37 protein-coding genes (1 of these 37 running past the window's edge) are annotated in these 44187 nt (G+C 73.1%); 26 read left to right on the forward strand and 11 right to left on the reverse strand.

What is annotated here, in order from left to right; all coding sequences use genetic code 11:
• The 4 genes from ACIPXM_RS25920 to ACIPXM_RS25935 form a co-directional block, all read right to left on the reverse strand.
• Nucleotides 1-867 carry the 5' portion of a glycosyl hydrolase gene (locus ACIPXM_RS25920; RefSeq protein WP_401659752.1) on the reverse strand. Its footprint begins 420 nt before the window's first position, so the window shows 867 of its 1287 coding nt (coding positions 1-867); the start codon lies at nucleotides 865-867; its stop codon lies beyond the left edge, outside the window.
• Nucleotides 868-1016: 149 nt separating this feature from the next.
• Complete coding sequence (locus ACIPXM_RS25925) at nucleotides 1017-1946, reverse strand: carbohydrate ABC transporter permease (protein ID WP_401659755.1); 930 nt, start codon at nucleotides 1944-1946, stop codon at nucleotides 1017-1019.
• A 5-nt stretch (nucleotides 1947-1951) separates the two neighbouring features.
• Entirely contained in the window at nucleotides 1952-2824 is an 873-nt protein-coding gene (locus tag ACIPXM_RS25930; RefSeq protein WP_401659758.1) for a carbohydrate ABC transporter permease, read from the reverse strand.
• Between the two features lie 113 nt (nucleotides 2825-2937).
• A complete protein-coding gene (locus ACIPXM_RS25935) occupies nucleotides 2938-4230 on the reverse strand; it encodes an ABC transporter substrate-binding protein (protein WP_401659761.1) in 1293 nt (430 codons plus the stop codon).
• A 252-nt stretch (nucleotides 4231-4482) separates the two neighbouring features.
• Between ACIPXM_RS25935 and ACIPXM_RS25940 the strand changes: the two genes are divergently transcribed.
• Both ACIPXM_RS25940 and ACIPXM_RS25945 read left to right on the forward strand, forming a co-directional pair.
• Nucleotides 4483-5514, forward strand: a complete 1032-nt coding sequence (locus ACIPXM_RS25940) for a LacI family DNA-binding transcriptional regulator (protein WP_401659764.1) — start codon at nucleotides 4483-4485, stop codon at nucleotides 5512-5514.
• A 125-nt stretch (nucleotides 5515-5639) separates the two neighbouring features.
• Entirely contained in the window at nucleotides 5640-8183 is a 2544-nt protein-coding gene (locus tag ACIPXM_RS25945) for a discoidin domain-containing protein (RefSeq protein WP_401659767.1), read from the forward strand.
• Nucleotides 8184-8219: 36 nt separating this feature from the next.
• Here ACIPXM_RS25945 and ACIPXM_RS25950 read toward each other — a convergent pair whose 3' ends face one another.
• On the reverse strand, nucleotides 8220-8906 hold the full coding sequence (locus ACIPXM_RS25950; protein WP_401659769.1) for a LysE family translocator: 687 nt from the start codon (nucleotides 8904-8906) through the stop codon (nucleotides 8220-8222).
• Nucleotides 8907-9032: 126 nt separating this feature from the next.
• Nucleotides 9033-9455 (reverse strand): MarR family winged helix-turn-helix transcriptional regulator, encoded by a 423-nt coding sequence (locus ACIPXM_RS25955; RefSeq protein WP_401659872.1) that lies wholly within the window; start codon nucleotides 9453-9455, stop codon nucleotides 9033-9035.
• A gap of 182 nt (nucleotides 9456-9637) precedes the next feature.
• On the opposite strand from ACIPXM_RS25955, the gene ACIPXM_RS25960 reads away from it, so the two are divergent.
• From ACIPXM_RS25960 to ACIPXM_RS25975, 4 genes are read left to right on the forward strand one after another with little or no spacing between them, the layout of a single operon-like run.
• A complete protein-coding gene (locus tag ACIPXM_RS25960; protein ID WP_401659772.1) occupies nucleotides 9638-10630 on the forward strand; it encodes an SDR family oxidoreductase in 993 nt (330 codons plus the stop codon).
• Entirely contained in the window at nucleotides 10627-11532 is a 906-nt protein-coding gene (locus ACIPXM_RS25965) for an amidohydrolase family protein (RefSeq protein WP_401659775.1), read from the forward strand. Before ACIPXM_RS25960 ends, ACIPXM_RS25965 begins: the two co-directional genes overlap by 4 nt.
• Before the next feature lie 29 nt (nucleotides 11533-11561).
• Nucleotides 11562-13091 (forward strand): long-chain fatty acid--CoA ligase, encoded by a 1530-nt coding sequence (locus ACIPXM_RS25970; protein WP_401659778.1) that lies wholly within the window; start codon nucleotides 11562-11564, stop codon nucleotides 13089-13091.
• On the forward strand, nucleotides 13088-13543 hold the full coding sequence (locus tag ACIPXM_RS25975) for a MaoC family dehydratase (RefSeq protein WP_401659781.1): 456 nt from the start codon (nucleotides 13088-13090) through the stop codon (nucleotides 13541-13543). The genes ACIPXM_RS25970 and ACIPXM_RS25975 overlap by 4 nt, the downstream gene beginning before the upstream one ends.
• Nucleotides 13544-13583: 40 nt before the next feature.
• On the opposite strand, the gene ACIPXM_RS25980 is transcribed toward ACIPXM_RS25975, so the two are convergent.
• The 3 genes from ACIPXM_RS25980 to ACIPXM_RS25990 all read right to left on the reverse strand — a co-directional run bounded on the left by ACIPXM_RS25980 (nucleotide 13584) and on the right by ACIPXM_RS25990 (nucleotide 18287).
• Nucleotides 13584-14816 (reverse strand): aminotransferase class V-fold PLP-dependent enzyme, encoded by a 1233-nt coding sequence (locus ACIPXM_RS25980; protein ID WP_401659784.1) that lies wholly within the window; start codon nucleotides 14814-14816, stop codon nucleotides 13584-13586.
• A gap of 127 nt (nucleotides 14817-14943) precedes the next feature.
• A complete protein-coding gene (locus tag ACIPXM_RS25985; RefSeq protein WP_401659787.1) occupies nucleotides 14944-16824 on the reverse strand; it encodes an ABC transporter ATP-binding protein in 1881 nt (626 codons plus the stop codon).
• A gap of 113 nt (nucleotides 16825-16937) precedes the next feature.
• Complete coding sequence (locus ACIPXM_RS25990; RefSeq protein WP_401659790.1) at nucleotides 16938-18287, reverse strand: cytochrome P450; 1350 nt, start codon at nucleotides 18285-18287, stop codon at nucleotides 16938-16940.
• 196 nt (nucleotides 18288-18483) lie between these two features.
• On the opposite strand from ACIPXM_RS25990, the gene ACIPXM_RS25995 reads away from it, so the two are divergent.
• The 6 genes from ACIPXM_RS25995 to ACIPXM_RS26020 all read left to right on the forward strand — a co-directional run bounded on the left by ACIPXM_RS25995 (nucleotide 18484) and on the right by ACIPXM_RS26020 (nucleotide 23410).
• The gene (locus ACIPXM_RS25995; protein ID WP_401659793.1) at nucleotides 18484-19212 is read left to right on the forward strand and encodes a DUF2470 domain-containing protein; all 729 of its coding nucleotides are present in this window, start codon (nucleotides 18484-18486) and stop codon (nucleotides 19210-19212) included.
• Between the two features lie 194 nt (nucleotides 19213-19406).
• Nucleotides 19407-19817: a DUF3592 domain-containing protein gene (locus ACIPXM_RS26000; protein WP_401659796.1), complete on the forward strand. Its 411-nt coding sequence runs from the start codon at nucleotides 19407-19409 to the stop codon at nucleotides 19815-19817.
• A 31-nt stretch (nucleotides 19818-19848) separates the two neighbouring features.
• Nucleotides 19849-20709: an endo alpha-1,4 polygalactosaminidase gene (locus ACIPXM_RS26005; protein WP_401659799.1), complete on the forward strand. Its 861-nt coding sequence runs from the start codon at nucleotides 19849-19851 to the stop codon at nucleotides 20707-20709.
• 89 nt (nucleotides 20710-20798) lie between these two features.
• On the forward strand, nucleotides 20799-21644 hold the full coding sequence (locus tag ACIPXM_RS26010) for an SDR family oxidoreductase (protein ID WP_401659802.1): 846 nt from the start codon (nucleotides 20799-20801) through the stop codon (nucleotides 21642-21644).
• A gap of 126 nt (nucleotides 21645-21770) precedes the next feature.
• The gene (gene htpX / locus ACIPXM_RS26015; RefSeq protein ID WP_401659805.1) at nucleotides 21771-22718 is read left to right on the forward strand and encodes a zinc metalloprotease HtpX; all 948 of its coding nucleotides are present in this window, start codon (nucleotides 21771-21773) and stop codon (nucleotides 22716-22718) included.
• 5 nt (nucleotides 22719-22723) lie between these two features.
• A complete protein-coding gene (locus ACIPXM_RS26020; protein WP_401659874.1) occupies nucleotides 22724-23410 on the forward strand; it encodes a hypothetical protein in 687 nt (228 codons plus the stop codon).
• 68 nt (nucleotides 23411-23478) lie between these two features.
• Here ACIPXM_RS26020 and ACIPXM_RS26025 read toward each other — a convergent pair whose 3' ends face one another.
• Nucleotides 23479-24744, reverse strand: coding sequence for an MDR family MFS transporter (locus tag ACIPXM_RS26025; protein WP_401659808.1), 1266 nt, complete (start codon nucleotides 24742-24744; stop codon nucleotides 23479-23481).
• Nucleotides 24745-25333: 589 nt separating this feature from the next.
• Here ACIPXM_RS26025 and ACIPXM_RS26030 point away from each other — a divergent pair.
• The 14 genes from ACIPXM_RS26030 to ACIPXM_RS26095 all read left to right on the forward strand — a co-directional run bounded on the left by ACIPXM_RS26030 (nucleotide 25334) and on the right by ACIPXM_RS26095 (nucleotide 42024).
• Nucleotides 25334-25762, forward strand: coding sequence for a hypothetical protein (locus ACIPXM_RS26030; RefSeq protein ID WP_401659810.1), 429 nt, complete (start codon nucleotides 25334-25336; stop codon nucleotides 25760-25762).
• Nucleotides 25753-26232, forward strand: coding sequence for a GNAT family N-acetyltransferase (locus ACIPXM_RS26035; protein WP_401659812.1), 480 nt, complete (start codon nucleotides 25753-25755; stop codon nucleotides 26230-26232). The genes ACIPXM_RS26030 and ACIPXM_RS26035 overlap by 10 nt, the downstream gene beginning before the upstream one ends.
• Complete coding sequence (locus ACIPXM_RS26040) at nucleotides 26229-27950, forward strand: amino acid adenylation domain-containing protein (protein ID WP_401659814.1); 1722 nt, start codon at nucleotides 26229-26231, stop codon at nucleotides 27948-27950. Before ACIPXM_RS26035 ends, ACIPXM_RS26040 begins: the two co-directional genes overlap by 4 nt.
• Entirely contained in the window at nucleotides 27943-28899 is a 957-nt protein-coding gene (locus ACIPXM_RS26045; RefSeq protein WP_401659816.1) for an alpha/beta hydrolase fold domain-containing protein, read from the forward strand. Before ACIPXM_RS26040 ends, ACIPXM_RS26045 begins: the two co-directional genes overlap by 8 nt.
• 2 nt (nucleotides 28900-28901) lie before the next feature.
• A complete protein-coding gene (locus tag ACIPXM_RS26050) occupies nucleotides 28902-30554 on the forward strand; it encodes an AMP-binding protein (protein WP_401659819.1) in 1653 nt (550 codons plus the stop codon).
• Nucleotides 30542-31255 carry a rhodanese-like domain-containing protein gene (locus tag ACIPXM_RS26055; protein ID WP_401659822.1) on the forward strand — a complete coding sequence of 238 codons (714 nt, stop codon included), beginning with the start codon at nucleotides 30542-30544 and terminating at the stop codon, nucleotides 31253-31255. The genes ACIPXM_RS26050 and ACIPXM_RS26055 overlap by 13 nt, the downstream gene beginning before the upstream one ends.
• A 57-nt stretch (nucleotides 31256-31312) precedes the next feature.
• Nucleotides 31313-32593, forward strand: a complete 1281-nt coding sequence (locus ACIPXM_RS26060) for an NAD(P)/FAD-dependent oxidoreductase (RefSeq protein ID WP_401659825.1) — start codon at nucleotides 31313-31315, stop codon at nucleotides 32591-32593.
• A 56-nt stretch (nucleotides 32594-32649) separates the two neighbouring features.
• Entirely contained in the window at nucleotides 32650-33201 is a 552-nt protein-coding gene (locus ACIPXM_RS26065; RefSeq protein ID WP_401659828.1) for a DUF3291 domain-containing protein, read from the forward strand.
• A gap of 87 nt (nucleotides 33202-33288) precedes the next feature.
• Nucleotides 33289-35274 carry a class I tRNA ligase family protein gene (locus tag ACIPXM_RS26070; RefSeq protein WP_401659831.1) on the forward strand — a complete coding sequence of 662 codons (1986 nt, stop codon included), beginning with the start codon at nucleotides 33289-33291 and terminating at the stop codon, nucleotides 35272-35274.
• Nucleotides 35275-35369: 95 nt separating this feature from the next.
• Nucleotides 35370-36443 (forward strand): NAD(P)/FAD-dependent oxidoreductase, encoded by a 1074-nt coding sequence (locus ACIPXM_RS26075; RefSeq protein ID WP_401659834.1) that lies wholly within the window; start codon nucleotides 35370-35372, stop codon nucleotides 36441-36443.
• A gap of 98 nt (nucleotides 36444-36541) precedes the next feature.
• Nucleotides 36542-37843, forward strand: a complete 1302-nt coding sequence (locus ACIPXM_RS26080; protein WP_401659837.1) for a lysine N(6)-hydroxylase/L-ornithine N(5)-oxygenase family protein — start codon at nucleotides 36542-36544, stop codon at nucleotides 37841-37843.
• Entirely contained in the window at nucleotides 37843-39042 is a 1200-nt protein-coding gene (locus ACIPXM_RS26085; protein ID WP_401659840.1) for an amino acid:polyamine antiporter, read from the forward strand. Before ACIPXM_RS26080 ends, ACIPXM_RS26085 begins: the two co-directional genes overlap by 1 nt.
• Nucleotides 39043-39249: 207 nt before the next feature.
• Complete coding sequence (gene ectB / locus ACIPXM_RS26090) at nucleotides 39250-40500, forward strand: diaminobutyrate--2-oxoglutarate transaminase (RefSeq protein ID WP_401659843.1); 1251 nt, start codon at nucleotides 39250-39252, stop codon at nucleotides 40498-40500.
• Nucleotides 40501-40731: 231 nt separating this feature from the next.
• The gene (locus tag ACIPXM_RS26095; protein ID WP_401659846.1) at nucleotides 40732-42024 is read left to right on the forward strand and encodes an acetyl-CoA carboxylase biotin carboxylase subunit family protein; all 1293 of its coding nucleotides are present in this window, start codon (nucleotides 40732-40734) and stop codon (nucleotides 42022-42024) included.
• 98 nt (nucleotides 42025-42122) lie between these two features.
• Here ACIPXM_RS26095 and ACIPXM_RS26100 read toward each other — a convergent pair whose 3' ends face one another.
• Nucleotides 42123-43949 (reverse strand): beta-galactosidase family protein, encoded by a 1827-nt coding sequence (locus ACIPXM_RS26100; RefSeq protein ID WP_401659849.1) that lies wholly within the window; start codon nucleotides 43947-43949, stop codon nucleotides 42123-42125.
• Nucleotides 43950-44187 lie beyond the last annotated feature (238 nt).

Genomic DNA, 44187 nt, shown 5'->3' on the forward strand with positions numbered 1-44187 from the left:
GACGGTCGTCCGGGTGAATTCGGCCGCCCGCTCCGGCGGCACGTGCGGGGCGGGGGCGCCGACCTCCTGGAGCCAGACGGGGCGGTGCGGGTCGTCCGCCCATGCCTTGGAGAGTTCGACCAGGTAGGCGGCGTGCTGGGCGACGGCGACCGAGTCGGTGCCGTAGCGCTGGGCGGTGCCGTTGAAGACCCAGGAGTGGACGGCGGTGGCGGCGCCGAGCCGGGCCGCGTGCCCGGGGGTGAAGGGATGGCCGTCGAGGTACCAGGCGGCGTCGTAGGCGGCATGGAGATGGAGCCGTCCGGGCGCGCCCTCCGCACAGGCGGCGAGCATCCGCCGCAGCCACTCCTCGGCCTCGCCCGGGGTGATCCGGTCGGGGTCGGGGTGGGGGTCGCCGGAGAACTGGTTGATCTCGTTGCCGAGGGTCATGCCGAGGAAGGTGGGCCGGTCGGCGAGCGCGGCGGCGAGGGTCCGGAGGTAGGCGGCCTGCCCTTCGATCACGTCCGGGTCGGTGAACAGGTTCCTGCGGTGCCAGGTGCGGGTCCAGGCGGGCAGGAAGTCGAAGCTCGACAGATGCCCCTGAAGGCCGTCGACATTGACATCCAGACCCCGCTCAGCAGCGGCGTCCACCAGATCGACCAGATCCTCGACCGCACGCGGCCGGATCAGGCTCCGGTTCGGCTGGAAATACGGCCAGAGCGGGAACACCCGGATGTGATCGAGACCGAGTTCCGCGATCCCGTCCAGATCGGCCCGGACCGCGCCCGGGTCGTAGTCGAGCCAGTGGTGGAACCATCCCTGGCTGGGCGTGTAGTTGACGCCGAAGCGCGGGCCCGCGGCCCGCTCGACGGGATGCTGACGAGACGTCATGTGCGGTGCGGTTCCTTCGTGGAGGCCGGACGGCGCCGGGCCGGCCGGCGGCGGGCGGGGAATCGACGGACACAGGGCGGGGCGGAAGACGGGAGACGGGAGACAGGAGACGGGAGACAGGGGACGGGAGGTCGGTGGGCGGGGCGCCGTCAGCCCTTGATCGCGCCCTCCTCGACCCCCCGGAAGAAGAAGCGCTGCAGCACCGCGAACACGGCGACCACCGGAAGGAAGGCGATCATCGTGCCCGCGGCGATCAGCCGGGGATTGGCGGTGAAGGTCCCGTCGAGGTACTGGAGGCCGACGGTGAGGGTGTAGCGGCTGGGGTCGTTGAGCACGATCAGCGGCCACAGGAAGTCGTCCCAGGCGCCGATGAAGGTGAAGATCACCACCACGCTGAGCATCCCCCGTACATTCGGCAGCGCGACCTGGAGCAGCCGTTGGCGGACGTTCGCGCCGTCCACCCGTGCGGCGGCGTCGAGTTCGGCGGGCACCGCCCGGAACGCGGTGTACATCAGCAGCACGTTCAGCACGGCGACGGCGCCGGGCAGGGCCACGCCGAGCAGCGTGTCGGTGAGGCCGAGGCTGCGCACCGTCACGTACTGGGAGACGATGGTGACCTCGCCCGGCAGGACCAGACTGGCCAGAAAGAGGCCGAGGACGAGCCGGGCGCCGCGGAAGCGCAGCCGGGCGAGGGCGAACCCGGCGAGGGTGGCGCCGACGACGTTGCCGACGACCGCGATCGCGGCGACGGTCAGGGAGTTGGCGGCGTAGGTCCACACCGGGATGGTGTCGGCGACCTTGGCGTAGTTGGCGAGGGTGGGGTCCGCCGGGAGGAAGCCGGGGGTCCGGGAGTAGATGTCCTCGCCCGGCCCCTTCAGCGAGGTGGACAGCTGCCACAGGAAGGGTCCGATGGTGAGCAGCAGGACCAGGACGAGCAGCAGATAGCGGGTGGCGACCCCGCCGGCCGAGGAGGCGGAGCCCGGGGCACGGGAGAGGGACGGCGACCGGGAGAGGGACGGGGAGCCGCCGCGGAGGGGGCGGCCGAGGGTGCGGCGCGGGGTGCGGCCCTGGGTGGGCATGGGGGTCAGGCCGCCTTCCGGTTGAGCCGGGCGAGGACCAGCATCGGCCCGACGGTGAGCAGGAAGAGGAGCACGCTGAGGGCGGAGGCGTACCCGATGTGTCCGGTGAAGCCGCGGCTGTACATCTGGATGAGCATGACCACGGACATGTCGCGCCCGCCCGGTCCGCCGGTGCCGCCGGACAGCACGTACAGCTCGGAGAAGATCCGCAGCGCGGACACCGAGATGAGCACGGAGATCAGCAGCATGGCGGGCCGGACGCCGGGCAGGGTGACGTGCCAGAACCGGCGGGGCGCGGAGGCGCCGTCGACGGCGGCGGCCTCGTGGAGCTCGCGTCCGACGTTCCCGAGCGCGGAGAGATAGATGACCATGTAGTAGCCGAGGCCCTTCCACACCGTGAGCGCGATGGCGCTGAAGAGCAGCAGCCAGCGGTCGGTGAGGAAGGAGACCGGCCGGTCGGCGAGGCCGAGCTGGTGCAGCATCCCGTTGAGCAGCCCCCGGTCGTCGAGCACCCAGCCCCAGACCAGGCCGACGACGACGGCGGAGGCGACGACCGGGGTGTAGAAGGCGGTACGGAAGAAGGCGATCCCGGGCAGCTTGCGCTCCACGAGGAGCGCCAGCAGCAACGGCAGCAGGGTGAGCAGCGGCAGACAGACCAGCAGGTAGATCACGCTGTTGAGGAGCGCGTCCGTCAGCTGCTCGTCGTCGAGCGCCCGGCGGTAGTTCTCCAGGCCGGTGAACCGGCCGCCGCCGAGCGGGCGGGCGTTGGTGAAGGACAGGATCACCGTGTTGACCGCGGGCCACAGATTGAAGACGGCGAGCCAGAGCAGCGCGGGACCGGCGAGCAGCCAGGGCGTGAACCAGCGCCGGTGGGTCATGGGGGGCCTTCCGGAGGGGGCGGGGCGGGAGGGTTCTTCAGCCGGGTCGGACGGATCGGACGGGTCGGACGGATCGGACGGACAGTCCGTCAGTCCGTCAGTCCTTCAGTCCGTCAGTCCTTCAGGAGCTGGTCGGCGCGCCGGACCGCCGTGTCGAGGGCTTCCTTCGACCCGGTCCTGCCGCTGATGGCGAGCGCGATCTGCTGGTTGATCACGGTCTTGATCGCGTCGTTGGCCCGCACCGGCTCCAGGACCTTCGCGGCGGCGAGCGACCGGAACGCGGTCACCTTGGCGTCGCCCGCGTTGCTGCCGTCGCCGCGGCTGAAGAACGGGTCGGTGGCCGATGCCGTGGTGGACGGGAAGATGCTGGTCTCGCGGGCGAAGGCGGCCTGGTTCTCGGCGTTGGTCACCCAGCGGGCGAGGGCGAGCGCGGCGGGCGCGTTCTTGGTGGTCCTCGGGATGCCGAGGCCCTGGACGTACAGCGGCGGGGTGCCGATCGCGGGCGAGGAGACGACCTTCGGGGCGAGCGTCGGATTGTCGACGGCGAGGCTGGTGATGTAGTTGGCACCCGCGGTGGTCCAGGCGGCGGTGCCGGAGCTGAACAGCTTGGTGTTGCCCGCGTAGGTCTCGGTGAGCACGTCCTTGGGCAGCAGGCCCTCGCGGAAGGCAGCCCGGTAGGTGTCGAGGACGGCCGCGGCGGCGGGGGTGTTGAAGGTGAAGTGCGTGCCGTCGGGGGACATGAGCGGGACGCCCGCGTTGGCGAGGTCGATCAGATTGGGCTTGCGGCTCATCAGATAGGTCTGGCCGCCGGACTTGGCCTTGACGGTACGGGCGGCGGCGACCAGCTCGTCGAGCGTGGCCGGCGGCTTCTTGGGGTCGAGGCCGTAGCGGGTGAGGAGCTCGCCGTTCCAGTAGTTGACGTCGGTGTTGAGGTACCAGGGGTAGCCGTAGACGCCGGTCTTCCCGGCGAAGCGGTACGCGTCGAGGCCGCCCTTCACATAGTCGGCGGCGGCCTTGGGGTCGGCCGCGCCGATGTCGAGGAGCAGGTCGCGCTCGGCCAGCGGGAGGGCGAAGTCGGGCGGGAGGTTGACGACGTCGGGGAGGGTGCCGCTCGCGGACTGGCTGAGGACCTTCTCGGAGTAGCCGTCGCCGGGCTGGTCGAGCCAGTCGACCTCGACGCCCGGGTGCTGCTTCTCGAAGCCCGCGATCACGCCTTCCATGTAGGTGGTGAACTTCGGCTTCAGGGCCCAGGTCTGGAGGGAGACCTTGCCCTTGACCTCGCCGGTGACGACCGGGCCGGGCGCGCCGGAGTCGCCGGTGTCGCCGAGGCCGCAGCCCGCCAGGGTCACGGCCGCCACGGCGGCGGCGGCCCACCGGGCCCAGGGGCTTCGCTTGGGGTGTCGCACGAGGGGTCTCCTTGCTCGGGGGCGCACGGAACCTTGCGGACTCGCGACCTTGCGGAATCACGGTCTTGTGGAATCACGGTCTGCAGGAACACAGCCTTGCGGGAACACAGCCTTGAGAACACGCTCAACTAAACCGGTCTAGCGATGCGGGACTATGCTCCCGGCTAAACTCCGGTGTCAAGGGACCGTACGGAAACGGCCAGACGCGGCAGCCATGGGGACATGGCCGCCGGGACAGGGAAGGGGCGCCCGTTGGCCAGACCGACCATCGCCGACATCGCCAGGGAGGCGGGGGTCTCCAAGGGCGCCGTGTCCTTCGCGCTCAACGGGCGCCCCGGCGTCAGCGAGGCGACCAGGGACCGGATCCTGCGGGTCGCCGACCGGATGAACTGGCGCCCGCACAGCGCCGCCCGGGCGCTCGGCGGGGCCCGGGCCGGAGCCGTCGGACTGGTCCTCGCCCGGCCTGCCAGGACCATCGGTCTCGAACCGTTTTTCGGCCAACTGCTCTCCGGGCTGCAGGCGGCCCTGTCCACCCGGGGCACCGCGCTCCAGTTGCTCGTCGTCGAGGACACCGACGCCGAGATCGACGTCTACCGGCGCTGGACCTCGGAGCACCGGGTGGACGGCTTCGTCCTGGTCGACCTCCAGGTGCGCGATCCGCGCGTCCCGGTGCTCGAGGAGCTCGGGGTGCCGACGGTGGTGCTCGGCGGCCCGGGACGGCACGGCCGGCTGCCCGCCGTGTGGGCCGACGACCGGGAGGCGATGACCTCGATCGTCGAGTACCTGGCCGCCCTCGGCCACCGGCGGATCGCCCATCTCGCCGGGCTGCCCGCCTTCCAGCACACCCAGCGCCGGATCCGCGCCGTCCGCGACGCGGCCCGCCGCCTCGGCCTGACCGAGGCCGTGTCGGTGCCCACCGACTTCAGCGACGCCGAGGGCGCGGCGGCCACCCGGGCGCTGCTCGCCCGGCCGGTCCGGGAGCGGCCTACGGCGATCGTGTACGACAGCGACGTGATGGCGGTCGCCGGGCTCGGGGTCGCCACCGAGATGGGGGTGGCGGTGCCGGACGGCCTTTCCCTGGTCTCCTTCGACGACTCGGCGCTCGCCCGGATCGTGCACCCCTCGCTCACCGCGCTGTCGAGGGACACCTTCGCGCTCGGCGAGCAGGTGGCGACCGCCCTGCTCGCGCTGCTCGACGACCCGGCGTCGGCCCGTGACGTGAAGAACCCGACCCCTCGGCTGACCGTCCGGGAGAGCACCGCGCCGCCGATCACGCCCTCTTGACCGGGCTCGCTAAAGCCCTTTAGTCTCCGGCACCGGGCGGCGGCAGCACCGCCGCCCGGTCCCCGCACCGTCGCGCCACCGGCACCGCCAGCCCCTTCCCCCCTCCCGCTGGATCCGGAGCTCCGATGAGACGACCCCTGCACTGCCTCCTGGCCGCGGCGCTGTCCGCGACCGCCCTCGGCCTCGTGGCCACCCCCTCCGCGTCGGCGTCCGCGTCGGCATCGGCATCCGCGTCGCCCCTGTCGTCGATGTCCGCACCGACGTCCGCACTGCCGTCCGCGCTGCCGTCCGCACCGCCGTCGGACAACGTTGTCGGTGGTGCCTCCCGTGGCGCGGCGGCCGCCGCCGCCACCGGCACCCAGCCGTACGCCTCCTACTGGCACCCCAGCACGATCCTGAACTGGGATCCGGCGACCGACCCCGACGCCCCCTTCAACCGTTCCCGGGTGCCCCTGAAGGCGCGGGTCTCCGATCCCGCCCTGAAGGCGAACGCCAACGCCCGGGCGGGCGAGGGCAAGGTGGTGTCGCTCGTCTCCTTCGGGCCGACGTCCAACAATCCCTCGCAGGGGTCGGTGGACCCGCGCTACTACGCCTTCGGGCACTGGCAGTACATCGACAAGCTGGTGTTCTGGGGCGGTTCGGCGAGCGAGGGCCTGATCCTGGCGCCGAACTCGACCGTCATCGACGCGGCCCACCGCAACGGCGTGAAGGTGTACGGCACGGTGTTCTTCCCGCCCACCGCCTACGGCGGCCAGATCCAGTGGGTGCGGGACTTCACGCAGAAGTCCGGCGGCCGGTACCCGGTCGCCGACAAGCTGGCGCAGGTGGCGCAGACGTACGGCTTCGACGGCTGGTTCATCAACCAGGAGACGGCCGGCGGCGACAGCACGCTCGCCACCGAGATGCGCAACACGCTGCGCTACGCCCGCACCCTCGGCCCGGTCGAGTTCATGTGGTACGACGCGATGACCGAGTCCGGCTCGGTGAGCTGGCAGGACGCCCTCACCAGCGCCAACGACGCCTTCCTGCAGGAGGGTTCGCAGCGCACCAGCGACTCGATGTTCCTCGACTTCGGCTGGGGCTCGTCGCAGCTCACCTCCTCACGGACCAACGCCCGCAACCTCGGGCGGAGCGAGTACGAGCTGTTCGCGGGGATCGACACCGAGGCCAACGGCTACAACACCGGCGCCCCGTGGAGCTCGGTGTTCCCCGACGGGCAGCCGCACACCACCTCGCTCGGCCTCTACCGGCCCGAGTGGACCCACAACTCCTCGACCGACCGGGCCGATTCGTACGCCCGTGAGGCGCGCTACTGGGACGGCGCCAACGGCGATCCGGCCGACACCACGACCAGCAGCTCCTGGAAGGGCCTCGCGCACTACATCGCCGAGTCCTCTCCGGTCACCGCGAAGCCGTTCGTGACCTCCTTCGACGCGGGCCAGGGCGACTTCTACCACTCGGCCGGCGTACGGGTCTCCTCGTCCGGCTGGAACAACCTGTCGCTCCAGGACGTGCCGCCGACCTACCGCTGGCGGGTGGAGTCCTCGGGCACCCGGCTCAAGGCCGCCTACGACTTCTCCGACGCCTACGAGGGCGGCTCGACGCTGCGGCTCACGGGTGCGCTCGACGCGGTCAACACGGTGCGGCTCTACCAGTCCCGGCTGCCGGTGGCCGCCGACACCAAGCTGTCCGTGGTGGTGAAGACCCCGGCGGCCGGGCCGACCCGGCTGCGGGCGGCGGTGTCGTTCACCGACTCCCCCACCACCTTCACCACCCTGGACCTGGGCAGCACCACGACGGCCGGCTGGGAGCGCCGTACCCTCGACCTCGCCCCGTACGCGGGTCGGACCATCGCCCAGATCGGACTGCAGACCACCGGCACGGCCGCCTCCTACGACATCAAGGTGGGCCAACTCGCCGTGTACGACGGGACGGTGGACGCACCTTCGGCACCGGGCGCGCCGACCGTCCTCGGCACCGCCGACACCGGGGCGGCCACCAATTCGCTGCGGATGGCGTGGACGGCGTCGGCCACCGGGGACGTGCACCACTACGAGGTGTACCGCCGCAACCCGGACGGCGGCCGGACCTTCCTGGGCGCCACCCCGAACGTGAACTGGTTCGTGCCGAAGCTGGAACGGGTCGGCACCGAGAGCACGACGACCCTCGATGTCGAGGCGGTGTCCACGGAGTTCGGGCGCTCGGCCGCCGCGAGCACCACGGTGTCCTGGTCGGCGACGACCGAGAGCAACCTGGCACTGAACCGGCCCGCCACCGCCTCCGGGCAGTGCAACACCACCGAGACCCCGGCGAAGGCGGTCAACGGCAGCGTCTCCGGCGGCAACGGCGACAAGTGGTGCACCACGACGAGCGCCAAGTGGCTTGAGGTGGACCTGGGTTCGTCCCGCGCGCTGAACCGGTTCGTGGTGAAGCACGCGGCGGCGGGCGGCGAGAACGCGAGCTGGAACACCAAGGACTTCCGGATCGAGGTGCGGGACAGCACCACAGCCGCGTGGACCACGGCGGCGAACGTCACCGGCAACACGGCCGCGACCACCACGCATCCGGTGTCCCTGTCGGCCCGTTACGTCCGCCTGACGGTCACTCAGCCGACCCAGACCGGCGATCCGGCCGCCAGGATCTACGAGTTCGAGGCGTGGGGCTCCTAGCGGGGCGGGGCCGGGGCGTGGGCCGTCGACCCGGCCTCATGCCTGGGAGGCGGTGGCGACCTTCACGCCGAAGCCGATCAGCACCACGCCGGTGATCCGCTCCATGGCCCGGCGCACCGAGGCCCGGGCGAAGAACGCCCGGGCCTTGGTGAGCAGCAGGACGTAGCCGCCGAGCCAGCCGACCGTCAGCACGGCGTGCACGAGGACGAGGAGCGCCATGCCGGTGTGCGGGGCGAGTCCGTGCGGGGCGAGGGTCGGCAGCAGTCCGGTGTAGAAGACGGCGATCTTCGGGTTGAGCAGGTTGCCGACGAATCCGGTCCGCCAGGGATGCCCGGTGGGCGGCGCCGTGGCGGCCGCCCCCGCCGCCCCCGCCGCCCCCGCCGCCTCCGCTTCCCCGTCCGCTTCCGCCGCCGCCTTCGTCCCGGCGGTGCCCCGGGCGCGGCGGGCGGCGCGGAGCGCCTGGACGCCGAGGATCATCAGATAGGCGGCGCCCGCCAGTTTGACCACGGTGTACGCGGTGGCGGAGGCGGCCAGGACGGCCGCGAGGCCGGCCACCGCGAGGACGCCCCAGACGAGCAGTCCGGTGGTGATCCCGGCGACGGTGCGCAGTCCGTCGCTCCGGCCCGCGGCGACGGCCCGGCGGGTGACCACCGCCATGTCCGGTCCCGGCACCATCGTGAGCAGGGCCAGGACACCGGCCGCGGCGAGAAGTTCGTACCCCATGGGGCGAGTGTGCCAGCCGCTCCCCCGGGCCCGCCGCGTGGCACCGGACGCGCACGCCCGAGGGGGCGGGGCGGGGCGGGGCGACGCGGGGCGATCAGGCGATCAGGGGCAGGCGTTCGTGCGCGGTCACGCGTGCTCGTCGTTGACCCGGCTCAACAGGGCGTGCAGGGTGGCGCGTTCGTCGACGTCGAGCGGGGCGAGCAGGCCGTCGGTGACCCGGCGGCTGGTGACGTCGGTGTCCTTGAGGAAGCCGCGGCCGGTGTCGGTGAGCACCACGATCCGGCTGCGGCGGTCGCCGGGGGCCGGGCGGCGCTCGACGAGCGCGAGGCGTTCGAGGTCGTCGACGAGTCCGACGATGGCGCTGGGGTCGTAGCCGAGGCGGGTGCTCAGCTCGCGCTGGAGCGCGCCCTCGACCGTGCCGAGGTAGCGCAGCACGGCGTGGTGGCGGAGCCGTAGCCCCGACTCCTGGAGGGCGGCGTTGAAGAGCTGCCCCGAGCGCAGGCCGAGCCGGTAGAGCAGATAGCCGGTGTCGGCCTGCAGCCCGAGCATCCACGGTTCGTCGTTCATGGCAGCAGCATGCCCGAGAACAGGTGTCACCGGCAACCATTGACGTCGACAACTATTGGTCTTAGCTTCCTTTCAGCGGGGCGGCCCGGCACCGGGCACGCCACGGTGCCGGGCCGTGCCCCGCCGTGCCCGCCCCCCCTCCACTCCTCCCGAAGGGACCCTCCGTGACGTCCGCTTCCGCTTCCGCCCCCACGCCCGTTCCCGCTCCCGCTCCCGCCGTCGGCCTCGATCTCACCGGCAAGGTCGCCGTCGTCACCGGCTCCGGCCGGGGTCTCGGGCTCGCCTACGCCACCGCGCTGGCCGCCGCCGGTGCCGCCGTCGTCGTCAACGACCTCGACGAGGAGGTGGCCCGGCAGGCCGCCGACGGCATCGTGGCCGCGGGCGGCCGGGCGGTCGCCGAGGCCGTCGCCGTCGGCACCGCCGAGGCCGCCGACCGGCTGGTCGAACGCGCCGTGTCGGCCTTCGGACGGCTCGACATCCTGGTCACCAACGCGGGCATCCTGCGCGACCGGGTGCTGTGGAAGATGACCGACGACGACTTCGACGCCGTCGTCACCACCCACCTCAAGGGCACCTTCACCTGCGCCAGGGCCGCCGCCGTGCGGATGCGCGAGCAGGGCGAGGGCGGCCAGCTGATCCTCATCGGCTCCCCGGCCGGACAGCGCGGCAACTTCGGCCAGACCAACTACGCGGCTGCCAAGGCCGGGATCGCGGCCATGGCCCGCACCTGGTCGATGGAGCTGGCCAAGGCCGGCATCACGGTCAACGCCGTGGTGCCGGTGGCCGCCACCGCCATGACCGAGACGATCCCCGCGTTCGCCCCGTACATCGAGGCCATGCGCGGCGGCGCGCCGCTGCCCGACTTCCTGCGCAAGGGCGAGGGCTTCGGCACCGCCGAGGACTGCGCCGCGCTCGTGCCCTTCCTCGCCTCCGACGCGGCCCGTGACATCACCGGCCAGTGCGTCGGCATCGGCGGCGACCGGCTCGCGCTCTGGTCGCACCCGCAGGAGGTGGCCACCGCGTACGCCGACGGCGGCTGGACGCCCGGCACCATCGCCGCCGCCTGGCACACCTCGGTCGGCCGCGAGCCGCAGACCGTCGGCATCCCGGCCCCGCGGGTGCCGCAGGCCCCGCAGGCCCCGCAGGACGCCCGATGAGCGCGCCCGGCCCGGCGGACCCGGCCCCGCGCGCGCTCGACCTCGCCCGGCTCGACGCGATCGACGTGCACACCCACTGCGAGGTGTCCGCGCGCGGCCACGCCTCGCTCTCCGACGAGCTGCACGACGCGTCCGGCGCGTACTTCAAGGTGGCGAGCGAGCGGAAGCCGACGCTGCCGGAGATGGCCGCCCACTACCGGGAGCGCCGGATGGCCGCGGTGGTGTTCACCGTGGACGCCGAGCACGCGACCGGCACCGCGCCGATCCCGAACGAGGAGATCGCCGAGACCGCCGCCGCCCACGCCGACGTGCTGATCCCGTTCGCCTCGATCGACCCGTTCAAGGGCCGGGCGGGGGTACGGCAGGCCCGCCGCCTGGTGGAGGAGTACGGGGTCAAGGGGTTCAAGTTCCACCCGAGCATCCAGGGCTTCTTCCCCGACGACCGGATCGCGTACGGCCTGTACGAGGTCATCGAGGAGACCGGGGCCATCGCGCTCTTCCACACCGGGCAGACCGGGATCGGCGCCGGGGTGCCGGGCGGCGGCGGGATCCGGCTGAAGTACTCCAACCCGATGCACGTGGACGACGTGGCCGCCGACTTCCCGCATATGAAGATCATCCTGGCGCACCCCTCCTTCCCCTGGCAGGACGAGGCCCTGGCGGTCGCCACCCACAAGCCGGGCGTGCACATCGACCTGTCCGGCTGGTCGCCGAAGTACTTCCCGCCGCAGCTGGTGCACTACGCGAACACCCTGCTCAAGGACAAGGTGCTGTTCGGCTCGGACTACCCGGTGCTCAGCCCGGACCGCTGGCTGGCCGACTTCGCCAAGCTGCCGATCAAGGACGAGGTGCGGCCGAAGATCCTCAAGGAGAACGCGGCCCGGCTGCTCGGCCTCGTCTGATCCCGCTCCCGCCTGGAAAGGGCCCTTTGATGCGCAACGAGGGACTGGGGTCGTGGCCCGCACGCCGGGCCCGCAAGACCCCGCACCGCACCGCTCTGCTGCACCGCTCCACCGCCCTGAGCTACGGCGAACTCCACGACCGCACCACCCGGTTGGCGCACGCACTGCGGGCCGCCGGAGTGCGGCGCGGCGACCGGATCGCGTATCTCGGGCCGAACCACCCGGCGTTCCTGGAGACGCTGTTCGCCGCGGCGGTGCTCGGCGCCGTGTTCGTGCCGCTCAACACCCGGCTCGCCGGCCCCGAACTCGCCTACCAGCTCGCGGACTCCGGGTCGACGGTGCTGCTCCACTCCCCCGGTCTGGCCGCGCTCGCGGACGAGGCGGCGCGGGCGGGCGGCGTCACCCGGACCGTGATCGAGGCGGCCGGACCGGCGTACGAGGCACTGCTCGCCGACGCCTCCGACGTGCCGATCGACGAGGCGGTGGCGCCCTCCGACGTGTGCCTCATCATGTACACCTCGGGCACCACGGGCCGCCCCAAGGGCGCCATGCTCACCCATGGCAACCTCACCTGGAACGCGGTGAACGTGCTCGTCGACCATGATCTGGTCGCCGACGAGACCGCCCTGGTGTCCGCCCCGCTGTTCCACACCGGCGGGCTCAACATGCTCGCCCTGCCGGTGCTCCTCAAGGGCGGCGCGTGCGTGCTCGTCGAGTCGTTCGACGCCGGCGACACCCTGGACCTGATCGAACGGCACCGGGTCACCTTCATGTTCGGGGTGCCCACCATGTTCGACCAGGTCGCCCGGCAGTCGCGCTGGCCGTCGGCCGACCTGTCCAGTCTGCGGCTGCTCAACTGCGGCGGCGCGCCGGTGCCGACCTCGCTGATCGCCACGTACCAGGAGCGCGGGCTGACCTTCGTCCAGGGCTACGGGATGACGGAGGCGTCGCCCGGCGCGCTGTTCCTGGACACCGAGCACGCGCGCGTGAAGGCCGGTTCGGCCGGGGTGCCGCACTTCTTCACCGACGTACGGGTGGTGCGGCCCGATCAGTCGCCGGTCGACGTGGGCGAGACCGGCGAGGTGCTGATCCGCGGCCCGCACGTGATGGCCGGGTACTGGGGCCTCCCCGAGGAGTCGGCGGCCGCCTTCAGGGACGGCTGGTTCCGCAGCGGGGACGCGGCCCGGGTCGACGCCGACGGCTACGTCACGATCGTCGACCGCTTCAAGGACATGATCATCTCGGGCGGCGAGAACATCTACCCGGCCGAGGTCGAGGACGCACTCCTGGCCCATCCCGACATCGCCGAGTGCGCGGTCATCGGGATCCCCGACCCGAAGTGGGGCGAGTCCGCCCGCGCGATCGTCGTGCCGCGCGCGGGCACCGCCCCCGAACCGGCGGAGCTGCTCGCCGCGCTCCACGGCCGACTGGCCAAGTACAAGATCCCCAAGTCGCTGATCCTGGTCGACGCGCTGCCGCGGACGGCCTCCGGAAAGCTCCTCAAACACCATCTGCGCGCCGACTTCGGCGACGCCCCGCGAAAGGAACCCCGCTCATGACCCTCATCGTCGACGGCATCGACTCCCTCAAGGCCATGGCCGGCACCGACCTGGGCACCAGCGACTGGATCACCGTCGACCAGCCCCGGATCGACACCTTCGCCGACGCGACCGACGACCACCAGTGGATCCACGTGGACGTGGCGCGCGCCGCCGAGGGCCCGTTCGGGGCGCCGATCGCCCACGGCTATCTGACCCTCGCCCTGTTCATCCCGCTCTTCACCGGGCTGCTCGACGTGCGCGGGGTCACCACGAAGGTCAACTACGGCCTGGACAAGGTGCGATTCCCCGCCCCGGTGAAGAGCGGCGCCCGGCTGCGGCTCGCGGCGACCCTGGACGAGGTGACCGAGGTCCCCGGCGGGGTGCAGATCGCCGTCGCGGGCACCATCGAGATCGAGGGCGCGCCGAAGCCCGCGTGCGTGCTGCGCAGCCTGTCGCGGTTCTACGCGTAGCGGTACGGCGCGCCGGGGCCGGGCCTTCGCCCCGTCGGCCCTACCCGCCGAGCTCGGGGCCGAGCAGGTCGCGCAGGCCGTCGGCGAGCCGCTCGTACTCCTCGGGCCGGTTGTAGATCTGGGCGCTGAGCCGGATGCCGCCGCCGTCCCGCCAGGGCCAGACGAGGATCCGGCAGCCCAGCCGGGCGGCGATGTGCTCGCGCAGCGCGGCGGCCTCGTCGCGGGTCCTGGCGAGATGGCGGGGCAGCCGCAGCGAGCGGATCGGCAGGGCGGGGTCGTACGGCAGCGGGCGCACGCCCGGCAGTCGCCCGGCGATCGCCTCGGTGCCGTGTCCGACGAGCGCCGCGTTGTGGGCCCGTACCTTCGCGGCTCCGAGCGCGGCGATCAGGTCGAGGCCCTCGGGGGCCGCGAGCAGTCCGGTGTAGTCGGTGGTGGCCCGGTACTCCAGGGCGCGCGGGAAGCCGTGCTCGTGTTCCCAGGACGGTACGGGGGCGGGCACCCGGTCGCGCAGCGGCGCGGCGACGGCGAGGACGGCGCTGCCGGGCGGGGCGTAGGCCCACTTGTGGAGGTTGCCGAACCAGAGGTCGGGGTCCCCGGCGAGCGGCCGGTCGAGCGCGCCGGGCGCGTGGGCGCCGTCGACGACGGTGGTGATGCCACGGGCGCGGAGCGCGGTGAGCAGCGTGGGTCCGGCGATGATCCGGGCGGTCGGCGAGCTGATCTGGTCGAGCAGCGCCACCTTGGTGCGCGGGGTGAGCGCCGCGAGCACCCGCTCGGCGACGGCCGCCTCGTCGGGCAGCCCGGGGTCGAGCTCCACCGTCGTCACCCGGGCCCGGCGGGCGGCGGCGTCCGTGACGGTGCCGTATCCGTGGTCGGTGACCAGGACCTCGTCGTCCGGGCCGAGTCCGAGGGCGTCGAGCGCGAGGTTGGCGGCCTCGGTGGCGTTGCTGACGAGGGCGATGCCCTCGGGGTCGGCGGCCAGGTGTCCGGCGATCCGGCGCCGGGCGGCGGCGAGCCGTTCGGGCGCGGCCAGGAAGAACGCGTCGGGGTCGGCGTCGGCCTCGCTGATGAGGCGGCCCCGGGCCTCGGCGACGGGCACCGGCACGGCGCCGAAGGAGCCGTGGTTGAGGTGGGCGACGGCCGGGTCGAGCCGGAAGAGCTCGGCGCCGCCGGGGAAGACGCCGGGGCAGACGGCGGGGGCGCCGCCGTGGTCGTCGCGCTCGTCGCCGCGGCCGTCGCCGCCGTCGCTGACACCGTTGTCACGCCGTATCGTCATGCGTCCCGTCCACCCCTCGTTCACTCACCCTGGCCCTGAGCCGGACGTGCCCCTGCCCCGTCCGGTGCCTGCGGGCGCAGTATGCCGGACGGGGCGGGGCTGATGCCGGGCGGACTCATGGCGGCTGTCAGGTCACCCGCTCACCCGCCAGTTCCGGTGCGGCGGCGGTGTCGCTGTGGGTGTCGGCCGTGTCGTCGAGGAAGCCGCCGGACTGGTGCTGCCAGAGCTTGGCATACGCCCCGTCGGCGTCCAGGAGTTCCTGGTGCGAGCCCTGTTCGACGACCCGGCCGCGGTCGAGGACGATCAGCCGGTCCATGCCCGCCACCGTGGACAGACGGTGGGCCACCACCAGGGCCGTGCGGCCCTCCATCAGGCGCCACAGCGCCTCCTGGACCAGGATCTCGCTCTCCGAGTCGAGCGCGCTGGTGGCCTCGTCGAGCAGCAGGATGGGCGCGTCGCGGAGGATCGCCCGGGCGAGCGCCACCCGTTGGCGCTGGCCGCCGGACAGCTTCACACCGCGCTCGCCGACCATGGTGTCGAAGCCGTCGGGCAGCTTGTCGGCGAACTCGGTGACGTGCGCCGCCTCGGCGGCCGCCCGGATCTCGGCCTCGGTGGCGTCGGGGCGGGCGAAGGCGATGTTGTCCCGCAGGGTGCGGTGGAACATCGCCGGTTCCTGCGGCACGTACGCGATCAGGCTTCGCAGGTCGGACTGGCTCATCCGGCTGATGTCCTGGCCCGCGACCAGGATGCGGCCCGCGTCGACGTCGGTCATCCGGAGCAGCAGCCGGGTGAGGGTGGTCTTGCCGCCGCCGGAGCGGCCGACCAGGCCGATCCGGGTGCCGTCGGGCACGTCCAGGTCGAGGTCCTCGAAGAGCGGCTTGGTGTCGGACCCGCCGCCGCCGTGGGTGAAGGTGACCCGCTCGAAGCGCACGTCGCCGGTCCGGGAGAGGAGCGGCTCGGGGGTCTCGGGGTCGGTGACGGACGGCGGGGTGAGGAGCAGTTCGGTGAACTGCGCGGCCTCCGTCATGGAGCTTTCGAGCCGCCGGTAGATCTGGTTGAACTCGAACATGATGCGGGTCGCCTGCGAGTAGTAGGTGAAGGCGACGATGACCGCCTCCACCCCGTGGTCGGCGGCGCCGAGCGCGAGGGCGACGCACAGCCCGAGCACATTGGTGAGGACCGACATCGGGGCGACGACGGTGTCGATGCGCAGGTTGCCGTAGTCCCAGGAGCGCAGCATCAGCCGTCGTGACTCGGCGACCCTGGAGCGGTGTTCGGCGGCCTCGCGGGGCTCGGCGGCGAACGCCCGTACCGTGTCCATGTTCATCAGGCTGTCGGCGACGTGTCCGGAGACCCGGGCGATGGCCTCCTCGCGGGCGGCGACGATCCGCTGGCGGCGCCGGACGAGCGGGACGACACAGCCCGCGGTGATCACGATCATCGCCAACAGGCCGACGACGAGCAGGGGTTCGTACTGCCAGAGGACGACCGAGGCGAACACCAGCGGGACGAAGCTGCCGAAGATGTTGAAGGTGAGGGTGTCGACGAACTCCTCGAAGCGGGAGGCGAAGCTGAGGACCCGCTTGGTGAGGGAGCCCGCGAAGTTGTCGTGGAAGAACGCGGCGTCCTTGGCGAAGAGTTCGTCCATGCCGAGGATGTAGAGCTGCTCGATGCCGTGGGCGTCGACCCGGTTCAGACAGTGGAGGCCGACCCGCCACAGGGCCTCCGAGAGGAGCAGGACGACGGCGAACCCGATGACGTACGGCACCATGCCGGCGAGTCCGTCGTCCTTGCCGCCCGGTGTGCCGCCGTCCTCGGCGATGCGGGCGACGAGCTTGGCGACGATGAGCGGTGCGATGTAGGCGATGCCGATGTTCCCGAGTGCGGGAAGCAGCAGCGCGGGGACGGTCGTCCGGCGCAGCCGGACCATCTCCCGTCCGTAGTAGCGCAGTGCGAGGAGGACCGGGCCGCGGCCCGGCCTCTTTGGGGGTGGTTCAGACGAATCCATTGCAACCCTGCTTTGTCGGACGCTTCGGGGCAGAATCCGCAGTGTCCCGCGCGCCGTCCGGCGTCGTCCACGGGTTTTTCCGGGCCGTCCCCGGCCGTCTCTCGCGGCTCCGGTCAGCGCTCCTGACGGGGTGGAAGGGTGGCGCGGACGGGTCCTTCGGGGCGCATGGTGATGCTGTACGCGGCGCGTTCGGGGACGGCCGTGCACGTCGGCGCAGGGGCTTCGAGCAGGTGTTCCATGAGGGCGGTGGACTCGCGGAGCGCGAAGCGCAGGCCGAGGCAGGCGCGCGGGCCGACGCCGAAGGGGTAGTAGGAGCCGGGGTGGGCGGGGCGGCGGCCCGGTGCGGTGAACCGGCCGGGGTCGAACTCCTCGGGGCGGTCCCAGAGTTCGGGGTCACGGTGGGTGAGGTAGGGGCTGGTGATGACGTCGGTGCCCGCCTCGACGGCGTGGCCGCCGGGGAGGACGTCGTCCTCGGTGGCGTGCCGGGGCAGGATCCAGGCGGACGGGTAGAGGCGGAGCGTCTCGTGCACCAACGCCTGGACGGCCTGCCGCCGTTCGGGTGAGCCGGCGGGTCCGGCGGCGCGCGTGCGGTCCCGCGCATCCGGGTCGCGGTGGAGCAGCAGGTGCAGCCAGGTGAGGGTGCCGGCGGTGGTCTCGTGCCCGGCGACCAGCAGGGTGACGAGTTCGTCGCGGACCAGCCGGTCGGTGTATTCGGGGCGGGTGCCGGCGGCGTCGAGCAGGACGTGGAGCAGTCCTGGTCCGTCCGGGCCCGCGGCGCCGTCGCGGGCGGCGGCGATGGCCCGGGCGGACACGGCGTCGATCCTGGCGAGGTCGGCGGCGACGGCCGGGTCGGGGGCGGTGCCGTCGGCGGGCAGCCGGGGCATCGCGGCCAACACGGCGGGCACCGAGGCGAGTTCGCGCTCGGTGGCCTCGTCGAGGGCGTGGCCGGTGAGCGAGCGCCAGATGGTGTCGAGGGCGTAGCGGCGCATCTCCTCGGCGAGGTCGAACTCCTCGCCGGTGCGGGCGTGGGCCGCCCAGCGGGCGGCGGCGGTGCGGGCGGCGCCGGTGATGCGGTCCTCGTAGCGGCGCATCCCGGGTCCGGTGAACTGGGCCTGGAGCAGCTTGCGTTGGCGCTGCCAGGCGTCGCCGGTGGCGGCGAGGACGCCGTCGCCGATGAGGATCCTGGCGCGGTGGCCGCGCTTGACGTAGCGGTCGGGGTGGCGGGCGAGGACGTGCTGGACGGCGTCGGGCGCGGTGACCAGGACGGCGGGCCGGGCGCCGGGTTCGGTCCGTACGGCCGCGACGCCGCCGAGCCGGTCGCGGGCGAGCGCGAAGAGTTCGACGAGTTCGCCGCCGCTCTTCCGCCAGTCGGCGACGGCGTCGGCGTCGAGCTCGGGGACGGGGCGGGTCGCGGTGGCGCGGGCAGGGCTGGTCGGGCTTGCCGGACTGGCGGGAGTGGCCACGGGGCGGCTCCTACGGGCGGTGCGGGGCGGGCGGGCGGGCCCGGTGGACGTCACGCACTGTAGGGCGCCGGGCACGGCGGGCGACAGGGCGCGCAGGGTGACGGCGGGCCGGAAACGGTGTCCCCTCCTCCCCTGAAGCCGAGGAATAGGTTAGGTTAGGCATACCTAAGTCGGCCTCGCCTCTGGGAGATCCCGTATGCACCCCCACACCGCCCGTCCCGACCGGCCGACCCCGGCGGAGCGGCTGCGCGCGATCGTCGCCACCGCCACCTCCATGACCGTCGTGACCGACGGCCTGCACCAGGAGGTGCACACCCTGGACGGGGCCGGGCCGATGGGCCGCATCCACCTCCACGAGCCCACCGACGTCTTCGGTGCCGACCACCGCACCCCGCGCATCCCGATCCGGCTCGAACTCACCGATGTCTCCCCGGTGCCGGTGCGCGACCGGGTGCGTGCCCGGGTCACCATCTCGGGCCTGGTGGCGGACCCGTACGAGGCCGGGGAGGGCGGCGGCGAGAGCGTCTGCATGGAGTTCGGGCAGGCCGTCCTGGAGACCACCGAGGGGCCCGGCGACTCGGGCGGGCGGGCCTTCGTGACCCTCGCCGAGCTGCAGACCGCCGAACTCGACCCGCTGGCCTCCTGCGAGGCCCCGATGCTGCACCATCTCGTCGCGGAACACCCGGAGTTGGTCACCCTGCTGCTCCGCCTGGTGGAGCCCTCCGCCCGGCGCCACCTGGTGCGCGCGCTGCCGGTGGCCATCGACCGCTTCGGCCTCACCCTGCGCCTGGAGTACCGGGCGAGCCGCCGGGACGTCCGGCTGCCGTTCCCCACCGCCCTCCAGGACGTCGACCAGGCGGGCCTGCAGATCCACGCCCTGCTCGCCGCCGCCCGCCGCGCCTCGCACACCCGGCTGCCCGCCTGAGGCACACCGCGCGGGGGACGGAAAGGGGCCGGGACCGGCGATGACCACGCCGGTCCCGGCCCTTTCGCACGCGCCGCGCGCCGTTGCGCCGTTGCACCGTTGCGCAGTCGCTCGATGAACTACGGGCGGTCTGCCCCTACGGTGGTGGCTGTCCGCATCCGGCGGACGGCACGTCAGGGGAAGGGGCGGGTCCGATGGGTGACGTCTCGGTGTGGGCATGGGTGTGCGTCGGCTGGTCGGTACTGCTGGCGGGGGTCGGCTGCCGGGAGTTCGGGCGGGTCCGCAGGCTCCGGCGGGACGGGATCGTCACCCGGGGCGTGATCGTCGGGGAGCGGCCGGTGCCGGACGTCGACGTGAAGGCGTACTCCCCCGTGGTCGCCTACCGCGACGAGCGCGGCGTCGAGGTCCGGTTCACCCAGGTGACCCACGGGAGCGGGCCCCGGCCGGTGATCGGCCGCGAGGTCGACGTGATACGGCTGCCGGGACAGCCGGAATCCGCCAGGATCATGAGGTGGCGTCACATGTCGGGGCAGGGCGTGGTCATGCTGGTCGGCGCGGCGGTCTTCCTCGGCGGCGCCTATCTCATCGCGACCCAGAACAACTGAACCTCCCTCCGCACCACTGGAGTTGTGCACCATGCGTCATCGTTCCGCGTCCGCCCCCGGGCTCGTCGCCGCGGCGGCCGCGCTGTGCCTGCTGGCCACCGCCTGCGCGGCCGGCGGCGGACGGCCCGACGACCCCTCCGGCGCCCCCTCGGGCGCCCCGTCCGCCGCCCCCGCGGTCACCCCGCCGCCCACCGGCGTCCGCTTCGACTACCAGCTGCGGGCGCCCTATCCGCCGCCGCCCGGGGTGCAGGTCGTCGCCCGCGACCACAGCGCGCCGCCCGCGCCCGGGGTCTACAACATCTGCTACGTGAACGCCTTCCAGGCGCAGCCGGGCGCCGAACGCGACTGGGACGCCGACCTGTTGCTGCGTGACGGCGCGGGCAAGGTGGTGATGGACGCGGACTGGGGCGAGGCGGTGCTCGACACCCGTACCGCCGACAAGCGCACCCGGATCGCCCGGAAGGTCAACCGCTGGATCGACGACTGCGCGGCCAAGGGCTACCGGGCGGTGGACCCGGACAACTACGACAGCTACACCCGCGTCCCGGCCGGGCTGCTCACGGCGGACGGCGCGAAGGCGCTGCTCGCGCTGCTCGCCGAGCACGCCCACGCGAAGGGCCTCGCCATCGGCCAGAAGAACACCCCGCAGCTGGCGGGCGACCGCCGCAGGGTCGGCGCCGACTTCGCCGTGGTGGAGGAGTGCGGCCAGTACGAGGAGTGCGCCGCGTACGTGGCGGCGTTCGGCGACCGGGTGATCGTGGTCGAGTACACCGCGCAGGGCATGCGGCGGGCCTGCGCGGGCTGGGGCGGGCGACTCAGCGTCGTACGGCGTGATCTCCAGCTGGTGCCGAAGGGCGAGCCGGGGTACCACTACGAAGTCTGCCCGGAGTAGGGCTTCCCGGCCGGGGGTGGCGGTCGGCAGAATCCTGCTGCGCGGCCCCGGGTCCCGTGGCGGCGATCCTCTCCCGGAAGGCACCGCCCATGCGCCTGCGCACCCGGCCCTCGCGGTCCCGTCGGCGGCCGGACTGGTCCGGCCGTCATGTGCTGATCACCGGCGGGTCCAGCGGCATCGGCCTGGCTCTCGTCCGCGAACTGCGGTGCCGGGGCGCGCTGGTGTCCGTCGTGGCCCGCGATCCGGCGAAGCTGCGCGAGGTGGCGGCGGAGCCGGGCCCCGTAGGGAGCGCGCCGGTGGCGACGGTGTCCGCGGACGTGGCGAGCCGGGCCGACCTCGACCGGGCGGTGGCCGAACTCACCGCGCTGCACGGCCCGGTGGACACCCTGATCACCTCGGCGGGCACCGTGCGGCCGGGCTACTTCGAGGAGTTGGACCACGAGTTCTTCCGTACCACCATGGACGTGAACTACTTCGGCACCCTGCACGCCGTGCGGGCGGTGCTGCCGGGGATGCTGGCGCGCGGTTCCGGCACCCTGGTGTGCATCTCCTCGGCGGCGGGCCTGTACGGCCTGGTCGGCTACTCGGCGTACGCGCCGAGCAAATTCGCGGTGCGCGGGCTCTGCGAGTCGCTGCGGATGGAACTGCGGCCGCACGGCATCCAGGTCAGCGGGGTGTACCCGGGGGACGTGGACACCCCGCAGCTGGCGATGGAGCAGCCGTACAAGCCGAAGGAGCTGGCGGCGCTCGGCGGCACCCTGCGGCCCGCGGGCGCACGCGAGGTGGCGCTCGCCGTGCTCCGGGGTGTCGAGGCCGGGCGGCCGACGATCGTGCCGGGCGCCGCGAACCGCGCGGTGGCGCTGCTCGCCCGGCTCACCCCCCTGCTGGCCGGCGGGTACGCCGACCGGATCGTGGCCCGCAGCCGACGCGACTGAGGCCGGGGCCGGGGGCGGCGCGCTACCCCGGTCCCGAGGAGCACACTGGCACCAGGGGGCGGACGCACGAGCACGGACGCGGGCGCACACGGGGCGGGGCCCGCCGGGCTGGAAGAGGGTGCCGGGATGGCCATACCCAGGTCGCGGACAGGGGCGCGGACAGGGACCGCGGGACGGACCCGGTCGCGGTACGCCCAGGACCGGGGGCTCTCGGCCCGGATGGCGACCACGATGTTCCTGATCGGGCTGCTGTACGTGGTGTTCGTCGGCGTCCTGCTCGTGCTGCTGCGCGGTTCCTGGCCGATCGTGCTGCTGATCACGGGCGCCCTGTTCATCGGGCAGTTCTGGTTCAGCGACCGGATCGCGGCGCTCGGCATGGGCGCCCGTGAGGTGTCCCGGGCGGAGGCCCCCGAGCTGCACGGCACGGTGGACCGGATCTGCGCGCTCGCGGACATGCCGAAGCCCCGGGTGGCGATCGCCGACAGTGACGTGCCGAACGCGTTCGCGACCGGGCGGGGCGAGCGGACGGCCCTGGTCTGCGTGACCACCGGGCTGCTGCGGCGGCTCGAGCCGGAGGAGCTGGAGGGGGTGCTCGCGCACGAGATGTCGCACGTGGCGCACCGGGACGTGGCGGTGATGACGATCGCCTCGTTCCTGGGCGTGCTGGCCGGGATGATGACCCGGGTCGCCCTCTACAGCGGGCTCGGCCGGGGCCGGGACAGCAACATGGCGGCCGCGGTGATCCTGGTGCCGGTGGTGAGCGGGGCGGTGTACTGCCTGAGCTTCCTGCTGACCCGGGTGCTGTCGCGCTACCGGGAGCTGGCCGCCGACCGGGCCGCCGCGCTGCTCACCGGCCGTCCTTCGGCGCTGGCGTCGGCGCTGGTGAAGGTGGACGGCGAGATGGCCCGGATCCCGGTCCGTGACCTGCGCAAGGCGGAGCCGTACAACGCGTTCTGGTTCGCTCCGGCGTTCTCCTCGAAGCAGAGCCTGAGCCGGCTGCTCGCCACCCACCCGACCCTGGAGCAGCGGCTCGACCAGCTGTCCCGGATCTCGGACCGGCTGGGCGGGGCGTGAGCGCGGTGGGGCTCCTGGACAGCATCCTGGGCCGGAGCAGGCCGGTGCGACCGGACCTCGACCGGCTCTTCGCGCTTCCGGCCGCCGCGCTGACCCTGCGGGCGGGCACCGGTCTGGTGCCGACGGGCACGGGCTCGGTGTGCTTCGCGGGGGTGGAGGGCGCGGCGTTCACCCGGTTGCGGGAGGAGGTGCGGGAGCTGCTCGACCTGGACGGGGCGGGGGCCGGGGCGGCGTTCTCCCGGGACGCGTACGGGTACACCTGGCTGGTGGCGCGGCGCCCGGCGGACGATCTGGTGGCCCTGGTGACGGATCTGCACGCGGTGAACGCGCTCCTGGAGGAGGCGGGCTTCGGGCCGCAGCTGCTGTGTTCGCTGACCGTGTTCCGGGCGCCGGACGCGGACCCGGGGCCGGACCCGAGGCCGCCGGGCGAGGAGCCCGGCTCCGGTACCGAAACCGGCTCCGGTCCCGGTACCGGCGGGGACGCGGCCGGGCGGCTGGCGCTCGTCTATCTGTACAAGCGCGGCACCTTCTATCCCTTCGCACCCCGGGCCGCCCGGCCGGGCGGCGGGGGTGCGGAGCGCCGGGACGGTGCCCTGGAGCTCCAGGTAAGGGGGCTGCTCGCGGGCGATCTGCCGGTGGAGCCGGACCTGGAGCGCTGGTTCCCGGTGTGGGGCGCGCCCGGGCTCGGCTGAAACCGATCGGTCACAGCCGGTCCCGTCCGATCATGTCCGGTCGAGCCGCGTACCGGCGTGCCGGTTTTTCAGCCAACCTCGGCGGCGGGTTCGGCGCCCTGCTCGGCCTTCTGCCGGGCGTCCTCGACCCGGCGGTTGAGCCGGGTGCCGATGCCGAGCTGGGCGGCGGCCGCCGCCAGGGCGACGACCAGGCAGCCGATCCAGAGCGGCGCGGCGCCCCAGGTGTTGATGACCGTGCCGCCGATCAGCGGGGCGAGGACGGCGGAGCCGGTCCAGGCCATCTGGTAGAGGCCCTGGTAGCGGCCCTTGAGGTGGTCCGGGGAGATCCGGGCGACGATGGCGAAGCTGGTCGGCGTGTTGCCGATCTCGCCGAGCGTCCAGACCACGATGGAGGCGCCGTAGATCCAGGCCGAGTGGCCGAAGAGGAGCACGGAGTAGCCGACGCCGATGAGGGCCGAGGAGCCGGCAAGCACCCAGGACTCGGGGAAGCGCTTGTAGAGCCGGGTGAGCGGCAGCTGCACACAGGCGATCACGATGCCGTTGAGGGCGGCGACCTGGCCGAACGTGCTGGGCGAGAAGCCGTCCTGGTTCATCGCGATGGGCAGGCCGCTCTCGGACTGCAGCAGGATGGTCAGGACGAGGAGTTCGGCGGCGACGAAGCCGACGAAGGTGCGGTCGCGGAGCACCGAGCCGAAGCCCTGTTCCGCGGTGGCGTCCTCGGGCGGCTCGGTGGGGCCGCGGCCGGGCACCCGGATCGCGATCAGCACGGCGCCGATGACGGTGGTGGCGGCGTTGAGCCAGAACAGCGCGGTGTAGCCGGTGACGGCGACCAGGCCGACGGAGAGCATCGCGACCGAGTAACCGATGTTGATCGCCCAGAAGTTGAGCGAGTAGGCGCGGACCTGGTCGGCCTCGGGGATCACCTCGGAGATCAGCGCGTTGTGCGCGGGCCTGGTCGCGTTGCTGACCAGGCCGACCACGAAGGCGCCGACCAGCAGGGTCCACGGGGAGCGGGCGTAGGCGAGCGCGACCATGCTCACGGCGGTGGCGGTCAGCGCGCCGACCAGGGTCGGCTTGTGGCCGAGCCGGTCGGCCAGGATGCCGCCGAACGGGCCCGCGGCGAGCGAGCCGATGCCGATGGCGGCGACGACGGTGCCGGCGAAGGCGGCGCTGCGGTGCAGTTCGTCGGTGACGTAGAAGGCGAGCAGGGGCATGACGAAGCCGCACGCCCGGTTGATCAGCTGTGCGCTCCAGAGCCACCAGAAGCCGTTCGGGAGCCCGCCGAAGGTGGCGCCGAGCGACGACCGCGCCTTCGTCAGTGGCCTGAATTGCATACGTTCCCCTTCATCGTGACGCTCTCGATCGTGGCGGATATTACGAGACGCCCGACCCGCTGTCCTGACCGGCGAATGAATATCAGCCAAGAGTCTTCGTCAGACCCTGCCCCGGAGAAGGATCTCCACACCCTCCGGAATCGTCCGGTCCGTGGCTGAATCTGAACCATCGGACATCCGCCATCATTTGGCGCATCCACGGCCAACCTCCCCGGTCCGGAGCCCGTGCGCAGTGCGGCACACCGGACCGGAGTAGCCGGTAGTCCGGCCAACTACCTGTAGGAACGCCGGAAATGACGAGCCGTCACGCAAACGATGAGGTCACACCCTGTTGTTGGTTGTCACCGAAATGACTCTGTGATCTTATGGATCGGCGGCTGCGGGACTGCTCTACTGGGCTCCGGGCGGACCATCTGAATCCCTATTCGACGCAACGAGAGAAGGGGCTTGTCATGAGACACCCCACGGCGGAAACCTAGGCATGTGACGGCACCTCCGGCATCCACGGTCTGAGACAGTTCGCAGGGGAAGCGGCAATCAGATGAATCCGTTGACTTACTCACCACGCCTCGTCAAGGCGCTCCCCCCGGTGCACACCGCGGGTCGCACCCTGAAGGCGTACGCGATGTTCGCGCAACCCGAACGTGACAGCACCCTCCCCGACCCGGAGTGGCTGCGACGGCACACGGCCTCGGTGCTCACCGACCCTCCTGGCGAGGGCGACCACCCGGCCGGTTTCCTGATCCTGCACCGCGGCATGCAGGCCGACTACCTCCTGGTGAGCCAGTGGTACGACGCCGACATGCTCAAACACTGGGTGCGCGGCTCGACCACGGACGCCGACGGCGCCACCAGGTTCGCGCCGCTCGGCCAGCCGGACCTGATCGCCTGCGTCTGGGAGCTCGAAGTGATCAAGTTCGAGCGGGACGCCTGGGTCAACACCGTGCTCGCCCAGGGCAAGCTCGACGAGACCGCGCTCGACGCGTATCTGGACACGACCTTCTCGGGGTGGGTGTGAGGCACGACATCAAGGTGACGCCGATCGAACCGGGCCACCTGGACGCACTGCTCGACCTGTGCCGGGAGCACGCGGCCTACGAGAAGGCCGACTTCCTGGAGAACGGGCAGGTCGAGCGCTGGCGCACGGCCCTGTTCGCCGACGAGCCCGCGCTGCACGGCTGGATCGCCCTGGACGACGGGAAGCCCTGCGGCTTCATGACCGTCACCACCGACTTCGCCACCTGGAGCGCCGAGCGGTTCGCGTACATGGACTGTCTCTACCTCCAGGACGCGTACCGCGGGCTCGGGCTCGGGCGGGTGTTCCTCGACCGGCTGCGGGAGTTCGCGCTGGCCGAGGGCTGCGGCTGGGCCGAGTGGCAGACGCCGCCCGACAACGAGTTGGGCATCGGGTTCTACCGGCGCATGGGCGCCACCGAGAAGACCAAGTTCCGTTTCCACTACGACGTTGGGATACGTGGCGTCTCGTGACCACTGGCTCGACCGGCTCCGTGCCGACCGACACCTCGACCTCCGCTCCGCTGCCGCCCTGGTCGATCGGCCCCGCCGACCGGCGGGGCGCCGCCCCCGCACTCGGTGACCTCGTCGCCGCCCCGGCGGCCGCCGGGCCCGACCGCCCGGCCCTCCACGACGGCCGCCTCGGCCTCACCTTCGCCGAACTCGAGCAGCGGGCCCGCGCCCTCGCCGCCCACCTCGCCGACCTGGGTGTCGGCCCCGGCGACCGGGTGGCGGTGCTCGCCGAGAAGTCCGCGCTGATGCCGGTCCTCGCCATCGCCGTCTGGAAGCGCGGCGCGGTCTACGTGCCCCTCGACGGCGCGCAGCCGCTGCCCCGGCTGCGCGGGCTGCTCGGCCGGCTGCGGCCCCGGGCCGTCCTCGCCCTCGACGACCGGGAGCCCCCGGCGGACACGCCCGGCTGGCTGCCCCGTACCGCCCTCGACGCGATCCTGGCGGGCCCGGCGCCCACCGGGGACCGGGCGGCGACCGTGGCGCACCGCCCCGAGGACACCGCGTACATCATCTTCACCTCGGGCTCCACCGGCGAGCCCAAGGGCGTCGAGATCAGCGTGGCCAACCTGGTCGCCTACTTCGGCAACCACAACGAGGTGCTGCGCTTCACCCAGGACTCCCGGGTGTTCAGCCTGTCGCCGTTCCACTTCGACGTGTCGATCGAGGACACGCTGCTCCCGCTGTCGCTCGGCGCGTATGTGCACCAGTTCCGCGGGATGCACGCGGGGGCCGTGATGCGGGCGATCATCACGCGGGAGCGGATCACCCATCTCATCGCGGTGTCCACCCTGCTCACCATGATCACCGAGGGCGGGCGGCACGTCACCCGGGAGAAGTTCCCGAGCCTGGAGATGGTGATGACGGGCGCGGAGGTCTGCGACCCCGGCGTCATCAACGTCTGGAAGGACGGCCTGCCCGAGGTCCGGGTGATCAATGTGTACGGGCCGACCGAGGCGACCATCGTCTGCGTGGCCCACGAGATCGAGCGGGTGGACCCCGACCGGGTGGGCTCCTATCCGATCGGCCGGCCGCTGCGCGGGGTGACCGCCCGGATCGTCGACGAGGCCACCGGCCGCGAGCTCCACCAGGCCGACGAGATCGGCGAGTTGTGGATCGGCGGCGAGCAGGTCATGCGCGGCTACTTCGACCAGCCGGAGGAGACCGCCCGGCGCGTGGTCGAGGTCGACGGGGTGCGCCACTACCGCACCGGCGACCTGTGCAGCTACGACGAGAACGGCGACATCGTCTTCCGCGGCCGCAACGACGACGAGGTGAAGCTGGCCGGGCGCCGGATCCACCTCGGCGAGATCCGGCAGACCGTGCTCAGCTGCCCCGGCGTCGAACGGGCCGCCGTGGCGCTGGTGCCGCGCGCCGGACACGACGTGATCGCCCTGGTGGTGATGGCGCCCGACCGCGCGGTGCTCACGGACGTCGAGAAGCGGATCGCCGCGCTGCTGCCGGAGTACATGCGCCCCACCGTGGTGGCCTGGTCGTCCGAGCTGAGCGTGTCGTCGACCGGCAAGACGGACGAGAAGCTGCTGATGAAGCGGCTCGCCGAGGCGGTGGACGGGGCCCGGGCCACGACCCGCTTCGTGTTCACCACGACCGGGGAGGTCACCCCGGACACCGGAGCCGCGAGCGGAGCCGGGGCCGGTACCGAGAGCGGGTCCGGGGATGACTGAGACGGACCGCCCCGGTTCCCTGCACGTCGAGTTCGGGCGGCTCGCCGCCGCCCGGCGGATCATGGCGGCACCGGCCTCCACCGGCTCGCTCGTCCAGGACCGGGCCAACGCGGAACGCTGGATCGCCCGGTTCGGCAGCGCCCCGGCCGGGTCCGGCGAGCCCATGGGCCCGGCCGCCGGAGCCGGCGACGGCGTCACGGTGGAGCGCGGCGACCGGTCGCTCGTCGTCCGGCCCGCCGCCGAGGACCCGGACGGGCCTCGGGTGATGTACGTCCACGGCGGCGGGATGGTCTACTACTCGACGGCCGTCTTCGAGCCGTTCCTGCGCACGCTCGCGACCGAACTCCGTTCCCCCATCGAGGCGTTCGACTACCTCAAGGCCCCGGAACACCCGGTCGAGGAGTCGCTCGAGGAGCTGGCCGGGCGGATCACGGAACGCGTCGCCGCGTTACCGGACCGGCGGCCGCTCGTCCTCGCCGGTGACAGCGTCGGCGGACTGATCTCGCTCCACCTCGCCCTGCGCGTGCTGCCCGGGGTGTTCGACCGGCTCGTCCTGATCTACCCGGTGCTCGACCTGGACGCCTCCCGCGAGGCCGCGTCGTACCGGACGTACGGCGAGGGCCACTTCCTCGACGCCCACCACATGCGGCAGTTCCGGTCGCTGCTCCAGCCCTACTTCGCCGCCCGGGACTTCGACGCCATGACGCTGTCCCCGGCCGATCTCGACCGGCTGCCCGGCTGCTCGGTGGTGACCGCGGGCTGCGACGTGCTCCGCGACGAGGGCCTCGCCTGGGCCGAGCGGACCGCGGCCCGCTCCCCCGGTCTGCGCCATCTGCACTTCCCCGATCTGCCGCACGACTTCTGTCTGTACGCCGGACGGCTCGACTCGGCCCGGCACGCCGTGGCCCGGCTCGCCCGTACCGCGTTCCCGCTGAAAGGAGAGGGTTGAGCGTGGTGTTCCACCCCGGGGCTAACGCCCTGCCCCCGTGGTCGGTCGGACCCACCGCGACGACCGGCGAACCGCCCGCGCTCGGTGACCTGTTGGCGGCCCCGGCCGTCAAGTGGCCGGAGCGCGCGGCGATCGACGACGGCACCGACAGCTACACCTTCGCCCGGCTCGAACGGGCCGCCACGGCCGTGGCGGCGCTGCTCGCCGCGCGCGGTGTCGGCCCGGGCGACCGGGTCGTGGTGCTCACCGAGAAGCGCTCCGCGACGGCCGCGCTCGCGGTCGCGGTGTGGAAGTGCGGCGCCGTGTACGTCCCGCTCGACGCGGCCGAGCCGGAAGCCCGGCTGCGCGGTCTGCTCACCCGGCTCGCGCCGAAGCTAGTGGTCTCGCTGGGCGAGCGGGAGCCACTGGTCCCGGGCCTCGCGACGCTCGGCGGCGCCGAGCTCGCCGGTCCGCTGGCCGGGCCCGAGGCCACGCACGCCACCGTGGCGCACCGCCCCGAGGACATCGCGTACATCGTGTTCGCGTCCAGTCCCACGGGTGAGCCGCAGGGCGCCGAGATCGCCGTCGAGAGCCTGTACGCGCACTTCCGCGGCCACAACGAGGTGCTGCGGATCACCGCCGACTCGCGGGTGCTCAGCCTGACCCCGTTCCACTTCGACGTGTCGCTCCTGGACACCCTGCTGCCGCTGTCGGTGGGTGCCTTCGTCCACCAGTTCCGCAGCCTCCCGGCGGGCGCGGTGATGCGTTCGGTGCTCGCCAAGCAGCAGATCACCCATCTGATCGCGGTCACCATGCTGCTCACCATGATCACCGGCGACGGCCGGCAGATCACCCCGGCGAAGCTGCCCGCCCTGCGTCTGGTGATGACCGGCGCGCAGGTCTGCGACGCCGATCTGCTCCGGATCTGGACCCGGCAGCTGCCGCAGACCCGCCTCGTGCAGGCGTTCGGCCCGCCGGAGGCGACGATCTTCGGCTTCTCGTACGAGGCGGAGCCCTCGGCCGTCGAGACGCTGACCGGCGCGGGCCCGGTCGGGCGGCCGCTCGGCGAGGTCAGGGCGCGGCTCGTCCGGGGCGGCGTCGAGGTCCGGGAGGCCGTCGGCGAGGGCGAGTTGTGGGTCGGTGGTCCGCAGGTGATGCGCGGCTACTTCGACCAGCCCGAGGAGACCGCCCGGGTGGTCGTCGAGGCGGACGGCGTCCGCTGGTTCCGCACCGGCGACATCTGCCGCCGCGCGGCGGACGGCACCCTCACCCTGGTGCGGCACGCCGACGAGCGGATCACCTGGCTGGCGGGCCGCCGCACCCATCTGAACGAACTCGGCCGGGCCGCGGCGGCCTGCGCCGGGGTGGACCGGGCGGTGACGGCCGTGGTGCGGACCGCGGGGCGCGAGCGGATCGCGCTGGTCGTGGCGGCGAAGGAGCGCCGGGTGCTCGGCGAGGTCGCGGAGCGGCTGCGGGTCGAGCTGCCCGAGTATCTGCGCCCCGGCCTGCTCGCCTGGACGCCCACGGACCCGGCTCCCGCCGACCCGGCCGGTGCCGGCGCGGAGCTGATCGCCCGGCTCGGCGCGGCCGCGGCGGAGTCGGACTCCCCCTGTTTCGCATTGTCGGCGGATGGCACCGTCGAGCCTATTGATGAGGTGGAACTATGTCTGCAGTGATCAAGGACAAGGTCGCCGAGTATCTTGAGGCGGCCCTGGGCAAGCCGGTGGATCTTTCCCCGCTGCCCGACGACACCCCGCTCAACACCCTGGGGCTCGATTCCCTCCTCACCATCAGCGTCCTGGTGACGCTCCTGGAGGACGCCGGGGTCGACCTGGGCGAGCACGCGGACTCGCTGGTCACGCCGAGCACCCTGGGCGATCTGTACGCGATCGCCGAGAAGTTCCTCGGCGCCGACGAGGCCGCGGCCCCCGAGGCGACGGCCGCCGCGGCGGTGGCCCCGGCCGGGTCCACGCACGAGTTTGCCGACCAACTGGCGCACTACCAGGCGAAGTTGGCGTACGAGACCGATTCGGCCGACCTGCTCGACGCGCTGGCCGCCGGGCAGGACATCGTGGTGGTCGACGGCCGCAGCAGCGAGTCGTACGCGCGGGAGCACATCCCCGGCGCGATCAGCATCCCGCACCGGTCGATATCCCAGGACTCGCTGGCCACGCTCTCCAAGGCGTCGCTGTACGTGGCCTATTGCGACGGCATCGGCTGCAACGCGTCCACCAAGACGGCGTTCAAGCTGGCGACCGCGGGCTTCCGGGTCAAGGAGCTGATCGGCGGTCTGGACTGGTGGAAGCGGGACGGCCACCCGACCGAGGGGACCGGCGCGCAGGCCGGTCACGAGCACCACGCCGCCTGCGGCTGCTGACCGGCCGGGGCATCGCGTGGGAACAGTCAGCACCGACACAGAGAGGGTGTACGGCGGGTGAGCATTCAGGAGTCCACGTCCGGTCCCACGACCGCGGCCCAGGCCGCGGACGCGGAGTGGGACGTCGCCGTCGTCGGCGGCAGCCTGGCCGGCTGCGCCGTCGCGATCCACTTCAGCACGATGGGCCACCGGGTCGCCGTCCTGGAGCGGAAGACGACGGGCGACGACCACTACAAGCAGCTGTGCACCCATTTCGTGCAGCCGCACACGGTGGCGCTGCTCGGGCCGCTGGGCCTCGCCCACCTCCGGGAGCCGGGCAACTCGGTGGCCACCAAGGCGGTGTTCGTGACGCCCGGCGGCGCGGTGGACACCCCGGGCCCGGACTACGACCCGGCGCAGCCCGGTTCGACCGCGCTCAACCTGGAGCGGCGGGTCCTCGACCCGGCGATCCGGGAGTCGGCGCGGCGGCACGGCGCGACGTTCCTCGACGGGGTCGGCGTGGAGGCGGTCCGGCAGGAGGCCGACGGCTGGGTCCTCGACGTCACCGGCGAGGGCGGGCCCCGGCAGCTGCGGGCCCGGCTCGTGGTGGCCGCGGACGGGCGCCGCTCGACGCTCGCCGGGCTGCTCGACAACCCGGCCGAGTCGAGGCCCAACGAGCGGGTCGCGCTGTTCGGTTACTTCACCGGCATCGAGGCCCCGGCGCTGAACCGTTCCATCTTTGTGATGAACGACCGTGATCTGGCGTGCAGTTACCCGCTGGTCGACGGCAGGACCGAGCTGGTCCTGTTCGCCGACAAGGCCCGGGTCGCCGACTGGCGGGGCGCGGACGGCCGGATGCAGGAGTTCCTGAAGTACTTCGACGGCATCGCGGAGGCGCCCTCGGTGGCGAACGCGGTGCCCGAGGGTCCGCTGCTCGGCTACAGCGACTATCCGAGCCTGCTGCGTCGACCGGTCGCGGGTGCGGTGCCGTTCGTCGGTGACGCGGCCCTGTCGGTCGACGCGATGAGCGGCGTCGGCTGCGGTTTCGCGCTGCTCTCGGCCGACCTCCTGGCCCGCGCGTTCCGGGGCCGGGAGCTCACCGGCGAGGGCGTGCGCGAGGGCCTCGACGACTACCGGAAGCGGTTCGAGAGCACGATCCTGCCGCACGCCGAGGGCATCTGCGGGGACTCGCTGGTCGAGAAGGACGAGGCGACCCGCAAGCGGATGTTCGACACGATCTGCGGGAACCCGGAGCTCAGTCAGAAGTACCTGGCCCTCACCGGCCGGATGGTGATGCCCGCCGAGTTCCAACGGGCCTTCATGCGGGGCCTGATGGCACGAGGAGCGGCGCGGAAGTGATGCCCCGCCCGGCCGGGACCTCCGGCCGGGCGCAGAACACGGAAGGACACCGAGAGATGCCGCGCGTCGCGTTCACGACCTTCGCGATCCTGAAGAAGCCGTACGGGAATCCCGAGGTCCAGGAGTTCGACGACCTGACCCCGCCGACCTTCGACCAGGCGGAGGGCAGCGCGGGCTTCATCGCCCGCGCCAAGGAGGCCCCGGACCAGAGTGGGATCACCAACTTCCAGCGGGACTGGGGCGCTTGGGGCAAGTTCGAGGTCCCGCGCTTCTACACCGGCGGCCGCACCGACGACACCGACAGCCGGGCCTCCACGCTGTCGCTGTGGACGGACCTGCAGTCGGTCTTCACCTTCGTCTACGAGGGGCTGCACCGTTCCACCCTGAGCCGTCGGCACGAGTGGTTCCTGAAGCCCGAGTGGCCCTCCTACGCCGCCTGGTGGGTCGCCGACGACACCATTCCGACCTGGGCGGACGCCTGCGCCCGGCTGGAGCACCTGCACGACAACGGCCCTTCGCCGTACGCCTTCTCGTTCCGTGAGCCGTTCGACGCCGACGGCGCCGCGACCCGGGTGCGCAAGGCCGCCCGCCGCGGCTCCGACTCCTGAGCCCGCCCGCCGTACCGCGTACGCCGCACCCGTACGCCCGCACCCGCACCGCACTTGTTCTGTCTCCACCTCACCTAGGGGCCCCCTGTGATCACGCGTGCCTTCGACCGGTCTGTGATGAGCTGGTCGTACGAGATGCACCTGCAACCCATGCTGTCCGCGACGGACATCGAGGGCCTGCCGTTCGGCTCGGTCTTCGGCAGCGTCCCCGGGCACACCGTCTCGAAGCGGCACGCCCACCAGGACGGCGAGATGTTCATCGTCCTGGCCGGCAAGGCCGTCGTCGTGCTCGGTGACGAGGAGCGCGAGCTCGGCCCCGGCGGGGTCGTCCATCTGACGCCGTTCGGCTTCCACGAGATCCGCAACGACCACGACGAGCCGTTCGACATCGTGTCGATCTACTGGGAGCACATCCCGAGCGCGGTGAAGGTCCTGGACGCGGCGCCGCCGCGCGACCAGCTCGCCGACCGCTCGCTGGTGTTCTGCCCGCCGCCCACGCCCAACGGCGGACTGCACCTGGGCCATCTGGCCGGGCCGTACGTCCGCGCCGACATGCTGGTGCGGGCGCTGCGCAGCATGGGCCGTGACGCCCGGTACGTCACCGGCACCGACGACCACCAGTCGTACGTGGCCGCCGCCGCGCGGCTGCGCGGCACCGGGCCGGTCGACGTGGCCACCGCCGAGGGCGACGCCATCGTGGCGACGCTGGCGTCGGCCGGGGTCGGCTACGACCGGCTGACCCGCCCGGCCGGGGACGCCGGGCACGCGGACCGGATCCGCGAGCTGCTGGCCCGGGTCACCGCCTCGGCCGCGGTCACGGAGGAGGAGCGGGAGACCGCGTACTGCACCAGCTGCGAGCTGTCGCTGCACCAGGCGTTCGCCCGAGGCAACTGCGCGCACTGCGCGGCGGGCAGCGACGGCGAGATCTGCGAGGCGTGCGGGCGCCCCAACGAGGCCCGTGAGCTGACCGGTCTGACCTGCCGGATCTGCGGCACCGAGGCGGTCACCCGGCCGGAGAAGGCGCTGTGGCTGGACCTCAACGCGTTCGCGGACGAGCTGCGCGAGTACCTGCGGGTCTCCTACACCTCGCCCGACCTGCAGATCCTGGTGGAGCGGCTGCTCGACGAGGGGCTCCCGCCGTACCGGCTCGGCCGCTCGACGGACTGGGGCGTGGACCTCGGCGACGGCCAGGCGCTGGACGCCTGGGCCGACCTGGCGCTGACGTTCCTGGACGCGGCCCGCGCGGAGTCCGACGAGCAGGGCGGTCCGGCGCGGATCACGCTGTTCCTCGGCTACGACAACAGCTTCTACTACGCGGTGCTGCTGCCGGTCCTGGCGTTCGCCGCCGGGCTCGGTGAGCTGCTGCCCGCCGCGTTCGTCACCAACCAGTTCCTGCACCTGGGCGACGCGAAGTTCTCCACCAGCCGCGGCCACGCGGTGTGGGCGGACGACGCGCTGGCCGCCGCGGGCCCCGACGCGGTGCGCCTGGCGCTGCTGCGCGACGCGCCGGAGGGCCGGGTCACGCGGATCACCGAGGAGCGGGCCGACCGGCTCACCGAGGACCCGCTGTACCTGGCCGCGCGCGACTGGCTGGCCGGCTTCGCGCCGCTGACCGAGGGCTTCGGCGGTACGGTGCCGGGCACCGGCGCCTGGACCGACGCGCACCGCGAGTTCTACCGCCACCTCAACCTGATCACCCGTCAGCTCGACGGTCTGCTCCTTCCGGAGTCGTTCAGCGCGCGCGGCTACATCACGCTGCTCGACTCCTTCGTGCACCGCTGCGCCGAGTTCCGGGCGACCGAGGAAGTGGTGCGCCAGGTCCCGTCGCTCGCCGAGGAGGCGCGCACCAGCCTGGCCCTGGAGTACCTGGCGGCCAAGGTGTTCGCGGCGCTCGCCTGGCCGGTGACGCCGGAGCTCGCCCAGCGGGTGTGGTCCTGGCTGGGGCTGCCCGGCGAGCCGGTGCGCGAGGCCGACTGGTCGTTCCTGCCGTCCGGCACCACCTGCGCCACGCCCGCCCCGGAGTTCGCGTCCGACCGTGCCGCGGCCGTCGCCGCGCCGAGCGGGCGATCGTGAGCCAGGACGGCGACCGGGGCGGCGAACCGGCGCCCCGGCCCGGGTCCGGGGCCGCACCCGGGCCCGGCCCCTGGTCCGGCGGGGAACCGCCCGCCGTGGCGGACGTCGTGGTGGTGGGCGCCGGGATCACCGGCGCCGCCGTCGCGCACCACCTGGCCCGGGCCGGCGCGTCCGTCGTCGTGCTCGACCGGGCCGAGCGGCCCGGCGCCGGGGCCACCGGCCGCTCCGGCGGCATGGTCCGCGGCTACGACCCGGACCCGGCCGTCGCCGAGCTCGCCGTCCCCAGCCTGGCCGTCTTCAAGGCGGCCGGGAACTGGGCGGCGGGCCGGTCCCCGCTGCGCGTCACCGGCGCGGTCACGGTGGCCGAACCGGCCGCCGAGGCCGGGTTGCGGGCGGCCGCCGAACGCCTCAACGCGGCCCACGGCACCACCGCCCATGTGGTGGCGGGGCCCGCCGAGGCGGCGGGCGTCGGCCTGGCCGGGGGCATCGCCCTGGTCGAGCCGGAGGCCGGCTGGGTGGCGCCCACCGAGGTCACCGAGGACTGGCTGACGCAGGCCCGCGGCGACGGCGCGCTGGTGCGCCTCGGCACCGCCGTACGGGCGGTCCATGAGCGCGGCGGCCGTCCGGTGGTCGTCACCGACGCCGGGGAGATCCGGGCCGGTGCGGTCGTCTCGGCCGTCGGGGCCTGGGGGGCCGCACCGGTCCCCGGGCTCCGCTCCTCCGCCCCGGTCAGGTCCCGCTCCATCCAGGTGACCGTCGTGGGGCGGGGCCCGTCCGTCCCCGCGCACGCCACCTTCGTCGATCTGCGCACCGGTCTGTACGCCAAGCCGGTCGGCCGGGACCGGACCCTGTTGGGGATGCCCCACCTGGTCTGGGACGCGGCCATGGACGCGCCGCCCGACCAGGCGCACGAGCGGGCCACCGTGGCCGCGCTCACCGCCCACTTCCCGTGGCTGGCGACGGCGCCACGGCTCGACACCGTCCGCGCCGCCGACGCCTATGGCGCCGCGCGCGGCGACGGCCCGGCGTCCGGACTGCTCGACGGCACCGGCGTGCCGCACGTCTGGGCGGTGCGCGCCTGGAACGGCGGCGGCGTCAAGACCGCCCCGGAGGCCGGCCGCCGGATCGCCGCCGCGGTCCTCGCGGACGCCGCGTCCGATGCGGTCTGACGGCCGCCCGCCCGGCCACCACACCGGCGGCGTCCCGGCCGCCGTCCTTACATGTACTCCACACCTCGCTCGACTCGGCTTTCCAACAAGGGGGAACAGTGACGCGCTGCCATGACGTGCTCGGAATAGGTTTCGGTCCGGCCAACCTGGCTCTTGCCATCGCCCTGGAGGAAGAGGGCTACGACCTGGACGTACGCTTCCTGGAAGCGAGGCCGGGCCCGTCCTGGCAGAGCGCCATGATGCTCGACGGGTCCGACATCCAGAACCACCCGGTGCGCGACCTGGTGTCGCTGCGCAACCCGCGCAGCCGTTACAGCTTCATCAACTACCTTTTCGAGAACGGCCGGCTGCTCGAACACCTCAACCTGCCGGTGGAGTTCCCGCTGCGCAAGGAGTACGCGCAGTACGTGACCTGGGCCGCGGGCCACTTCGAGCGGCTCGTCGACTACGGGGTGCGGGTCACCGACGTGAGCCTCGGCCAGGACGCCGACGGCAGGCCCCGCTACACCGTGACCACCTCGGCCGGGGAGACGCTTCAGGCGCGCGCCCTGGTCGTCGGCACCGGGCGGGCCCCGTTCGTCCCCGAGCCCTTCGACACGGCGCTCTCGCCCCGGATCTTCCACCTGACCAGCTACCTGCCCTCGCTCGACCGGATCGAGGAGCTGAACGCCGCCGCGGGCCGCGACCGGGCGCCCCGCGCGGTGACGGTGATCGGCGGCAGCCAGAGCGCGGTCGAGCTGACCCTCGACCTCGCCCGCCGCTACCCCAAGGCCCAAGTGACCACCCTGGTACGGTCGCTGACGCTCCGTGAGAAGGACACCAGCCCGTTCAGCGAGGAGGGCTACTTCCCCGACTTCACGGACTACTACTACCGGGCGCCGCGCGAGCGCAAGGACGCCATCGACGGCTTCATGCGGCTGACGAACTACTCGTCGGCCGACGGCGACGTGCTGCGCGAGCTGTACCGGCTGATCTACGAGCAGCGGCTCGACAACGACCAGCGGGTGTTCGTCAGCGGCAGCCGCCAGGTGCGCTCGCTCGACGTCCACGCCGACGGGGTCCGGCTCGACGTGGAGGAGCTGAACACCGGGGAGTCCGAGCGGCACGAGGCCGACTTCGTCGTCCTGGCCACCGGCTTCCGCGACCTCGGCCCGGCGCCGCACCAGGAGCGGGTGCCCGCCCTGATCGACGGCATCGCCGACGACTTCGCGTTCGACGCGCACGGCCATCTGTCGGTCGGCCCGGACTACGAGGTGCAGCCGGTCCGTACCGACACACCCGCGCTGTTCCTCAACGGCCTGTGCGAGTCCAGCCACGGCATCGGCGACGCGGGCTCCTTCAGCCTGCTGTCGCTGCGCGCCAAGGTCATCGCGGAGAGCCTCAAGAAGCGTCTCCCGTAATGGAGTCGGCAGCGATCGCCGATCCGGCGGCGGGCCCGCCCGAGCGGCTGATCGGCGGCCAGGTCGCCCGGGGTGTGCTCGGCGCCGGGATGCTCGTCATGCCGCCGGTGGTCGCCGCCCTGGCGGGCGGGGACGACCTGCTCGTCTGGTCGGCGCACATCCTGCTCGGCGCGGCGGTCAGCCTCGTCCTCGCCGAACTGGTGCGGGCCCGGGTGGGCGCCACGACGCTCGCGGGCGCGGTCGGCGCGCTGCTCGGCACCTGGGCGGAGCGGACCGTGGACGGGGTGTTCGCCGTGGCGTTCACCGCCGGGCAGGCGGCGATCGCCTGGTTCACCGCGACCGTGCTGCTCACCGCCGCCGACTGGGCGCCGCCGACGGCGGACGGCGGTACCGGTCCCGCCGGGCTGCCGCTCGCCCTCGGCGTGCTCGCGGTGGCGGTGGCGGCCGCGCTCACCCCGTTCCGGCCGTCCGCCGCGCTGCTGCGGATCCGGCCCTGGATCGCGGGCGCGCTGGCCCTCGGCTGCGCCCTGTGGGGCTGGCCCGCGCTGCCCGGCGCGGCCGTCGGCACCCCGCTGGCGCCGTCGGGGTTCGCCGCCGACAGCGCGCTGTGGCTGGCCCTCGCGGCGCTGTTCTTCGCCGGGGTCGGCTGGGAGGCGGTCAGTTCCGTCGTCCCCGCCGTCGCGGCGGACGCCCGGCGCACCGCCGTGGGCGTGGTGCTCGGGGCGGCCGGGGTGGCGGTGGTGTATCTGGGCCTCGCCGGGGTCCAGCGCCTCGCCCCGCTGGCCCCCGCCGGGTCCGCGCCGGTGGCGGCGCCGGTCCGCTGGGCGCTCGCCGTGGCGACGGCGCTCGTGCTGCTCAGCTACGTCTTCACCAATGTCCGTACCGCCGCCGGGATCGCCGCCCGGCTGCGGCCCCCGGCGCCGACCGCCGGAGCGGCACCGACCGCCGGAGGCCCGGCCAAGGGTCTGGTCCTGCTGGTCGGCGTCGCCTGCGGCGGCTTCGCCTGGCTCGGCGCGCGGGACGGGGCCGTGCCGCTGCTGCTGCTCGGTCCTGCCGCCGCCGCGCTCGTGGGGTACGGCCTGGCGGCGGTCGCGGCGGTACGGCGCGGCGGCCCGCTCCTGCGTGTCGCCGGGGCCGTGGTCCTGGCCGCGCTGCTGGCCGTGACCGCGCTCGCCGTGCCGTACCTGCCCGACGCCTGACCCGACCGACCGAACGACCCACCGACCGAACCACCGCCCGACCGCATCCGACCGGCACCCGGCCGACCGACCCGCCCGGACCGGGCCCCGGGGCGGCCGGACGGCCCGTACCGCGCCCGAACGGGCGGCCGGCGGGCCCGTACCACCGCTCCGCCTGCCCCACCCCGACCGGATTCCTCTTCCAGCACCCTCCCGAGGAGACCCCTCATGAACGCCCCCACCATCGAATCCGAAGTCCGCAGCTACAGCCGCAACTGGCCGGTGGTCTTCGACCAGGCCCGCGGCAGCCGCATGATCACCCGGGACGGCCGCTCCTTCCTCGACTTCTTCGCCGGGGCCAGCGCGCTGAACTACGGGCACAACCACCCCGTGCTCAAGCGGGCGCTGCTCGACTACCTCGGGCAGGACGGCGTGGTGCACAGCCTGGACATGCTGACCGAGGCGAAGAACGCGTTCCTCGCCGAGTTCGCGGCCCGGGTGCTCGCGCCGCGCCACCTGGACTACCGGGTGCAGTTCCCCGGCCCGACCGGCACCAACAGCGTGGAGGCCGCGCTCAAACTGGCCCGCAAGGTGACGGGGCGGCAGACCGTGGTCGCGTTCACCGGCGCCTTCCACGGCATGTCGCTCGGCTCGCTCGCGGTCACCGGCAACGCGACCAAGCGCGGCGGCGCCGGGCTGCCGCTCGGACACACCTGGCGGCTGCCGTACGACGGCTTCGCCGGGGGCGCGGTCAACGGTCTGACGCTGCTCGACACCATGCTGGACGACAGCAGCAGCGGCCAGGACCTGCCGGCGGCCGTCATCGTGGAGACCGTGCAGGGCGAGGGCGGGGTGAACCCGGCGAGCGCGGCCTGGCTGGTCGAGCTGGCCGAGTTGTGCGCGCGCCGGGGGATCCTGCTGATCGTCGACGACATCCAGATGGGCTGCGGCCGCACCGGCCCGTTCTTCAGCTTCGAGTCCGCCGGGATCACCCCCGACATCGTCTGCCTGTCGAAGTCGATCAGCGGTTACGGCCTGCCGATGGCCCTGACGCTGTTCCGGCCCGAGCTCGACGTGTGGCAGCCGGGCGAGCACAACGGCACCTTCCGCGGCAACAACGCGGCCTTCGTCACGGCGGCCGCCGCGCTCAAGGAGTTCTGGGCCGACAGCACCCTGGAGAAGCAGACCGAAGAGCGGGGCGCGCTGTTCGAGGAGCGGCTCGGCGACCTCGCCGAGCGGCACGCCGGGCACGTGGTGACCTGGCGCGGGCGCGGTCTGGTCTGGGGCCTGGAGTTCCGCGAGCCGGAGACCGCCCGCCGGGTCGCGGACGAGGCGTTCGCGCGCGGGCTGCTGACGGAGACCTCGGGTTCCCGCGACGAGGTGATCAAGCTGCTGCCGCCGCTGACGACGCCGGACGACGAACTCGCCGAGGGGCTCGACATCCTGACGGACTCGGTGGCGGCGGCTGTCGCCCACTGAGCCCGGGTGATTTATTGGAGTTTCCAAGTTGCCGCTTGGGAAAACAAAGTAGAGTGCCGGGCGGGTGCCCGCGGCACGGGTGCGGAGGCTTGATCATTTCTTGCCCCGCCCCCGGGCCGGCCGTACTGTGGTGCCCACCCACGCCCTCAACACCGATCTGCGAACACCGCGTTGACCTGCCACGACACCCGTCGACGCCGAGAACCACGCACGTCCGACTGGAGGAGTCCCGTGAACCGTCCGAGCGACCGCACGCCCGCCGTGGTGGTCATGAGCGATCTGGCCGCCCTGGGCCGCCAGCACCGCCTGATCACCGACATCGCCGAGCGTGGGCTTGTGCCGCTCGTCATCGTCGGACCCGTGACCGACCTGGCACGGCTGCAGACCCACATCGACGACCCGGACCACCCGCTGTCCCGGATCGCCGCCGTCCGCCAGCTCCCCGGCCCCGCCATCGACGGCCTGCTGGCCTCCGTGCGGGACTGGCTCGACGACTACGACGTGCGCGGGGTGATCTGCAGCGGCGAGGTCTTCGTCGACCCGGCCGCCTTCCTGTGCGAGGCGCTCGGCCTGCCGGGCACCGGCACCTGGGCGGGCCGGGTCTGCCGTGACAAGGTCATGCAGCGGGTCGTGCTGCGCGAGTACGGCCCCGCCTCGCGTGCCTTCGCCCCGCAGAACCGTGAGTCCGCCGCCGCCGAGGTGTACCCGAGCGTCGTCAAGCCGGCCGGCCGGATGTTCAGTTCGGGCGTGGTCCGGGTCGACGACGACGAGGAGCTGCGCGCCGCCCTCACCCAGTACGAGCCGGACGAGACGATCCTCGTCGAGGAGCTGGTGGTCGGCCCCGAGTTCTCGGTCGAGGCCCTGGTGCACAACGGCGAGCTGCTGTGGAGCGGCGTCACCGCCAAGCTCACCAACGAGGGCGACAGCCGCTTCTTCACCGAGATCGGCCACACCAGCCCGGCCAAGCTGCCGGCCGCCCACACCGAGGCGCTGGTCGAGGCCAACGCGGCGATCCTGAAGGCGCTCCGCTTCGGCAGCGGCATCACCCACGCCGAGTTCCGGCTCCAGCAGGACGGCCGACCGGTCCTCATGGAGATCGCGGCCCGGCTGCCCGGCGACGCGATCACCATGCTGTGGCACCTGGCCACCGGCAAGCCGATCGAGCCCGCGATCGTCGATCTCGCGCTCGGGGTACGGCCCGACTACCCGGTCCCGACCCGGCGCGCCGTCCAGCGCTTCGTGGAGCACAGCCCGGGCCGGCTGACCGATGTGCGCTACGAGGGCCAGCCGGTGTCCTGGATCGTCGACGACGGTTTCTGGCCATCGGTGGAGGCCGTCGACGCGACCGCCCCGGCGCGCTGCGCCTCGGTGATGGTGAGCCTGCCGCGCGGCGCGAGCCTCGGGCAGCTGCACGACTCGTCCGGACGCTCGGCGTACGTGGTCGTCGACCTCCCGTGGGAGGCGGACCCGGACAGCGAGGTGCTCGCCTACGCGGACAAGGTGGAGCTGGCGATCGAGGTCTAGGACCGCCGAACGACGACAAGCGGGCCGCCGCACCGGAGGGATCCGGTGCGGCGGCCCGCTTCTCGTGTCCGGGCCCGCCGTCGTGTCGGGGGCCCGGCTCAGTCCTCCGTCGGGCCGAGGTCGGGGCGGGCCAGGAGCCGGACCGTGCGGGTCGTGGTGGCGTGCAGCTCCAGGACGGTGAGCTCGTTGGGGCCTGGCCGCAGCACGGGTCCCGGGACGTAGAGGGTGCGCTGCGGGCCGCGTGACCAGTAGCGGCCGAGGGCGAAGCCGTTGACCCAGGCCAGGCCCTTGGTCCAGCCGTCGAGGGCGAGGTACGCGTCGGCCGGGCGGTCGAGGGTGACGGTGCCGCGGTGGCAGGCGGGGCCGACGACGGGCGGGGCAGCCGGGTCCACGGGGATGAAGGCGCGGGGGTCGAGCGCGGCCAGGTCGTCGAGCGGCAGGGCGCTGCTGGTCCAGCGGTCGAGCGGGACACCGTTGACGGTGACGTCGCCGATCAGGCCCTTGCGGTCGTGGAGGGCGGGGCCGTAGTTGACCCGGCCCTGGTTCTCCACCAGGACGGTGAGCCGGGCACCCGCGCGGGGCGCGAGGAACGCGAGGGCGTGTTCGTGCCGCTCCCGTTCCAGTACGCCGACGGGCTGGCCGTCGACGAACACCTGGGCGCGGTCGTGGACCAGGTCGGCCCGGAGCAGCGCGGGCCCGGCGGTCGGCAGCACCGTCTCGTACCGGACGAAGCCGAAGCCCTCGCCGAGCTCCTCCATGGTCAGCGGCCGGTCGCTCGCGACGCCGGGCCCGAACAGCCGCTCCTGCGCGAACAGCGGTGCCACCGTGTCCAGTTCGGCGGCGACGGGGGCCAGTCTGGGGCCGGGCACGGGTCCGGGTCCGGCCGGGACGGGCGCGTGCCGGGCGATGACCTCGCGGAAGGCGGCGTACTTGGGGGTGGGGTCACCGGCCTCGTCGAGCAGGGCGTCGTAGTCGTAGGAGGTGACGGTCGGGTGGTAGGTGCCCTTGTCGTTGGCGCCGTTGACGAAGCCGAAGTTGGTGCCGCCGTGGAACATGTAGAGGTTGACGGAGGCGCCCGCGGTGAGCAGCCGGTCCAGGTCGGCGGCGGCGTCGGCGGGGTCCCGGACGGTGTGCGTGGCGCCCCAGCGGTCGAACCAGCCGATCCAGAACTCCGAGCACATCAGCGGCCCTTGGGGCTGGGCCGCGCGCAGTGCGGCGAGCCCGGCGTCGACCCGGCTGCCGAGGTTCACCGTACGCAGCACCCCGTCGAGTCCGCCGCGCGCCAGGTCGCCGGGCTGGTCGCAGGTGAACAGCGGCACGTCGACGCCGTGCGCCCGCAGCATCCGGGCGAGTTCGGCGAGGTAGCCGGAGTCGTCGCCGAACGCCCCGTACTCGTTCTCCAGTTGGACCGCGATCACCGGTCCGCCGCCGGTCGCCAGGTGGGACGTGAGCGGCGGCAGGAGGGCGGCGAGGTAGTCGTCGACGGCGTCGAGGAAGCGCGGGTCGCGGCTGCGCGGCAGGAGGGGGCCGTCCTCCGTGGTCCCGGAGGACGCGGCGGACCCGGACCCGGTGGTCCCGCGCGGGCCCGGGGCCTCGGCGAGCAGCCAGCCGGGGAGTCCGCCGCCGTCCCATTCGGCGCAGATGTACGGCCCGGGGCGCAGCAGCACGTACAGTCCCTCGGCGGCGGCGAGGTCGAGGAAGCGGGGCAGGTCGAGACCTCCGTCGAGCCGGAACTCCCCGGCCCGGGGGGCGTGGAGGTTCCAGGGGACGTAGGTCTCGACCGTGTTGAGCCCCAGCAGGCGTGCTTTGCGGAGCCGGTCGGCCCACTGCCCGGGGTGGACACGGAAGTAGTGCAGTCCGCCCGAGATGACGCGGAACGGCCGGTCGTCGAGACGGAATCCGTCGTCGGCGATCTCCAGAGGCATGCCTGGTTCTCCTAGGGGGTGTCCGGTGGATCAGGGTCGGGTAGGCCGGGGCGTCTGGTGCGGTGCATCGCAAGGCGCCGGGGCGTCTCGATAGCGGAGCTATCGGGGCGGTTCGGCTTGGGGTCTCCCCAGGCCCTCCGGGCCTAGGCAGTGTCTTCAAAAGATCACCAGTGGTGGATCATGGTGTCGTGATTCGTCGTCATGAACTGTCGGATGCCGAGTGGGAGTTCGTTCGGCC

The sequence above is a fragment of the Streptomyces sp. NPDC090025 genome, assembly GCF_044748125.1.
GTDB lineage: Bacteria > Actinomycetota > Actinomycetes > Streptomycetales > Streptomycetaceae > Streptomyces.

Bases quoted from the DNA above. Each gene is read 5' to 3' on its own strand.
- ACIPXM_RS25930 (WP_401659758.1), bottom strand. From the start codon at position 2,824: ATGACCCACCGGCGCTGGTTCACGCCCTGGCTGCTCGCCGGTCCCGCG.
- ACIPXM_RS26055 (WP_401659822.1), top strand. From the start codon at position 30,542: ATGTCTGCAGTGATCAAGGACAAGGTCGCCGAGTATCTTGAGGCGGCC.
- ACIPXM_RS26065 (WP_401659828.1), top strand. From the start codon at position 32,650: ATGCCGCGCGTCGCGTTCACGACCTTCGCGATCCTGAAGAAGCCGTAC.
- ACIPXM_RS26085 (WP_401659840.1), top strand. From the start codon at position 37,843: ATGGAGTCGGCAGCGATCGCCGATCCGGCGGCGGGCCCGCCCGAGCGG.
- ACIPXM_RS25955 (WP_401659872.1), bottom strand. From the start codon at position 9,455: ATGCTCGGGCTGCAGGCCGACACCGGCTATCTGCTCTACCGGCTCGGC.
- ACIPXM_RS26045 (WP_401659816.1), top strand. From the start codon at position 27,943: ATGACTGAGACGGACCGCCCCGGTTCCCTGCACGTCGAGTTCGGGCGG.
- ACIPXM_RS25985 (WP_401659787.1), bottom strand. From the start codon at position 16,824: ATGGATTCGTCTGAACCACCCCCAAAGAGGCCGGGCCGCGGCCCGGTC.
- ACIPXM_RS26025 (WP_401659808.1), bottom strand. From the start codon at position 24,744: ATGCAATTCAGGCCACTGACGAAGGCGCGGTCGTCGCTCGGCGCCACC.
- ACIPXM_RS25980 (WP_401659784.1), bottom strand. From the start codon at position 14,816: ATGACGATACGGCGTGACAACGGTGTCAGCGACGGCGGCGACGGCCGC.
- ACIPXM_RS25950 (WP_401659769.1), bottom strand. From the start codon at position 8,906: ATGGGGTACGAACTTCTCGCCGCGGCCGGTGTCCTGGCCCTGCTCACG.
- ACIPXM_RS25945 (WP_401659767.1), top strand. From the start codon at position 5,640: ATGAGACGACCCCTGCACTGCCTCCTGGCCGCGGCGCTGTCCGCGACC.
- ACIPXM_RS26100 (WP_401659849.1), bottom strand. From the start codon at position 43,949: ATGCCTCTGGAGATCGCCGACGACGGATTCCGTCTCGACGACCGGCCG.
- ACIPXM_RS25925 (WP_401659755.1), bottom strand. From the start codon at position 1,946: ATGCCCACCCAGGGCCGCACCCCGCGCCGCACCCTCGGCCGCCCCCTC.
- ACIPXM_RS25970 (WP_401659778.1), top strand. From the start codon at position 11,562: ATGCGCAACGAGGGACTGGGGTCGTGGCCCGCACGCCGGGCCCGCAAG.
- ACIPXM_RS25965 (WP_401659775.1), top strand. From the start codon at position 10,627: ATGAGCGCGCCCGGCCCGGCGGACCCGGCCCCGCGCGCGCTCGACCTC.
- ACIPXM_RS26010 (WP_401659802.1), top strand. From the start codon at position 20,799: ATGCGCCTGCGCACCCGGCCCTCGCGGTCCCGTCGGCGGCCGGACTGG.
- ectB (WP_401659843.1), top strand. From the start codon at position 39,250: ATGAACGCCCCCACCATCGAATCCGAAGTCCGCAGCTACAGCCGCAAC.
- htpX (WP_401659805.1), top strand. From the start codon at position 21,771: ATGGCCATACCCAGGTCGCGGACAGGGGCGCGGACAGGGACCGCGGGA.
- ACIPXM_RS25975 (WP_401659781.1), top strand. From the start codon at position 13,088: ATGACCCTCATCGTCGACGGCATCGACTCCCTCAAGGCCATGGCCGGC.
- ACIPXM_RS26005 (WP_401659799.1), top strand. From the start codon at position 19,849: ATGCGTCATCGTTCCGCGTCCGCCCCCGGGCTCGTCGCCGCGGCGGCC.
- ACIPXM_RS26000 (WP_401659796.1), top strand. From the start codon at position 19,407: ATGGGTGACGTCTCGGTGTGGGCATGGGTGTGCGTCGGCTGGTCGGTA.
- ACIPXM_RS25995 (WP_401659793.1), top strand. From the start codon at position 18,484: ATGCACCCCCACACCGCCCGTCCCGACCGGCCGACCCCGGCGGAGCGG.